General features: G+C 68.3%; 53 protein-coding genes (2 of these 53 running past the window's edge). 28 read left to right on the top strand and 25 right to left on the bottom strand.

Translation table 11 applies throughout. The annotated features are described in order from the left end of the window. The 5 genes from AC2YHA_RS05295 to AC2YHA_RS05275 all read left to right on the top strand — a co-directional run. Window positions 1-1,846: the 3' portion of a TonB-dependent receptor gene (locus tag AC2YHA_RS05295; protein WP_487400644.1), read on the top strand. 578 nt of this gene lie to the left of the window's left edge; the window shows 1,846 of its 2,424 coding nt (coding positions 579-2,424); its start codon lies beyond the left edge, outside the window; it ends in the stop codon at window positions 1,844-1,846. A 572-nt stretch (window positions 1,847-2,418) separates the two neighbouring features. Then, the gene (locus tag AC2YHA_RS05290) at window positions 2,419-3,669 is read left to right on the top strand and encodes a lipoprotein-releasing ABC transporter permease subunit (protein WP_487400643.1); all 1,251 of its coding nucleotides are present in this window, start codon (window positions 2,419-2,421) and stop codon (window positions 3,667-3,669) included. Next, the gene (locus tag AC2YHA_RS05285; protein ID WP_233782329.1) at window positions 3,662-4,336 is read left to right on the top strand and encodes an ABC transporter ATP-binding protein; all 675 of its coding nucleotides are present in this window, start codon (window positions 3,662-3,664) and stop codon (window positions 4,334-4,336) included. Before AC2YHA_RS05290 ends, AC2YHA_RS05285 begins: the two co-directional genes overlap by 8 nt. Further along, the gene (locus tag AC2YHA_RS05280) at window positions 4,333-4,938 is read left to right on the top strand and encodes a GNAT family N-acetyltransferase (RefSeq protein WP_233782330.1); all 606 of its coding nucleotides are present in this window, start codon (window positions 4,333-4,335) and stop codon (window positions 4,936-4,938) included. Before AC2YHA_RS05285 ends, AC2YHA_RS05280 begins: the two co-directional genes overlap by 4 nt. Continuing rightward, on the top strand, window positions 4,935-5,414 hold the full coding sequence (locus tag AC2YHA_RS05275) for a glutathione peroxidase (protein WP_487400642.1): 480 nt from the start codon (window positions 4,935-4,937) through the stop codon (window positions 5,412-5,414). Before AC2YHA_RS05280 ends, AC2YHA_RS05275 begins: the two co-directional genes overlap by 4 nt. On the opposite strand, the gene AC2YHA_RS05270 is transcribed toward AC2YHA_RS05275, so the two are convergent. Further along, complete coding sequence (locus tag AC2YHA_RS05270) at window positions 5,411-5,971, bottom strand: HdeD family acid-resistance protein (RefSeq protein ID WP_487400641.1); 561 nt, start codon at window positions 5,969-5,971, stop codon at window positions 5,411-5,413. The genes AC2YHA_RS05275 and AC2YHA_RS05270 overlap by 4 nt on opposite strands. A gap of 145 nt (window positions 5,972-6,116) precedes the next feature. On the opposite strand from AC2YHA_RS05270, the gene dnaE reads away from it, so the two are divergent. Both dnaE and AC2YHA_RS05260 read left to right on the top strand, forming a co-directional pair. Then, complete coding sequence (gene dnaE, locus AC2YHA_RS05265; RefSeq protein ID WP_487401704.1) at window positions 6,117-9,584, top strand: DNA polymerase III subunit alpha; 3,468 nt, start codon at window positions 6,117-6,119, stop codon at window positions 9,582-9,584. 106 nt (window positions 9,585-9,690) lie between these two features. Next, window positions 9,691-11,283 (top strand): long-chain fatty acid--CoA ligase, encoded by a 1,593-nt coding sequence (locus tag AC2YHA_RS05260; protein ID WP_487400640.1) that lies wholly within the window; start codon window positions 9,691-9,693, stop codon window positions 11,281-11,283. A 129-nt stretch (window positions 11,284-11,412) separates the two neighbouring features. On the opposite strand, the gene AC2YHA_RS05255 is transcribed toward AC2YHA_RS05260, so the two are convergent. Next, window positions 11,413-12,243 (bottom strand): endonuclease/exonuclease/phosphatase family protein, encoded by an 831-nt coding sequence (locus AC2YHA_RS05255; RefSeq protein WP_487400639.1) that lies wholly within the window; start codon window positions 12,241-12,243, stop codon window positions 11,413-11,415. A gap of 61 nt (window positions 12,244-12,304) precedes the next feature. Beyond that, on the bottom strand, window positions 12,305-13,378 hold the full coding sequence (locus AC2YHA_RS05250; RefSeq protein ID WP_487400638.1) for a PA0069 family radical SAM protein: 1,074 nt from the start codon (window positions 13,376-13,378) through the stop codon (window positions 12,305-12,307). 52 nt (window positions 13,379-13,430) lie between these two features. Here AC2YHA_RS05250 and AC2YHA_RS05245 point away from each other — a divergent pair, with 52 nt between their 5' ends. Further along, window positions 13,431-13,769, top strand: coding sequence for a VOC family protein (locus tag AC2YHA_RS05245; RefSeq protein ID WP_487400637.1), 339 nt, complete (start codon window positions 13,431-13,433; stop codon window positions 13,767-13,769). Between the two features lie 102 nt (window positions 13,770-13,871). Beyond that, the gene (locus AC2YHA_RS05240) at window positions 13,872-14,372 is read left to right on the top strand and encodes a YbjN domain-containing protein (RefSeq protein WP_233782337.1); all 501 of its coding nucleotides are present in this window, start codon (window positions 13,872-13,874) and stop codon (window positions 14,370-14,372) included. Between the two features lie 131 nt (window positions 14,373-14,503). Here AC2YHA_RS05240 and AC2YHA_RS05235 read toward each other — a convergent pair whose 3' ends face one another. The 4 genes from AC2YHA_RS05235 to AC2YHA_RS05220 all read right to left on the bottom strand — a co-directional run bounded on the left by AC2YHA_RS05235 (window position 14,504) and on the right by AC2YHA_RS05220 (window position 18,878). Next, entirely contained in the window at window positions 14,504-15,520 is a 1,017-nt protein-coding gene (locus AC2YHA_RS05235; RefSeq protein ID WP_487400636.1) for an LLM class flavin-dependent oxidoreductase, read from the bottom strand. A 244-nt stretch (window positions 15,521-15,764) separates the two neighbouring features. Then, complete coding sequence (moaB, locus tag AC2YHA_RS05230) at window positions 15,765-16,277, bottom strand: molybdenum cofactor biosynthesis protein B (protein ID WP_487400635.1); 513 nt, start codon at window positions 16,275-16,277, stop codon at window positions 15,765-15,767. 19 nt (window positions 16,278-16,296) lie between these two features. Continuing rightward, a complete protein-coding gene (locus AC2YHA_RS05225) occupies window positions 16,297-18,156 on the bottom strand; it encodes a lytic transglycosylase domain-containing protein (protein WP_487400634.1) in 1,860 nt (619 codons plus the stop codon). Next, window positions 18,156-18,878: a uracil-DNA glycosylase family protein gene (locus AC2YHA_RS05220; protein WP_487400633.1), complete on the bottom strand. Its 723-nt coding sequence runs from the start codon at window positions 18,876-18,878 to the stop codon at window positions 18,156-18,158. Before AC2YHA_RS05220 ends, AC2YHA_RS05225 begins: the two co-directional genes overlap by 1 nt. A 112-nt stretch (window positions 18,879-18,990) precedes the next feature. On the opposite strand from AC2YHA_RS05220, the gene AC2YHA_RS05215 reads away from it, so the two are divergent. From AC2YHA_RS05215 to AC2YHA_RS05175, 9 genes are all read left to right on the top strand, one after another. Further along, window positions 18,991-20,652 (top strand): electron transfer flavoprotein-ubiquinone oxidoreductase, encoded by a 1,662-nt coding sequence (locus AC2YHA_RS05215; RefSeq protein ID WP_487400632.1) that lies wholly within the window; start codon window positions 18,991-18,993, stop codon window positions 20,650-20,652. Window positions 20,653-20,689: 37 nt separating this feature from the next. Further along, complete coding sequence (locus AC2YHA_RS05210; protein WP_487400631.1) at window positions 20,690-22,237, top strand: tetratricopeptide repeat protein; 1,548 nt, start codon at window positions 20,690-20,692, stop codon at window positions 22,235-22,237. A gap of 5 nt (window positions 22,238-22,242) precedes the next feature. Further along, complete coding sequence (locus tag AC2YHA_RS05205) at window positions 22,243-23,067, top strand: 4-(cytidine 5'-diphospho)-2-C-methyl-D-erythritol kinase (RefSeq protein ID WP_487401703.1); 825 nt, start codon at window positions 22,243-22,245, stop codon at window positions 23,065-23,067. A 178-nt stretch (window positions 23,068-23,245) separates the two neighbouring features. After that, on the top strand, window positions 23,246-23,974 hold the full coding sequence (locus AC2YHA_RS05200; protein ID WP_487400630.1) for an enoyl-CoA hydratase/isomerase family protein: 729 nt from the start codon (window positions 23,246-23,248) through the stop codon (window positions 23,972-23,974). Further along, window positions 23,971-24,699: an N-formylglutamate amidohydrolase gene (locus tag AC2YHA_RS05195; protein WP_487400629.1), complete on the top strand. Its 729-nt coding sequence runs from the start codon at window positions 23,971-23,973 to the stop codon at window positions 24,697-24,699. Before AC2YHA_RS05200 ends, AC2YHA_RS05195 begins: the two co-directional genes overlap by 4 nt. A gap of 10 nt (window positions 24,700-24,709) precedes the next feature. Beyond that, on the top strand, window positions 24,710-26,431 hold the full coding sequence (gene ilvD / locus AC2YHA_RS05190) for a dihydroxy-acid dehydratase (RefSeq protein WP_233782344.1): 1,722 nt from the start codon (window positions 24,710-24,712) through the stop codon (window positions 26,429-26,431). Further along, a complete protein-coding gene (locus AC2YHA_RS05185) occupies window positions 26,412-26,786 on the top strand; it encodes a hypothetical protein (protein WP_487400628.1) in 375 nt (124 codons plus the stop codon). Before ilvD ends, AC2YHA_RS05185 begins: the two co-directional genes overlap by 20 nt. Continuing rightward, complete coding sequence (locus tag AC2YHA_RS05180; protein WP_487400627.1) at window positions 26,783-28,132, top strand: NAD(P)H-hydrate epimerase; 1,350 nt, start codon at window positions 26,783-26,785, stop codon at window positions 28,130-28,132. The genes AC2YHA_RS05185 and AC2YHA_RS05180 overlap by 4 nt, the downstream gene beginning before the upstream one ends. Continuing rightward, a complete protein-coding gene (locus tag AC2YHA_RS05175) occupies window positions 28,123-29,313 on the top strand; it encodes a class I SAM-dependent RNA methyltransferase (protein ID WP_487400626.1) in 1,191 nt (396 codons plus the stop codon). Before AC2YHA_RS05180 ends, AC2YHA_RS05175 begins: the two co-directional genes overlap by 10 nt. Window positions 29,314-29,420: 107 nt before the next feature. Here AC2YHA_RS05175 and truA read toward each other — a convergent pair whose 3' ends face one another. After that, the gene (truA, locus tag AC2YHA_RS05170; RefSeq protein WP_487400625.1) at window positions 29,421-30,167 is read right to left on the bottom strand and encodes a tRNA pseudouridine(38-40) synthase TruA; all 747 of its coding nucleotides are present in this window, start codon (window positions 30,165-30,167) and stop codon (window positions 29,421-29,423) included. Next, window positions 30,164-31,069, bottom strand: coding sequence for a methionyl-tRNA formyltransferase (gene fmt / locus AC2YHA_RS05165; protein WP_487400624.1), 906 nt, complete (start codon window positions 31,067-31,069; stop codon window positions 30,164-30,166). The genes truA and fmt overlap by 4 nt, the downstream gene beginning before the upstream one ends. Window positions 31,070-31,122: 53 nt before the next feature. Here fmt and recR point away from each other — a divergent pair, with 53 nt between their 5' ends. Continuing rightward, window positions 31,123-31,719 (top strand): recombination mediator RecR, encoded by a 597-nt coding sequence (gene recR / locus AC2YHA_RS05160; RefSeq protein ID WP_487400623.1) that lies wholly within the window; start codon window positions 31,123-31,125, stop codon window positions 31,717-31,719. 55 nt (window positions 31,720-31,774) lie between these two features. Further along, window positions 31,775-32,302 (top strand): peptide deformylase, encoded by a 528-nt coding sequence (gene def, locus AC2YHA_RS05155; RefSeq protein WP_487400622.1) that lies wholly within the window; start codon window positions 31,775-31,777, stop codon window positions 32,300-32,302. 105 nt (window positions 32,303-32,407) lie between these two features. Here def and AC2YHA_RS05150 read toward each other — a convergent pair whose 3' ends face one another. Next, the gene (locus AC2YHA_RS05150) at window positions 32,408-32,890 is read right to left on the bottom strand and encodes a hypothetical protein (protein ID WP_487400621.1); all 483 of its coding nucleotides are present in this window, start codon (window positions 32,888-32,890) and stop codon (window positions 32,408-32,410) included. Window positions 32,891-32,985: 95 nt separating this feature from the next. Between AC2YHA_RS05150 and AC2YHA_RS05145 the strand changes: the two genes are divergently transcribed. Further along, a complete protein-coding gene (locus tag AC2YHA_RS05145) occupies window positions 32,986-34,416 on the top strand; it encodes a DNA recombination protein RmuC (protein WP_487400620.1) in 1,431 nt (476 codons plus the stop codon). Here the strand turns inward: AC2YHA_RS05145 and AC2YHA_RS05140 are convergent. The 8 genes from AC2YHA_RS05140 to AC2YHA_RS05105 all read right to left on the bottom strand — a co-directional run bounded on the left by AC2YHA_RS05140 (window position 34,394) and on the right by AC2YHA_RS05105 (window position 40,474). Continuing rightward, window positions 34,394-35,077, bottom strand: coding sequence for an META domain-containing protein (locus AC2YHA_RS05140; RefSeq protein WP_487400619.1), 684 nt, complete (start codon window positions 35,075-35,077; stop codon window positions 34,394-34,396). The two genes, AC2YHA_RS05145 and AC2YHA_RS05140, sit on opposite strands and share 23 nt — an antisense overlap. Before the next feature lie 167 nt (window positions 35,078-35,244). After that, window positions 35,245-36,039: a TrmH family RNA methyltransferase gene (locus AC2YHA_RS05135; RefSeq protein WP_487400618.1), complete on the bottom strand. Its 795-nt coding sequence runs from the start codon at window positions 36,037-36,039 to the stop codon at window positions 35,245-35,247. A gap of 108 nt (window positions 36,040-36,147) precedes the next feature. After that, entirely contained in the window at window positions 36,148-36,417 is a 270-nt protein-coding gene (locus tag AC2YHA_RS05130) for an HPr family phosphocarrier protein (protein WP_233782356.1), read from the bottom strand. Further along, window positions 36,414-36,821, bottom strand: coding sequence for a PTS sugar transporter subunit IIA (locus tag AC2YHA_RS05125; RefSeq protein ID WP_233782357.1), 408 nt, complete (start codon window positions 36,819-36,821; stop codon window positions 36,414-36,416). Before AC2YHA_RS05125 ends, AC2YHA_RS05130 begins: the two co-directional genes overlap by 4 nt. A 23-nt stretch (window positions 36,822-36,844) precedes the next feature. Continuing rightward, window positions 36,845-37,759: an RNase adapter RapZ gene (gene rapZ, locus AC2YHA_RS05120; protein ID WP_233782358.1), complete on the bottom strand. Its 915-nt coding sequence runs from the start codon at window positions 37,757-37,759 to the stop codon at window positions 36,845-36,847. Then, window positions 37,756-38,193, bottom strand: coding sequence for an HPr kinase/phosphorylase (locus AC2YHA_RS05115; protein ID WP_233786567.1), 438 nt, complete (start codon window positions 38,191-38,193; stop codon window positions 37,756-37,758). The genes rapZ and AC2YHA_RS05115 overlap by 4 nt, the downstream gene beginning before the upstream one ends. Next, window positions 38,190-39,767, bottom strand: coding sequence for a sensor histidine kinase (locus AC2YHA_RS05110; RefSeq protein ID WP_487400617.1), 1,578 nt, complete (start codon window positions 39,765-39,767; stop codon window positions 38,190-38,192). Before AC2YHA_RS05110 ends, AC2YHA_RS05115 begins: the two co-directional genes overlap by 4 nt. Beyond that, on the bottom strand, window positions 39,767-40,474 hold the full coding sequence (locus AC2YHA_RS05105; protein ID WP_233782360.1) for a response regulator transcription factor: 708 nt from the start codon (window positions 40,472-40,474) through the stop codon (window positions 39,767-39,769). Before AC2YHA_RS05105 ends, AC2YHA_RS05110 begins: the two co-directional genes overlap by 1 nt. A gap of 140 nt (window positions 40,475-40,614) precedes the next feature. Between AC2YHA_RS05105 and AC2YHA_RS05100 the strand changes: the two genes are divergently transcribed. Beyond that, a complete protein-coding gene (locus tag AC2YHA_RS05100) occupies window positions 40,615-42,231 on the top strand; it encodes a phosphoenolpyruvate carboxykinase (RefSeq protein WP_487400616.1) in 1,617 nt (538 codons plus the stop codon). 48 nt (window positions 42,232-42,279) lie between these two features. Continuing rightward, window positions 42,280-42,723: a hypothetical protein gene (locus tag AC2YHA_RS05095; protein ID WP_487400615.1), complete on the top strand. Its 444-nt coding sequence runs from the start codon at window positions 42,280-42,282 to the stop codon at window positions 42,721-42,723. Here AC2YHA_RS05095 and AC2YHA_RS05090 read toward each other — a convergent pair. Beyond that, window positions 42,720-43,112, bottom strand: a complete 393-nt coding sequence (locus AC2YHA_RS05090; RefSeq protein WP_233782363.1) for a DUF3597 domain-containing protein — start codon at window positions 43,110-43,112, stop codon at window positions 42,720-42,722. The genes AC2YHA_RS05095 and AC2YHA_RS05090 overlap by 4 nt on opposite strands. 143 nt (window positions 43,113-43,255) lie before the next feature. Between AC2YHA_RS05090 and AC2YHA_RS05085 the strand changes: the two genes are divergently transcribed. Then, window positions 43,256-43,663: a hypothetical protein gene (locus AC2YHA_RS05085; RefSeq protein WP_233782364.1), complete on the top strand. Its 408-nt coding sequence runs from the start codon at window positions 43,256-43,258 to the stop codon at window positions 43,661-43,663. A 30-nt stretch (window positions 43,664-43,693) separates the two neighbouring features. Here the strand turns inward: AC2YHA_RS05085 and AC2YHA_RS05080 are convergent, their stop codons facing one another. Then, window positions 43,694-44,161, bottom strand: coding sequence for an NfeD family protein (locus AC2YHA_RS05080; protein WP_233782365.1), 468 nt, complete (start codon window positions 44,159-44,161; stop codon window positions 43,694-43,696). Window positions 44,162-44,163: 2 nt separating this feature from the next. Further along, window positions 44,164-45,135, bottom strand: a complete 972-nt coding sequence (locus AC2YHA_RS05075) for an SPFH domain-containing protein (RefSeq protein ID WP_233782366.1) — start codon at window positions 45,133-45,135, stop codon at window positions 44,164-44,166. A gap of 70 nt (window positions 45,136-45,205) precedes the next feature. Between AC2YHA_RS05075 and AC2YHA_RS05070 the strand changes: the two genes are divergently transcribed. From AC2YHA_RS05070 to AC2YHA_RS05055, 4 genes are all read left to right on the top strand, one after another. Then, window positions 45,206-46,015 (top strand): HpcH/HpaI aldolase/citrate lyase family protein, encoded by an 810-nt coding sequence (locus tag AC2YHA_RS05070; protein ID WP_487400614.1) that lies wholly within the window; start codon window positions 45,206-45,208, stop codon window positions 46,013-46,015. 74 nt (window positions 46,016-46,089) lie between these two features. After that, on the top strand, window positions 46,090-47,547 hold the full coding sequence (guaB, locus tag AC2YHA_RS05065) for an IMP dehydrogenase (protein ID WP_487400613.1): 1,458 nt from the start codon (window positions 46,090-46,092) through the stop codon (window positions 47,545-47,547). Window positions 47,548-47,667: 120 nt separating this feature from the next. Then, a complete protein-coding gene (locus tag AC2YHA_RS05060) occupies window positions 47,668-48,828 on the top strand; it encodes an RsmB/NOP family class I SAM-dependent RNA methyltransferase (RefSeq protein WP_487400612.1) in 1,161 nt (386 codons plus the stop codon). A 32-nt stretch (window positions 48,829-48,860) separates the two neighbouring features. Further along, the gene (locus AC2YHA_RS05055) at window positions 48,861-49,370 is read left to right on the top strand and encodes a tetratricopeptide repeat protein (protein ID WP_233782378.1); all 510 of its coding nucleotides are present in this window, start codon (window positions 48,861-48,863) and stop codon (window positions 49,368-49,370) included. A 45-nt stretch (window positions 49,371-49,415) separates the two neighbouring features. Here the strand turns inward: AC2YHA_RS05055 and rsmA are convergent, their stop codons facing one another. The 4 genes in view from rsmA to AC2YHA_RS05035 are tightly spaced (at most 50 nt apart) and all read right to left on the bottom strand, a layout consistent with a single transcriptional unit that may run on beyond the window. Further along, window positions 49,416-50,231: a 16S rRNA (adenine(1518)-N(6)/adenine(1519)-N(6))-dimethyltransferase RsmA gene (gene rsmA / locus AC2YHA_RS05050; protein WP_487400611.1), complete on the bottom strand. Its 816-nt coding sequence runs from the start codon at window positions 50,229-50,231 to the stop codon at window positions 49,416-49,418. Then, a complete protein-coding gene (pdxA, locus tag AC2YHA_RS05045) occupies window positions 50,228-51,232 on the bottom strand; it encodes a 4-hydroxythreonine-4-phosphate dehydrogenase PdxA (protein WP_487400610.1) in 1,005 nt (334 codons plus the stop codon). The genes rsmA and pdxA overlap by 4 nt, the downstream gene beginning before the upstream one ends. Window positions 51,233-51,255: 23 nt before the next feature. Continuing rightward, window positions 51,256-52,626, bottom strand: a complete 1,371-nt coding sequence (locus AC2YHA_RS05040) for a peptidylprolyl isomerase (protein WP_487400609.1) — start codon at window positions 52,624-52,626, stop codon at window positions 51,256-51,258. A gap of 50 nt (window positions 52,627-52,676) precedes the next feature. Then, window positions 52,677-54,741, bottom strand: the 3' portion of a protein-coding gene (locus AC2YHA_RS05035; RefSeq protein WP_487400608.1) for an LPS-assembly protein LptD. Its footprint extends 176 nt past the window's final position; only the last 2,065 of its 2,241 coding nucleotides appear in the window; its start codon lies beyond the right edge, outside the window; its stop codon occupies window positions 52,677-52,679.

The following is a 54,741-nucleotide window of genomic DNA, read 5'->3' as shown; positions in this document are numbered from 1 at the left end:
CCAGCTCAAGGCCTCGGCCTCCGCGCCGATCGCCGATGACAAGCTGGCAGTGCGCGTGTCGACCTCGATCACCAGCCGGCGCGGCACGATCTACAATGTACGCACAGACGAGTATCTGCATCGGCTCGACAATTACGGGTTCCGCGGCCAGCTCTTATGGAAGGCGACGCCGGACCTCGACATCACGCTGATGGGCGACTTCAGCCTGCAGAACCCGATGTGCTGCGTGCAATATTACGCCCGCGTCGGCGCGACCCAGCGGCCGGTCAACCGCCAATATGCCGCGCTCGCCGCCGCCTTCGGCTATGCGCCGCCGAGCACCGATCCGTTCGACCGCGTGACCGACCTCGATGCCGAGCTCAACTCGCGGCAGGAAGTGGGCGGTGCCTCGCTGGTCGCCAACTGGGACGTGGGGCCGGCGACGATCACCTCCGTGACCGCCTGGCGCTATTGGGACTGGCAGCCGGCGAACGACCGCGACTTCATCGGCCTACCGATCACCACCGTGTCGCAGAACCCGTCGCACCAGAAGCAGTTCTCGCAGGAACTGCGCATCGCCTCCAACGGCGACAATCGTCTGCAATATACGCTGGGCGCCTTCTTCTTCCGCCAGACGATCGACACCCATGGGTCGCAGGTGCAGGGTCCGGCGGCGAGCCGCTGGCTGCTCAACCCGAGCAGCGCCAATGCGAACAATCCCGCCGTGCTCGACGGGCTGACCTCCACCAACGAGATCGGCTTCAAGAACACCAGCTTCGCCGTGTTCGGCAAGCTCAACTGGGAGGTACTGCCGGGGCTGCACATCCAGCCGGGCCTGCGGCTCAACTATGATCGGAAGAGCGGTTCCTATGTCTCGGTGGTGACGACCGGGAGCGGCAGCACCAACCTCAACTCCGACCAGCGCGGCGTGCTCGCGCCGCAGAGCTACGATCCGCGGTTCAGCGATTGGAACCTGTCGGGCGACGTCACCCTGTCCTATGATTTCGCGCCGGACGTGCATGGCTATGCGACCTATGCGCGCAGCTTCAAGTCGGGCGGCATCAACCTGTCGGGCCTGCCGCTCGATGCCTCGAACAATCCGATCCTGAGCGTCGCCACGGTGAAGCCCGAGAGGGTCAACCACTATGAGGTGGGCCTGAAGACCCAGTTCGCCAATCGGCGCGTGACCCTGAACCTCGCCGGTTTCTGGACCGAGATCGACGACTATCAGGCGACCGTGACCAATGGTCAGCTGGGCGTGATCCGCGGCTATCTCGCCAATGCTGAGAAGGTGCGGGTGCGCGGCGTCGAGTTCGACGCCAGCTTCCGCCCCAGCGAGCGCCTCACCGCTTATGCCAGCGGCGCTTACACCGACGCCAAATATGAACGCTTCCCCGATGCTCCGTGCCCGCCCGAGCTCTCGGGCGGCTCTGCGGCGACCGCGGCCAACCCTGCGGCGCCTCCAGGAACGCCGGGCGGGCCGAGCCCCGCCTTCTGCGACATCTCGGGCCAGCGGCTGCCGGGCGTGTCGAAATGGTCGCTGTCCTATGGCGCCGAATACAACGTGCCGGTGCCGTCGCTCGGCGATGGGGCGCAGATCTATTTCGGCTACGACGGCAGCTATCGTTCCAACTTCTCATCCAATCCGTCGCCTTCGGCCTACACCTGGATCGGCGGCTATTCGCTGTCGAACTTCCGGCTGGGCATACGCGCGGATGGCGGGTTCAATGCCTTCGCCTGGGTGCGCAATGCGTTCGACCAGGATTATTTCGAGATGCTGTCGGTCCAGTCGGGCAGCACCGGGCTGATCGTCGGGCAGCCGGGCGATCCGCGGACCTATGGCGTGACGCTCAGCAAGTCGTTCTGAGGGTAAAAAGGGGGCGGAGCGGCACCGGTGGTTCGGAAGCTCTTCGGTGCCGCTCCGGTTTACGGGATTGGTGAAGGGGTGGTTTAGGGCAGCGCCGGCGACAAAGCCGCCGTCGGTCAGGTTCGGCTTTGCCGCCCTCCGCAGCCTTTCCAGCGATGCTGCGCATCGCCGGAACCTTTGGCTGCTTCGCCCGCCGTCCGGTCGAGGCGATGCGCTGCGCGCACCGGCGCCGTGTGACGGCGCCTTCGCCTCAACGCAAACGCCCGGGCTGTTTCCAGCCCGGGCGTCCGCGTGACGAAAGCTCGTCAGCCCCCTTGACTTTTTGCCTCGGCCCGCGCGCTCATCCTCCCTGATGAGCGGGACCAAAGCCTCCCCGAACCACGGCCGTTGTTGCCTGCGCTTCAGTGAGACTTGGCCTAAGCCGGATGACGGGCGTTGTCATTGTCCTTCGCGCCGCAGCATCACGATTGCGCGCGGGATGTGGGAATCATGCAACAGCGCGATTGCGCGCAAGGCCCACTCTCCCTAGGACCGGCGCCGAGCCCGCACGTTTCCGCGGGGGAGGACACTGAATGTTGCTCTCGCGCTACGAGCGGATGATCGCGCGCCGCTACCTGCTGCCCGGACGGGGTGAGGCCTTCATCGCGCTGGTCGCCGGAATCAGCCTGGTCGCGGTGATGCTTGGCGTCGCCGCGCTCGTCGTCGTGATGAGCGTGATGAACGGCTTTCGTGCTGAGCTGTTCGATAAGATCGTCGGGCTGAACGGCCATGCGGTGATCCAGGGCTATGGCGGCCAGCTACGTGATTGGCGGCAGGTCGTCGCCGAAGCACGGGCGACGCCGGGTGTCGTCAGCGCGACGCCACTGATCGAGCAGCCTCTAGGCGTCAGTATCAATGGCCGGTTCGAATCCGTTCTGGTGCGCGGCATGAATGTGCCGGACATCCTTAACAACCCGACGCTCAATGGGAAGGTGGTCGTCGGCTCGCTCAAGAGCTTGACCCCGGGCACCGGACGCGTGGCTATTGGTAGCCGTCTTGCCGATGCGCTTGGCGTAACGGAGGGCAGCGAGATTCAGCTGGTCAGCCCGCAAGGACCGGCGTCGCCGTTCGGCACGGTGCCGAGAATGGTGAACTACACTGTGAGCGCGATCTTCGAGGTCGGCGTCTACGACTATGACAAGGCCTTTGTGATTATGCCGATGGAGGACGCGCAGACGCTGCTGCTGATGGGCGACAGCGTCGGCATGGTCGAGCTCGACACCAATGATCCCGACCATGTCGAGCGCATCCTGGCGCCGCTCGCCGACAAGGTCGGGCGGTCGGGCCAGATCACCGACTGGCGGCAGATGAACTCGCAGCTGTTCGAGGCGCTGGCGGTCGACCGGCTGGTGACCTTCACCGTGCTGTCGATCCTGATCCTGGTCGCGGTGTTCAACATCCTGTCCTCCCTCATCATGCTGGTCCGCGCCAAGACCCGCGACATCGCGATCCTGCGCACCATGGGCGCGACGCGGATGGGGCTGACGCGCATCTTCATGACCGTGGGCACGGCGATCGGCGCAGTCGGGATCGGCGCCGGCCTGATACTCGGCTTCATCGCGCTGATCTTCCGGCAGGACATCGTGACCTTCCTTGGGTTCGTCACCGGGCGGCAGATCTGGGACCCCTCGATGCGCTACCTGACCGATCTGCCGTCCAAGACCGACCCGTTCGAGGTGCTCGGCATCGCCGCGATGGCGCTGCTGTTCAGCTTCCTCGCCACGCTCTACCCAGCCTACAAGGCGGCGAGCACCGATCCCGTGCAGGTGCTGCGCTATGAGTGATGCCGTCCTCCAGACCACCGGGCTCAAGCGCAGCTTCGAGCAGGGCGGGCAGGTGATCGAGGTGTTGCGCGGCGTCGACCTGACCGTCGGCGCGGGCGAGATCGTCGCGCTGCTGGGGCCGTCGGGCTCGGGCAAGTCGACGCTGCTGCAGGCGGTAGGACTGCTCGAGGGCGGTTTCGAGGGATCGATCCGCATCGTCGGTGCCGAGGCGGCGAAGCTCTCCAGTCCGGAACGCACCGCCACCCGGCGCGACCGGCTCGGCTTCGTCTACCAGTTCCATCACCTGCTGCCCGATTTCAGCGCAGTCGAGAACGTCATCCTGCCCCAGCTCATCCACGGCGCCACGCGCCCGGAGGCGGAGGCGCGCGCGACCGAGCTGCTCACCGCGCTCGGATTGGCGGGGCGGCTCACCCACCGGCCGAGCCAGCTCTCGGGCGGCGAGCAGCAGCGCGTCGCGGTGGCGCGCGCGCTGGCCAACCGGCCGGCGCTGGTGCTGGCGGACGAGCCCACCGGCAACCTCGACGAGGCGACAGCCAACGTGGTGCTGGAGGAATTCCTCCGGCTCGTGCGGGGGCAGGGCTCCGCCGCACTGGTCGCCACCCACAACGAGCGGCTGGCGGCGCGGATGGACCGGGTGGTGCGGCTGCATGAGGGCGTGCTCGAATGAGCAACCCGTGGCGGGAAGTTCCGACGCTGACCGGACGCCATGTCACGCTGCGACCGCTGGTGCGTGAAGACCGATCCGACCTGCTGGCGGCGTTCGCCGACGGCGATCTGATCGAGATCTTCCATACGACCGTGCCGACCGAGGCGACGATCGACGGCTGGTTCGACAAGATTCTGGGCGAGCAGGCGGCAGGGCGCAATCTGGTCTTCACCGTGCTCGATGCTGGCGGACGGGTCGTCGGAACCACGCGATTGATGCGGATGAGCGAGGCACATCGCCGGGTCGAGATCGGCGGCACGCTCTACGCCGCCAGCGTCCAGCGTACCGGCCTCAATACCGAGGCGAAGCGGATGCTGCTCGAATATGCCTTCGAGACGCTCGGGTGCCTGGTGGTCCAGATCAGGACCGATTGGCTCAATCGCGCCTCCCGCACGGCGATCGAGCGGCTCGGCGCGAAGCTCGACGGTGTCCTGCGCAATCACCTGATCCTGCCGAGCGGACACCGTCGCGACAGCGCGGTCTATTCGATCATCGCCAGTGAATGGGACGGCGTGCGCCGCAATCTCGATCTGCTGATGGCGCGCCACCGGGAGCGGCGATGAGCGACCTGACCAGCATTCCCATTACGATCGCGGACGGCGGTGCGGCGACGCTCGAGCCTTTTGCGGGCCAGGTGCTGCTGATCGTCAACGTCGCCTCGAAATGCGGGTTCACGCCGCAATATGAGGGATTGGAGGCGCTTTACCGTCGCTATCGGGACCGCGGCTTCGCGGTGCTGGGGTTTCCTTGCAACCAGTTCGGCGGGCAGGAGCCGGGAACGGCCGAGGAGATCGCGAACTTCTGTTCGCTCACCTACGACGTGACCTTTCCGCTGTTCGGCAAGATCGACGTCAACGGTGACGATGCCGCGCCGCTGTGGCGCCACCTCAAGAAGGCGGCGCCGGGCATCCTTGGGTCCGAGGCGATCAAATGGAACTTCACCAAGTTCCTCGTCGACCGTGAGGGCAGAGTGGTTGAGCGCTATGCGCCGACGACCAAACCGGCGGACATCGCGGCCGATATCGAAAAGCTGCTCTAGCCGGGAGCCGCGAAGGCATCGGCACCCTTGCGGTGCGACAGCGCCTGCATGATCGCGACCACGCCGGAGAAGGCGAAGCTGAGCCCGAGGATGAAGCCCGGCACGGCCAGTGCCGCCAGCGGCAGCATGAAGACAACGTAGAGCCCGAGCAGCACGTCGATCACGCCGAGCGCGATCATCAGCCCGCGATGGCGGCGGTAGCGGGCGCCGAAGCCGAGCTCCATCACGCCGCGCGCGACCAGCCAAGCCGCAACGAGCAAAGTCAGCGAAAAGGCGCCGGCGAGCGGACGGAACGCCATCATCACGCCCACCACCAGCGACAGGACGCCGAACAGGATGGAATAGAGCCGCCCTTCATGGCCGCGACCGAAGGCGCCGGCGGCGATGGCCGTTATGCCGGCGGCGATCAGGAAGCAGGCGACGACGAAGGTCGCGGCCAGCGTCGCACCGAAGGGCCAGAGGAACGCCAGCACGCCCAGGATCAGCGACACGATCCCGTAGATGAGGATCCAGCCCCAGCCCTTGCCGCTTCCGATATCGCTTGTGCTGTCCGCCATCGCATCTTCTCCTGTTGCGATACCGGAACAAACGCGGCTGAGCGGATTCGGCTCCCGACCGACCGAGCGGCGAAAGCTGTGGATACATTCCTCCGCCGGTCGACCGGCGGTTCCCTTGGCGGCACTCGACTGGCATAGTGCCGCCATGCCGCATTCGGGTTTCGTTCCGCTCCGCGTCCTTTCGTCGTACACGATGCTGGAAGGGGCGATCGAGCCCAAGGCGATCGCCAAGCGTGCGAAGGAGCTGGGCTTTCCCGCGGTCGCGCTGACCGACCGCAACGGCCTCTATGCGGCGATGGCCTTTTCCGACGCGTGCCGCGATGCGGGCGTGCAGCCGATCATCGGTACGCTGCTGGCGGTGGCACGGCCGGTGCCGGACGGCATCGAGGCGCCGATCGACTGGCTGGCGCTCTATGCGCAGGACAAGACCGGCTACGACAATCTCTGCAAGCTGGTGTCGATGGCGCACCTCGACCGGCCGATCGAGATCGACGCGCATGTGTCGCTCGATGCGCTGGAAGGGCTGACCGACGGCCTGATCGCGCTGACCGCCGGCGGGGAAGGGGCGCTGGTCCGGCTGCTTGCCGACGGGCAGCTGGATGCCGCCAATGCCTATGCCGCGCGACTGGAGGCGCTGTTCCCAGGCCGGCTCTACGTCGAGGTCGTCCGGCGGCTCGATGCCCAGGAAGCCCGCGCCGAGCCGGGCCTTCTCGACCTCGCCTATGCGCGCGACCTGCCGCTGGTCGCGACCAACCCCTGCTGCTTCGCCGAGGCCGAGTTCCACGAAGCGCATGACGCGATGCTGTGCATCGCCAATTCGAGCTACGTCACCAGCGAGGACCGCCCGAAAAGCTCGCCCGACGCCTGGATGAAACCGGCGAGCGAGATGAAGCTGATGTTCGCCGATCTGCCCGAGGCGCTGGCAAACACGCTGGTGGTGGCGCAGCGCTGCGCGGTGGCGGCGCCCAAGCGCAAGCCGATCCTGCCGAGCCTGGCCGGCGACCGCGAGGGCGAGGCGGCGATGCTGCGCGAGCGTTCGTTGGCGGGCCTCGAGGCGCGGCTCCGGCAATGGTCGATCACCGACGAGGAGACGGTGAAGACCTATCGCGACCGGCTCGAGTTCGAGCTCGACGTCATCATCCAGATGGGGTTCGCCGGCTATTTTCTGATCGTCGCCGACTTCATCCAATGGGCGAAGTCGCACGACATCCCGGTGGGACCGGGGCGCGGTTCGGGTGCCGGCTCGGCGGTCGCCTGGGCGCTCACCATCACCGATCTCGATCCGATCAAGCTGGGGCTGCTGTTCGAGCGCTTCCTCAACCCCGAGCGCGTGTCGATGCCGGACTTCGACATCGACTTCTGCGAAACCCGGCGCGGCGAGGTGATCCGCTACGTCCAGCAGAAATACGGCCGCGATCAGGTCGCGCAGATCATCACCTTCGGTAAGCTCAAGGCACGCGCGGTGCTGAAGGACACCGGCCGCGTGCTGCAGATGAGCTACGGCCAGGTCGACCGGCTCGCCAAGCTGGTGCCCAACCATCCGACCGATCCCTGGACGTTGGATCGCGCGCTGAACGGCGTGAGCGAGCTTGCGGCCGAATACAAGAACCACAGCGACGTCCGCCACCTGCTCGACCTGGCGATGAAGCTGGAGGGTCTGCCGCGCCACTCGTCGACCCATGCCGCGGGCGTGGTGATCGGCGACCGCCCGCTCGCCGAGCTGGTGCCGCTCTACCGCGATCCGCGCTCGGACATGCCGGTCACGCAGTTCGACATGAAGTACGTCGAAGGCGCGGGGCTGGTGAAGTTCGATTTCCTCGGCCTCAAGACGCTGTCGGTGCTCAAGAAGGCGGTCGAACTTCTGAAAGCGCGCGGGATCGTCGTCGATCTCGACGGCCTCGGCTGGGACGATCCGGGCGTCTACGAGCTGCTCCAGCGCGGCGACACGGTCGGCGTGTTCCAGCTGGAATCGGAAGGGATGCGGCGCACGCTGGCGGCGGTGCGGCCGTCGAACTTCGGCGACATCATCGCGCTCGTGTCGCTCTATCGGCCGGGGCCGATGGACAACATCCCGACCTTCGGCGCGCGCAAGAACGGGCGCGAGCCGATCGTCTATCCGCACCCGTTGCTCGAGGGCATCCTGGCCGAAACCTACGGCATCTTCGTCTATCAGGAGCAAGTGATGCAGGCGGCGCAGGTGCTGGCCGGCTATACGCTCGGCGGCGCCGACATGCTGCGCCGCGCGATGGGCAAGAAGATCAAGGCGGAGATGGACGCGCAGCGGGCGATCTTCGTCGAGGGCTGCGCCAAGGTGAACGCCATCCCCGAGGCCAAGGCGAACGAGCTGTTCGATTTGATCGACAAGTTCGCCGGCTATGGTTTCAACAAGAGCCACGCCGCGGCCTATGCGCTGCTCGCCTATCAGACCGCGTGGCTCAAGGCGCATTATCCGCACGAATTCTTCGCCGCCTCGATGTGTTTCGACATGGCGCAGACCGACAAGCTCGCGATCTTCGTCGACGACATGAAGCGGCTGGGGATCGATCGCCGGCCGCCGGACGTGAATGCGAGCGAGGCCGAGTTCAGCGTCGAGGAAGTAGGGGAGGGGCTTGCCGTCCGCTACGGCCTCGCTGCGCTCAAGGGCGTGGGCGAGCGGGCAATGGAGCTGCTGGTCGAAGAGCGGATGCGGCGGGGCGATTTCACCTCGCTCGACGATTTCGCCCGGCGCGTCGATCCGCGGCTGCTCAACAAGCGGCAGGTCGAGACGCTGGCGGCGGCGGGGGCGTTCGATGCGATCGATGAGAACCGGGCCGGCATCTTCGCGGTGGCCGAGACCATCCTCGCCGTTGCTGCGCATACGCACGAGAGCCGGACCAGCGGGCAAGGCGGACTGTTCGGCGAAGCGGACCATGGATCGGCGTCGATCCAGCTGCCCTTGAGTGCGCGCTGGACGCTGGCCGAGCGGATCAATGCCGAGAAGGACGCGTTCGGCTTCTTCTTTTCCGCGCATCCGCTCGATCGTTATCAGCATCTCGCCGCCGCGCAGGGCGCGCGGACGATCGTCGGACTCGGCGAGATCGAGATCGCAGAGGGCGCGCGGACCAGCGCTACGGTCGGCGCGCTGGTCGAGGATGCGCGCTGGCGCACCTCCGCGCGGGGGCGGCGCTATCTGATGGCGACGATCTCGGACGCCACGGGCCAGGTGCCGGTGACCTGCTTCGACGACGATGTCAGCAAGGCGCTGGAGGACACCGCGCGTGATGGCGGGTGCGGGTTGATCGGGGTGGAGCTCGACCGCCGGCCGGGTGAGGACAGCGCGCGGGTCACCGTGCGGTCGATCCGGCCGTTCGACGCTGTTGCGGGACAGGCGCGGATGCTCCTGCGGGTGCGCGTGGACACCGCCGAGGCGCTGGCCCCGCTCGCCGATCTGCTCAGCGTGCGTGCCGGCCGCTGCGAGGTGATGCTGACGTGCGATGCGCCCGGCGGGGAGGCGCAGCTGCGGCTCGGTCGCGACTTCCTCGTCGATCAGGAGCTGGTGACGCGCATCCAGTCGATCCCCGGCGTTGCGCAGGCTGCGCTAGAAAGTGCGGAACTCCGTCTCGTCGCCGGCTGATCGCGTGTTTCGTGTGTCTGGTATGTTTCCAGAAGGCTAGTCCCTCTGGACGTGCGGCCGCGTGCGGATACAATCGTCCGACCAGAACAGACGAAATGGGCGAGGAATGCTGGGACAGATGCAGGACTACGAGCTGCGCGTGATGCGCCTGCTCGACCATGCCGCGCGCGAACATGGGAGCCGCGAGATCGTCACGCGCTGGGCCGACGGCAGCGAGACGCGCACCGACTGGTCCGGCGTGGCGCACGACGCGCGGCGGTTGGCGCAGGCGCTCGAGCGGCTGGGGATGAAGCCCGGCGACCGCATCGCGACGATGGCGATGAACCACGCGCATCACCTGATCGCCTGGTACGGCGTGATCGGCATGGGTGGGGTGATCCACACGATCAACCCGCGGTTGTTCGACGACCAGCTCGCCTATATCGCCAATCATGCCGGTGATCGGGTGCTGCTTTACGATCGCGCGTTCCAGCCGATCGTCGACCGCATGAAGCCGCAGTGGACGACGATCGAGCATTATGTGGTGATGGACGGCGACGGGCCGGACAGTTTCCGTGCGCTGCTCGATGCCGAGGACGGCGATTACGCGTGGCACGAGGGTGACGAGCACGAGGCGTGCCTGATGTGCTACACCAGCGGCACGACGGGCCACCCCAAGGGCGTCATCTACTCACACCGCTCGACGGTGATCCATGCAATCACGGAGCTGCAGCCGGCCGAGTTCGACCTGTCGACCCGGGCGGTGGCGCTGCCGGTGGTGCCGATGTTCCACGCGGTCGGCTGGGGCCTGCCGTTCGCGCTGGCGGCGGTGGGCGGCAAGTTCGTGTTCTCCGCGGTCAACGAGGCCAGGGTGCTCTGCGAGCTGATGAACCGCGAGAAGGTGACGCATTCCGCCGGCGTGCCGACGGTGTGGTTCGCGATGTTCCAGCACATCGACGAGACCGGGGAGGTGCCCAGATACCTCAAGATCGTCACCATCGGCGGATCGGCGGCGCCGCGGGCGATGGTCGAGCGGATCATGCGGATGGGCATCCGCGTCAATCACGCCTGGGGCATGACCGAGACCTCGCCGATCGGGACGATGGGGGCGCCGTCGTGGGATTGGGACGACCTCAGCTTCGACCAGCAGGTCGATCAGGTCAGCAAGCAGGGCAAGGTACCGTTCGGCGTCGAGATGCGCGTGGTCGACGATGACGGCAACATCCTGCCGCGCGACGGGGTGAGCTCCGGCCGGCTGCAGGTGCGGGGGCCGTGGATCATCCAGCGCTATTATGGCGCGGACGAGGACGCGCTGACCGCGGACGGCTGGTTCGACACCGGCGACGTCGCGGTGATCCATCCCGACAACGTCATGCAGATCACCGATCGCGCCAAGGACGTGATCAAGTCGGGCGGCGAGTGGATCAGTTCGGTCGAGCTCGAGAATGCCGCGGTCGGCTGCGCCGGCGTGGCCGAGGCGGCGGCGATCGGCGTGTTCCACCCCAAGTGGGACGAGCGCCCGATCCTGCTGGTGGTGCGCAAGCCCGGCAGCGCGGTGACGGCGGAGGAGATCCAGGCGCACCTCGCCGAATGCGTCGCGAAATGGTGGCTTCCCGACGAGATCCATTTCGTCGAAACATTGCCTCACACCGCGACGGGCAAGCTGCTCAAGACCGCGATTCGGGCGCAGTACAAGGACTTCAAGCTGGCGGCGGCGTAACTTCGCCTTCGTCCTCGTCACCCCGGCGATGGCCGGGGTCCACCGGGAGGCAAGCATAGAATAAGAAGCTCAAGGGACGACACTTGAGGCGCAGTGGACCCCGGCCTTCGCCGGGGTGACGGTGGGTTGTCAGGGTTCGAAGCTTATATCCGCCACGACCGGGAAATGGTCGGACGGATAGCGTCCATCCCGATTGGTGGTCAGCGTCGCCACGTGCTTGACGGTGAAACCGCGCGACAGGATCCAGTCGATGCGGTCCGCGCCGGGCACGCCCTTGAAGCCATGGAAGGTGCCGACCGGCCCCGTGTGCGCCGTCGTCTGCCAGGCGTCGGCCACGGCCTTGGTCAGGATCGCATGCGCCTTGCTGCTGATGTCGGTGTTGAAGTCGCCGGTCACGATCACCGGCCCGGCGTGGTCCGGCTGCCGCAGATAATCGGCGATCAGCGTCGCCGCCTTCTCGCGGGCGAGATCGTCCTCGACACGATAAGGGAAATGGGTGTTGAGCAGGCGGAAGCGCTTGCCGTTCCGGGTCTCGAACACGCCCCAGGTCACCATGCGCGGCAGCGGGTGGCCCCAGCTGATGCTGCCCGGCACCGACGGCGTGTCCGACAGCCAGAAATTCCCCTGCTCGACGAGCTTGAGCCGATCGCGGCGGTAGAAGACGCCCATATGCTCGTCGCCATGGCCGCCGCGGCGGTCGATGCCGAACCAGGTGTAGTCCGGCAACTGTGCGACGATATAGTCGGCTTGATCCTTGAGCAGTTCCTGCGTGCCGATCACGTCGGGATGCTCGTTCCGGATCGTCTCGACGAGGATGTCGCGCCGATGGGCCCAGTCGTCCGGACCGTCGTCGGCGGTGCCGTAGCGGACGTTGAAGCTCATCACACGGAGCGTGTCCGGCGCGGGCCTCGCCATAGCCGTCTGCGACGCCAGCAGGGCCGCGAACATCACGAATTTCATGAAGATCGTGCTTATGCGCATAAGAAGATCCCTCCTCGGGTGCGCTCTAGCCGTGGGCCGGTCATCCGAACAGCTCCCCCTGCGGGCCTTGCGGCGGGCGGAAGAGATCGGTGCGCAGCGGCTTGCGCTCGCGGTTGAGGCCGTGTTTGCGGCAGGCGATCTGGAAGCGGGTGCGCAGCAGCTCGGCCCAGGGGCCGCTGCCGCGCATGCGGGTGAAGAAATCGGGGTCGTTGCGCCGTCCATCGCGGATCGAGCCGATCGTCGCCATCACCTTGGCCTTGCGATCGGGGAAATGCGCGTCGAGCCATGCCTCGAACAGCGGCGCGACCTCGAAGGGCAGGCGGACGGGGATGAAGCCCGCGCCATAGGCGCCGGCCCTGGCGGCGCGCTCGATCAGATGCTCCATCTCGTGGTCGGTGATCGCCGGGATCACCGGGGCGATCGAGACGACGGTCGGCACGCCCGCCGCCGCAAGCTTCGCCACCGCCGCGAGCCGCCGCTCAGGATGCGGCGCGCGCGGCTCGACGGTGCGGGCGACCTTGGGATCGAGCGAGGTGACCGACACCATCACCGCCGCCAGCCCCTTGGCCGCCATCGGCGCGAGCAGGTCGATGTCGCGCGTCACGCGATCGGACTTGGTGGTGATGGTGATCGGATGGTTGCACTCGGCGAGCAGCTCGATGCAGCTCCGCGTGATGCGCCAGTCCCCCTCGATCGGCTGATAGGGATCGGTGTTGGTGCCGAACGCGATCGGGCGGCAGACATAGCCGCGCTTCGCCAGCTCGGCACGGAGCAGGGCCGCGGCCTCGGGCTTGGCGAACAGCTTCGATTCGAAGTCGAGCCCCGGCGACAGGTCGTGATAGGCATGGGTCGGCCGCGCGAAACAGTAGATGCAGCCGTGCTCGCAGCCGCGATAGGGATTGATCGAGCGGTCGAACGGCACGTCGGGCGACTGGTTGCGGGTGATGATCGTCTTCGGCCGCTCGACGGTTACGGTGGTGCGCAGCGGTGGCGGCGCGCCGTCGATCCCCTCGCGGTCGTCGAGCCAGTCGCCGTCGGCCTGCCGTTCGGGCAGGCTGAAGCGGGTGCTCTCGCGGTTGACGGTGGCACCGCGGACGGGTCGCGTCTTGGCCATTGCGCGAGACTAGGCGGCGCTCTAGAACAAATCAAGAACAATGGAGGCGGATATGGCGAGGTTGAACTATGTCGAGCTGCCGGTGCGGGATATCGCCGGCGTGAGAGGCTTTTACGAAACGGCGTTCGGATGGCGCTTCGCCGAGTTCGGGCCGAGCTATGCCGCGACCGTGAGCGGTGACGTCGACATGGGGCTGCAGGGCGACTCGGGCGAATGGACCGCGCAGCTGCTGCCGGTGATCCAGGTCGAGAATCTGGAGGATGCGCTGGCGAAGGTGAGGGCGGCGGGTGGCGTGGTGACGCGGCCGATCTTCGCCTTCCCGGGCGGACGGCGCTTTCACTTTCGCGATCCGCAGGGGCACGAGCTGGCGGCGATGGCGCCGGACGAATAGTGGAGCATGATGCCGAACCTTCGGCATTCGCCGTCATCCCGGCTTTCGCCGGGATGACGCTGAGGATATGTGGCCAGCCTTAGCAAAAGGGGAAAGCGACGAATGAAATCTTGGATGTTGGCGGCGGCGATGCTCACCGCTGCACCGGCTATGGCCGAGGACAAGGCCGACAAGATGCTCGACCTCTCCAACCCGGAGGTGGTCGCCGCGGCAGTGCGTGACGCCGGCTACAAGGCCGAGCTCAAGACCAACAGCAAGGGCGAGCCTTATATCTCCAGCTCGACCAACGGCTCCGATTTCACCGTCGAGTTCTACGGCTGCGAAGGCGTGAAGAACTGCGGCTCCTTCCAGTTCTACAGCTGGTACAAGAAGGACCCGTTCTACACGCTCGAGCTGGTCAATGAGTGGAACGCGAAGAAGCGCTTCATGAAGATCGCGATCGACGGTGACGGCGACCTCGCGCAGTACATGGATTTCACCGCGGTGGGGCAGAGCAGCCAGAAGGCGTTCGCCGACATGCTCGACTGGTATACGGTGATGGATGCCGATCTCAGCAAGTTCCTGAGCGAGAAGCGCGCGGCGGCGGCGAAGCCGGCGTCATAGAGCCTCCGGCACCGGTTGAATCGTGCTCCTGCGAAAGCAGGAGCCCGGGCCGCAAGCGAGACAGCGTCAATCCAGTGCTCCTGCTTTCGCAGGAGCACGATTCACATTCCATTCCCCCTCGACGGGATGGATCACCGCCATCCGAGAGCGGGCGCCACGTGCTTCAATATGGCCTCGATGACGTGGGCGTTATACTCGACGCCGAGCTGGTTGGGGACGGTGAGCAGCAGCGTGTCCGCCTCGGCGATCGCCTCGTCCGCCTTCAGCTGCTCCACCAGCCGGTCAGGCTCGGCGGCGTAGGATCGCCCGAACACGGCGCGCATGTTGTCGATGATGCCGATCTGGTCGCTGCTGTCGTCGCGCCCGAAATAGGCACGGTCGCGATCGTCGACGAGCGCGAAGATCGACCGTGAGACGGAGACGCGCGGCTCGCGGGCATGGCCGGCGTCCTTCCAGGCCTCGCGATAGGCGCGGATCTGCTTCGCCTGCTGGACGTGGAACGGCTCGCCGGTCTCATCGGCCTTCAGCGTCGAGCTCTGCAGGTTCATGCCCATCTGCGCGGCCCAGATCGCGGTCGCGTTGGATGCGGAACCCCACCAGATGCGCTCGCGCAGCCCTTCCGAATGGGGTTCGAGGCGCAGCAGGCCGGGCGGATTGGGGAACATCGGGCGCGGATTGGGCTGCGCGAAGCCTTCGCCCTTCAGCAGATCGAGGAAGACCTCGGCATGGCGGCGGCCCATGTCGGCGTCGCTCTGTCCATCCGCCGGCGCATAGCCGAAGTGGCGCCAGCCATCGATCACCTGCTCGGGCGAGCCGCGGCTGATGCCGAGCTGGAGCCGCCCGCCGCCGATCAGGTCCGCCGCGCCGGCATCCTCCGCCATGTAGAAGGGGTTCTCGTAGCGCATGTCGATCACGCCGGTGCCGATCTCGATGCGCCTGGTGCGCGCGCCGATCGCCGCCAGCAGGGGGAAGGGCGAGGCGAGCTGCCGCGCGAAATGGTGGACCCGGAAGTAAGCGCCGTTCGCGCCCAATTCCTCCGCCGCCACCGCGAGCTCGATCGACTGCAGCAGCACGTCGGCAGCGGTCCGCGTCGCCGACTGGGGAGACGGGGACCAGTGTCCGAACGAAAGGAAGCCGATCTTCTTCATACGATCCATCCGAGCTTGAACTTCGTGGAAGGGAGCTGGCGTCGCCCGGCTCCCGCCGCAAGCCATTCCTCGGAATGTCACCGTTTATGATTTGATGCTTGAGATTGGCGGATTCGATGCGTTCGGAACCGGGTTCGACGTACAGGCTTCAGCAATCATCGTCATGCCGGGCTCGACCCGGTATGACGACGGTTATGGACGCGGCCAGGGCTCCTGCTTTCGCAGGAGCACGATCCAGCCGCTTCTATCGCTCCTTCAGCCGCGGCATCAGCTCGACGAAATTGCAGGGCTTGTGGCGGATGTCGAGCTGGCTGGCGAGGATGCCGTCCCAGCCGTCGCGGACGGCGCCGGTCGAACCGGGGAGGGCGAAGATGTAGGTGCCGCGCGCGACGCAGGCGCAGGCGCGCGACTGCACCGTCGAGGTGCCGATCTTCTGATAGCTCAGCAGGCGGAACAGCTCGCCGAAGCCGGGGATCGGCTTGTCCTGCACCCGCTCCAGCGCTTCGGGCGTGACGTCGCGGCCGGTGACGCCGGTGCCACCGGTGGTGATCACGCAGTCGACCTCGGGGTCGTCGACCCACGCGGCGAGCCTGGCGGTGATGGCGGCGACGTCGTCGGGCACGATCAGGCGATCGGCTAGCTCATGGCCGGCGGCGGTCAGCCGCTCGACCAGCGCGTCGCCGGAGCGGTCGGTGTCAGGCGTACGGGTATCCGATACGGTGAGCACCGCGATCCGGACCGGCCGGAACGCGATCATCTTGTCAATCGGCGTCTCGTCAATCGGCACGGGTGAGCGCGGAGATGGCCTCGGAATAGGTGACCGGCGCGGCGGGCTTCGCCGGCAGGACGCCACCTGGACGCGCGGCCACGCGCACCGCGCTCGCGCCGCTCATGCCGGGGAACTTGGGCCACAGCCCCTGCGCCAGCGCCGCCCGGCTGGCGGAGTGCTTGCCGGCCTGCGCCTCGTACATCCAGTAGTTGCGCAGCACCGTCAGCACGTAGCCGCGCGTTTCCCAATAGGGGATCGATTCGATGTAGAGCAGCGGATCGCCGCCGTCGCGCATCTGCGTGTTCCACATCGCGACCGGCAGCGGGCCGGCGTTGTAGGCGGCGATCACCTTAGGGAGCAGGCCCTGGGTGCAGGGCTGGTCGCGGAGCTGCTCGAGATAGCTCTGCCCCACTTCCATGTTGGTCGAGGGCCGGGTGAGCGACGCGCGGTCGAGCCCGGCGAGACCCTTGGCGCGGGCAATGTCGGTCGCGGCCGCCGGCATGATCTGCATCAGGCCATAGGCGCCGGCAGGGCTCACCACGCCGATGCGGAAGCGCGATTCCTGGAGAGTGTGGGCGTAGACCAGCGCCTTGTCGACGCGCCAGCCGCCATCCGGCGTCCAGTTCGGCATCGGATAGCGGGCGGCGATCGCCGGATGCGCGCCGACGGGACCGTTGTGCGACATCCAGAGCTGGGTCGCGGGCAGGTTGAGGCGGCCGGCGAGGCGGGTCAGCGCGGCATATTCGGCCGGGTTGCCGATACGGGCCTGCTGGCGGATCACGTCGTCGGCGAGGTCCGTCTCGCCGATCTCGGCCAGTGCCGCGGCGACGCGGACGTTGGGGCGGCGCTCGAGCAGCTGCCAGTCCTCGGCGGTGGTCTTCTCGCCTGGCGCGGCGGTGCGGGCGTCGATGCCGAGCGATTCGCGGGCGAGCTGGCCGTAGAAGGTCTCGACATATTGCGCGGCGTTCTGGAGCCGGCCCTGGACGAGGTCCGGGCGGCCCGAGGCCATGTCGGCGCGCGAGGCCCAGTAGAGGCCGGCGGCGCGCAGGTCGGTGTCGGCGGCACGCTGGGCGACGCTGGCGAAGGCGGCCGCGGCGGCGGCATAGTCGCGGCTGCGCCAGGCGGCGAGACCGGCGACCCAGTCGGCCGGCGCAGCCCAGTCGCCGGTCCCCGACCGCGCGAGCGCTGCGACCCGGCGAGCAGACGCGTCGTCGTTCGAGACGTAGTAGATCCAGGCAACCTTCTGACGCCACTCGGTCAGCGCCTCGGGCGTGAGCTCGTTCGCCTTGGCCTCGACCAACGCTTCGGCCTCGGCGCCGCGATCGGCCTTGATCAGCGGCTGCATCGTGCGGGCGAGCTCGGCGGCGGCGGCATCGCTGCGGGCGGTGGATTTCACGCGCCGGCGATTGGGTGCGCCGTCGTACCAGATGAGCTGCTGCGCGGTCGGAAGCGCGGGCAGGTCGACCGCGCCGCGGGCCTGGGCAAGTCGTGCGATCTGCGGTGCCTGCGGCAGCTCCGGCGCGTCGGCGAGGAGCTGGGTGAGTTGCGAGACATCGACCTTGGGCGAGCCCTTGGCGGTGTAGAGCTGGGCACGGGCGAAGGCGTGGAGCGGGCCCGGCTTCATCGCGTCGAGCTGGATCTGGGCGTCGGTCCAGCGGCTTTCGCGGATCGCGGCGAACACCGCGCGATAGGCGGAGCGCTGGCCGGCATCGAGCTGGTCGGGAATGCCGTCGCCCTGCGGCGCGGCGGAAGTGGTGGCGTAGCGCTGCTCTGGCGCCGCATCGGAAGCGGTCGCCGGCGCTGCGCCGGCATGGGCGACCGCCGGCAGGGTCATCGCGGCAATGGCAATCAGGAACGCGGAGCGCATCAGCGCAATCCCCCCATAAGCAACTGCAAGTCCCTCCAGGCTTCCGCCTTGGCTGCTGGCCGCTCCAGGAGGAAACGCGGGTGCCAGCTCACGACCGCGTCCACCGTGCCGACTTCAAGGTTAACCGATCTTAAACTTCCACGGGCCCGTGCACTGTCCGTCCCGATCAAGGCACGGCTCGCCGCTGAACCGACCACGAGCAGCCGTTTCGGGGCGGCGAGGGCGATGTGGTGGCGCAGGAGCGTCGTGAGCTCGGGCAGCATCTCGGGGGGCAGGCGGCCGCCGACCGGACGGGCGAGGGCGAGCGCGGCGAGATGGATGCCCGCGCGGTCGCGGCCGATCGCGGCGAGCATCCGGTCGAACAGGCGACCGGGAGCGCCGTCGAGCAGCGCTTCGCCCTCCGGGCAGTCGACGACGATCATCAGATCGGCGGCCGGATCGCCTTCGGGGGCGAGCAGGGGCATTCCCCAGCCGGTCTCGGGCGCATCGGGGCCGGTGCGCCAGGCGACGAAGCTTTCGAGCGTGGCGGGAAGCGGCGCGGCCGTCGCTTCCGCTTCCGCCGGCAGAGGCGCGGCGGCCGTAGCGGCAATCAGCGCTGCCTGGACGCGCCAGTCGCGCGGCTGGTCGGCGACGAGCGTGTCGACGCCCGCCTCCCGCCACCAATCGAGCGCGCTTTGCGCGAGCTCCTGCCAATCGTGATGCTGGTCCGCCCCCATCGCCATCCATTAGAATCCTAGCTTGACGCAGCCGTCAATCTGCCCAAACCGGAGCGAGGACAAGACGTTGCCGCGACGCGACGACAGGGGTCGTCCCAAGTCCCGGCGGGAGACGATGATGGCTGAACGCGAGTCGATGCCTTACGACGTGGTGATCGTCGGCGCCGGGCCGGCGGGGCTGTCGGCGGCGATCCGGCTCAAGCAGCTCGCCAACGAGGCCGGCGCCGAGCTCAGCGTGTGCGTGCTGGAGAAGGGATCGGAGGTCGGTGCGCACATCCTGTCGGGCGCGGTGGTCGATCCGCGCGGGCTCGACGAGCTGATCCCCGACTGGCGCGACAAGGGCTGCCCGCTCGCCGAGGTACCGGTGACGGACAACCAGCACTGGATCCTTGGCAGGAAGGGCAAGTTCGCGCTGCCGCACCTGCTGACGCCGCCGTTCATGCACAACAAGGGGACCTATACCGGCAGCCTCGGCAACCTCTGCCGCTGGCTGGCGGAACAGGCGGGGGAGCTCGGCGTCGAGATATTTCCTGGCTTCGCGGCCGCGGAGGTGCTGTTCAACGACGACGGATCGGTAAAGGGTGTCGCCACCGGCGACATGGGCGTCGCGCGCGACGGCACGCACAAGCCGGATTACCAGCCAGGGCTGGAGCTTCATGCCAAATACACGTTCCTCGGCGAGGGGTGCCGCGGGCATCTGACCAAGGAGCTGATCCGTACCTTCGACCTTGCGAAGGACAGCGACCCGCAGATCTACGGCCTCGGCGTCAAGGAGCTGTGGGACATCGATCCGGCCAAGCACGTGCCGGGGCGGGTGATCCACACTCAGGGCTGGCCGCTCAGCGAGGTCAAGGGCTCGAACGGCGGCGGGTTCCTCTACCATCAGGCGAATGGGCAGGTCGCGCTCGGGTTCGTCACCTGGCTCAACTACACCAATCCCTATCTCTCGCCGTTCCAGGAGATGCAGCGCTGGAAGACGCATCCGGCGATCGCGGAGATATTGGCGGGCGGCAAGCGTGTCTCCTACGGCGCGCGGGCGATCAGCGACGGGGGGCTGCAGTCGATCCCGAAGCTGGTGTTCCCGGGCGGCGCGCTGATCGGCGACAGCGCGGGCTTCCTCAACGTGCCGCGGATCAAGGGCAGCCATACCGCGATCAAGTCGGCGATGATGGCGGCGGAGGCGGCCTTTGCGGCGATCCAGGCGGGGCGGGCGCACGACGAGCTGATGGCCTATCCGGAGGCGTTCGAGACCAGCTGGGTCAAGAAGGAGCTGTCGGTCGTCCGCAACGTGGCGCCTCTGGTCAAGAAGTTCGGGGACTTCATCGGCTCCGGCCTGTCGGGCATCACCATGTGGCTGGAGCATTGGGGCATCAAGGTGCCGTTCACGATGCACCACCATCCCGACAACGAGACGCTGTGGCGCAAGGACCTGGTCAAGCCGATCGTCTATCCCAAGCCCGACGGCGTGCTGACGTTCGACCGGCTCTCCTCGGTGTTCCTGTCGAACACCAACCATGAGGAAGACCAGCCGGTCCATCTGACGCTGCGCGATCCGGATATTCCGATCGCCTATGATCTGCCGCTGTTCGACGAGCCGGCGCAGCGCTATTGCCCGGCAGGCGTTTACGAGGTGGTGGGCGAGGACGTGGGCGAGCCGCGGTTCGTGATCAACGCGCAGAACTGCGTCCACTGCAAGACGTGTGACATCAAGGACCCGACCCAGAACATCAACTGGGTGGTCCCCGAAGGCGGCGGAGGGCCGAATTATCCGAACATGTAGCGTCCTTGTTGCCGGTATCGCCGCGGCGTTCATCGCGGTGCCGGCCCATGCCGACGTGCCGCAGTCGCTCGCGGCCTACGTCAAGGCGCGCGCCGCCGACGCCGACGGCGCGGTGGAGGCCGCCTCGGCCGCCTATGGCGCGGCGTTGGCGGGATCGCCCAGCAATCCGGTGGTGGCGATCCGCGCCTATCGCGAGGCGCTGGCGGCGGGCGACCTGGCGCTGGCGCGGCAGGCGGTCGCGGTGCTGCAGTCGGCGGGCGTGGCGCCGGCCGACACCGCCGTGCTCGCTGCCGCCGACGCGGTCGCCGCGCGCGACTGGGAAGCGGCCAATGCCGCCGCCGACCGGATGGCCAACGGACCGCTCGAGTTCCTGGGACCGGTGATCAAGGCCTGGGTCGCGTTCGACCGCGGCGATGCCGGGGCCGCCAAGCTGCTGGACAAGGGCGACAGCGGCCTTGCCCGGCGCTTCAATGCCGAGAATCGCATCTTGCTGTTGATCGCGGGCGGCAAGATCGATGATGGTGTGACCGAGCTGCGTATCCTGCTCGGCGCCAGCGCTGGCAACCTCGATCTTCGCGTCAATGCCGCCGAGCTCCTCGCCCATGGCGGCCGTGATGATCTGGCCCGGGCGGTGATCGCCGGCGACGATCGCGTGCTGACGGCGCTGCGGGAGCGGCTGGGCGACGGCGTGGAGCCGAGCGCGGCGTTCGGGGTGTCGCGGCTCTTCACACGTCTCGCAGCCGATCTGGTCCGGGGCGAGGCGCGGCCGCTGGCGATCGTGCTGGGCCGCGCGGCGATGCTGCTCGATCCGCAGGATGATCGCGCCCGGCTGATCCTCGCCGACGCCCTCTCCGCCGACGGTGCGGAGCGGCGGGCGATCACCCTGCTCGACGAGGTGGGACCCGAATCGATCTATGCCGCCCCGGCGCTGACGGCCAAGGTGACGGTGCTCGATCGCGCGGGCGAGGATCGTCGCGCGCTGGAGACTGCCGGAGCGGTCGCGCATGCCAAGGGCGCCGACGCCGAGGACATGCAGCGTTACGGCGACATGCTGGTGGCAGCCGGGCGTTACGGCGAGGCCGCCGATGCCTATGCCCAGGCGATGACGCGGGTGGAAGGCAGTCCCGGCTGGATTCTCTATCTCCAGCGCGGCGGCGCGCTGGAGCAGGCGGGCCGTTGGGCCGAGGCCAGGCCGTTGCTCGAGAAGGCGGTGGCACTGGCGCCCGACCAGGCGGTGGCGCTCAATTATCTGGGTTATGCGCAGCTCGTTCGGGGCGAGAATGTCGCCGGCGCCCGCGCCATGCTGGAGCGCGCGGTCAAGCTCGAGCCCAACGACGCCGCGATCGCCGATTCGCTCGGCTGGGCCTATGTCCAGACCGGCGATCTCACCAGGGCGATGCCGCTGCTTGAACGTGCGGCGCGGGCCGAGCCGGCGGACGTCACCATCCAGGAGCATCTCGGCGATGCCTATTGGCGGCTCGGCCGCCGCTACGAGGCGCGCTACGCGTGGCGGGCAGCGTCGGTCCACGCCGGGAGCGAGGATGCGGCGCGGCTGTCGGGCAAGCTCTCTGCCGGACTCAAGTGACGGCGATGATCGTCGAGCCTGCGCGGGCCAAGCTCAACCTCGCCCTCCACGTCCGCGCCCGGCGCGAGGACGGTTATCATGAACTGGAGACGCTGTTCGCCTTCACCGAATTTGGCGACGAGCTGCGCCTGAGCGATGCCGAGGCGCCGTCGTTCACCGTCACGGGGCCGTTTGCCGAGGCGTTGGCGCGGGAGGACGACAACCTCGTCACGCGGGCCGCCGAGGCCTTCTCCGCTGCGTTCGGGCCGTTGCCGCCGCTTCGCACCGAGTTGGTCAAGCGCCTGCCAGTCGCCTCGGGACTCGGCGGCGGCTCGGCCGATGCCGCCGCGATGCTGCGGGCGCTGGCGCAGCGGACGGGCATCGATCCGGCGATGCTCGCGGATATTGCGGCCGAGCTGGGGTCGGATGTCCCTGCCTGCCTGTTGGGCCGCACCGCGATCGGACGGGGCAGGGGCGAACGGCTGGAGCCGGTTGGCGGACTGCAGGGCGCGCCGGTGCTGCTGGTCAACCCCGGTGTGGCAGTCGCGACGCGCGAGGTGTTCGCGCGCTGGGACGGTGTAGACCGGGGGGCGCTGCCGGTCGGCGATGCGTCTGTGATCGCGAGCGAGGGGCGCAACGACCTGGAGTCGCCAGCCCGCGCGGTGGCGCCCGCGATCGGCGAGGTGCTGGAGCTGCTCGCCGCGCAGCCGGGGAGGCTCCTCGTCCGCATGTCGGGTTCGGGCGCGACCTGTTTTGCGCTGTGCGCCGATGCCGCCGCGCGCAACCGCGCCGCGACTGCCATCCGGGCCGCGCGGCCGGGCTGGTGGTGTCTCGAAACGATCCTGTCGTGACACTTCTCTGTCTCTCTTCGGTACGTATCGGCGTGCTCATCGACCTCCCGCAGAGGGCGGAGGTGATTGGCATGGCGCTTGCTGTAATCATCGACAGCGGATCAGACGCCGGGAGCGAGCCGTCCGCCGATGGCCTACGGTCCGTCCGCGCGCCATCTCCCGCCCTCCGGGGCGCCGCATGATCACCTGGTCGCGCGACGGCGCCATTGCCCGGATCACGCTCGATCGGCCGGCGCAGCGCAACGCGATTCCGACCGCCGGCTGGCTGATGCTGCGCGATGTCGTCGCCGAGATCGGCCGATCAGACGCTCGTGCCGTGATCTTCTCCTCGGCAGTGCCGGGGAGCTTTTCCGCCGGCGCCGATCTTGCCGATCTGGGCGCGCTCGCCTCCGATCCGCCGGCCAGGACCACCTTCCGCGAAGCGATGCGCGCCGGGATCGAGGCGGTGGCTGCGCTGCCGATGCCGGTGATCGCGGCGGTGGATGGCGGTTGCTATGGCGCCGCGGTCGCATTGGCGCTTGCCGCGGACTTCAGGATCGCCGGTGACGGCGCGGTGTTCGCGACCACGCCGGCCAAGCTGGGCATCGGCTATCCAGGCGAGGACGTCGCGCGGCTGATCGACAGGGTCGGGCGCGGGCAGGCGGCGCGGATGCTGCTCGTCGCCGATCCGACCGACGCCGATGAAGCATATCGTATCGGCCTGGCCGAGCTGCGCGCGCCCGACGCTTTGATCGCCGCGGACTCCTTCGCCGAGCGCATCGCGACGCTCGCGCCCGATGCGGTGCGGATGCTGAAGCGGACGCTCGCCGATCCGCATTCTCCTGCAGTTGCCCGCGATTTCGACGCTGCGTTCGGTGGCACCGAGTTCGCCGAGCGGCTGACCGCCTTTCGCGAGCGCAAGCGATGAACCCCGAGATCCTGCCCGGCAGCGGCGACGTGCTGCTGCTCTGCGACCATGCCTCCAACGCCATTCCGCCCGGCATCGACCTCGGCGTCGCGTCCGACCTGCTCGACCGCCACATCGCGATCGACATCGGCGCGGGGCCGCTCACACGCGCGCTTGCGGCCGCCATCGGCGCCCCGGCGGTACTCGCCACCGTCTCGCGCCTGGTGATCGACCTCAATCGTGAAGCCGATCATCCGACGCTCATCCCGGCGACCAGCGACGGCCACGCAATCCTGGGCAACGGCACTGTCGATCGTTTCAAGCGCATCGCCCGCTTCCATGCACCCTATCACCGCGTCGTCGCCGCCGAAGTGCGGGCAAGGCGGCCGCGGCTGATCCTCGGCATCCACAGCTTCACGCCGCGGCTCGAGAGCGGCAATGCGCCCGAACGGCGCTGGGAGATCGGCATCCTCTCCAACCGCGACCGCCGCGCTGCGGAGCCGGCGATCGCTTTCCTCGAGGGAGAAGGGCTGATCGTCGGGGACAACGAGCCCTATTCGGGCCGCGTCCTCAACGCGACGCTCAACCGCCATGCGGAGGGGCAGGGCACCCCTTCGGTCGGCATCGAAGTGCGCAACGACCTGATCCGCGACGAGGCCGGCGTGGCGCGCTGGACGGAAATTTTGACGCGAATGATCGCTGCGGTGCGCAATGACCTTGCGTCGAAGGCCCTTCCCGCGACATAGGCGCCGCGTCATGGCTCATCAATTCGACAAATCCCGCCTGCCCAGCCGTCACGTCTCGGTCGGGCCCGAACGCGCTCCGCACCGCAGCTATTATTATGCGATGGGGCTCACCGAGGAGCAGATCGCGCGCCCGTTCGTCGCGATCGCCAGCGCCGGCAACGACAGCGCGCCGTGCAATACGGCGCTCGATCCGCAGGCGGACGCCTGCCGCGGCGGGGTGGAGGCTGGCGGGGGCCTGCCGCGCCGGTTCAACACCATCACCGTCACCGACGGCATCGCGATGGGCCATCAGGGGATGAAGGCGTCGCTCGTCAGCCGCGAGGTGATCGCCGATTCGATCGAACTCAGCGTGCGCGGCCATTGCTACGACGCGCTGGTCGGCTTCGCGGGGTGCGACAAGTCGCTGCCCGGCATGATGATGGCGATGCTGCGGCTCAATGTGCCGTCGATCTTCGTCTATGGCGGCTCGATCCTGCCCGGCCGGTTCGAGGGACGTGACGTCACAGTCAAGGACGTATTCGAGGTGGTAGGGCGCTACGCCGCCGGCACTTGCCCGATCGAGGACGTCCATGCGCTCGAGAAGGTCGCCTGCCCGGGGCATGGCGCGTGCGGCGGACAATATACCGCCAATACGATGGCCTGCGTCGGTGAGGCGATCGGATTATCTTTGCCGAACAGTAATATGTTGCCGGCACCTTATAGCTCGCGTGAGCAGGTTGCCCATGCCGCGGGCGTTCAAGTGATGGAACTGCTTGCCGCCAACATCCGTCCGCGTGACATCTGCACGCGCGAGGCGTTCGAGAATGCCGCGCGTATCGTCGCGGCGACCGGCGGCTCGACAAACGGGGCACTGCACCTTCCGGCGATGGCGAACGAGGCGGGGATCGATTTCGACCTGTTCGACGTGGCGGAGATATTCAAGTCAACGCCTTACTGCGCAGACCTGCAACCGGGCGGGCAGTATGTCGCGAAGGACATGTACGAGGCTGGCGGGGTCTACATGCTGATGAAGACGCTGCTTGCCGAGGGGCTGCTTCACGGCGACTGCATCACCGTCACCGGCCGGACGCTGGGTGAGAATATCGAGCAGGTGACGTGGAATCCCGACCAGAAGGTGATCTACGACGCCCGCACCCCGATCACGCCCACCGGGGGTGTGGTCGGCCTGCGCGGCTCGCTGGCGCCCGATGGCGCGATCGTGAAGGTCGCGGGGCTGCATCACCTTCAGTTCGAAGGGCCGGCGCGGGTGTTCGATTGCGAGGAGGATGCCTTTGCCGCGGTCGAGGCGCGCGACATCGCAGAGGGCTGCGTGATCGTGATCCGCTACGAAGGGCCGAAGGGCGGCCCGGGGATGCGCGAGATGCTGGCGACCACCGCTGCGCTCTACGGGCTCGGCATGGGCGAGAGCGTCGCGCTGATCACTGACGGCCGCTTCTCGGGCGCGACGCGGGGCTTCTGCATCGGCCATGTCGGACCGGAGGCGGCGGAGGGCGGTCCGATCGCGCTGGTCGAGGACGGCGATCCGATCCGCATCGACGCGGAGGCGGGCACGATCGACCTGCTGGTCGACGAGGCCGTGCTCGCCGAGCGCAAGGCGCGCTGGCGGCCGCGGGTCAACGATTATCAGTCGGGCGCATTGTGGCGCTATTCGGAGACGGTCGGTCCGGCGTACAAGGGCGCGGTCACGCACCCGGGAGCCGCTGCCGAACGCCATGTCTACGCGGATATCTAGCCTCGCCGTCCTGCTCCTGCTCCTGCTCGCCGCGTGCGGGCAGGCGTCCGATACCGGCAATGCCGAGCAGGCGGCGGGCGATCGCATCGACTGCGCTCCGCCGGGAGCGCAGGGGTTTTCGCGCGTGTGCACGGTCGATCGCATGCGGTCGGATGAAGGGCTGGTCCTGACGGTGCATCAGCCCGGCGGCGGCTTCCATCGGCTGCGCACCACCCGGGACGGGCGCGGGGTCGTCGCGGCCGACGGGGCGGAACAAGCGGCGGTGAGCGTGGTCGATCCGCGGACGATCGAGGTCGCGATCGGGGGAGCGCGCTATCGGCTGCCGGCGACGGTGGGGCCGATCCCGAAACGATGAGGCGGATTCCGGAAGGCGCGCCGATCGTCACCGCCGCGGCGATGCGCGCTGCGGAGGAAGGGGCTTTCGCGCGCGGCGTTTCGCAGGACGAATTGATGGAGCGGGCCGGCGCGTCGGTCGCGCTTGAGGTGGCGCGGCTGGCGGGCGGGCGGCGGATTCTGGTGCTGGCCGGGCCCGGCAACAACGGCGGCGATGCCTGGGTGGCGGCGCGCTGGCTGGCGAGGCGGGGCCATGACGTCAACGTGGCGGAGCTTCCCGGAAAGGGCGAAGGCTCGGCGGGACGGATGCGGGCGCGGTGGACGGGTGCGGTGACGCCGCTCGGCGAAGCGGCGGCGCGGCCGGTGCTGGTCGACGGGCTGTTCGGCACCGGGATCACCCGCCCCCTCGTGCCCGAGGTGGCAGCGTCGCTGGCGCGGCTGACGCGAGCGGCGGAGCTCGTCGTCGCGATCGACATTCCCTCCGGCGTCACCACGGAAGGGGATGGGCTCGATGTCGATGTCACCGTCGCGCTAGGCGCGCTGAAGCCGGAGCATGTGCTGGGGCGGGGGATCGCCCGCAGCGGGCATGTGCTGCTCGCCGACATCGACGTGCCGGTAGCGACGGATTGGCGGACGATCGCCCGCCCCAGGCTCGCCGCGCCGGAGCCGGGGGCGCACAAATACAGCCGCGGCATGGTCGGCGTGATCGCCGGCGCGATGCCGGGCGCCGCGCGTCTGGCGGCGCGGGCGGCAATGCGCTGCGCGGGTTACGTGGTGCTCGCCGGCGCCGAGGGCGGGCCGGATGCGCTCGTCCATCGCGAGGTCGAAGATCTGTTCGACGACGAGCGGATCGGCGCGCTGGTCATCGGGCCGGGACTGGGCGGCGGCGGCTCGGGCCTGCTCGACAAGGCCATCGCGAGCGACCGGGCGCTGGTGCTGGATGGCGATGCGCTGTCGATCCTCGGGAATGACGCGGTCGACCGGTTGCGGGCGCGGCAGGCGCCGACCGTGCTGACCCCGCATTCGGGCGAGTTCACGCGCATGTTCGGCGAAGGCGAGGGCGGCAAGATCGAGCGTACGCTCGCGGCGGCCGGGGCAAGCGGCTGCACCATCGTCCACAAGGGCGCGGACACGGTGATCGCCTCGCCCGGGGGGAGCGTCGTCGTCGAGGCGGCCGCGCCGTCATGGCTGGCGAGCGCCGGGACGGGTGACGTCCTCGCCGGGCTGGTCGCCGGGCGAATCGCTGCCGGCGGATCGGCGGAGGAGGCGGTGTGGCTGCACGCGCGGGCAGCCGAGATCGTGGGCCCGGCGCTGATCGCGGACGAGCTGATCGACGCGCTTCCCCGGGCGATCGCGGAATGCCTGTGACGGACACGATCGTGCGCGTCGCCGCGCGCGGCGACGGGGTGACCGCGGACGGGCGCCACGTCGCGCTTGCGGCGCCCGGCGATGTGATCCGTCCGGACGGCAGCGTCGACCCGGGTATCCATCATCAAGCGCCGCCGTGCCGGCATTTCCCAGTGTGTGGCGGATGCCAGCTTCAACATCTTGATGAAGAAAGTTATTCCTCCTTCGTTTTTGACCGGATCGCTGGCGCGCTGAGGGCTCAGGGCCTGAGCGCCGCGATCCGTCCGCCGGCGCTGTCGCCGCCGCGCACGCGTCGCCGGGCGACGCTTCACGCCGAACGGCGGGGGCGGCAGGTGCTGCTCGGCTTCACCGAGGGCGCCAGCCATCGCATCGTCGACATGGCCGAATGCTGGGTGCTCACGCCGGAGTTGTTCGCCCTGCTGGCACCGCTCAGGAAGCTGCTCGCGGCGCTGATGCCGGAGCGTGGGCGGGCGAACGTGCATCTCGCGTCGACCGATCGCGGACCGGACGTGCTGATCGAAGCGCGGATTACCGAGAGCCTCACGGTCGCGGAGGAGGTCATCGCCTTTGCCGGCCGAAACGGGCTGGCGCGGTTCGCGGTGGACGAGGGGATGGGGCCGGAGGTCCGCTGGGAGCCCGAGCCGGTGACGATCGCCCTCGGCGGCGTGCCGGTGCCGTTCCCGCCGGCGAGCTTCCTCCAGGCGACCGTGCATGGCGAGGCGGCGCTGGTCGCGGCGGTGCGCGAAGCAGTGGATGGCGCGATGGCCACGGCCGACCTGTTCGCTGGGCTCGGTACCTTCACCTTTGCCCTTCCTGGAAAACTCTATGCCGCCGAGGCCGCGCGTGACGCGGTGCTGGCGCTCAAGGCCGCGGCGGGACGGGCCGGACGGCCGGTGTTCGCCGAGCATCGCGATCTGTTCCGGCGGCCGCTGGTGCCGGCCGAGCTCGATCGCTTCGACGCGATCGTGCTCGATCCGCCACGGGCCGGCGCGCGCGAGCAGGCGGTGCAGCTCGCCGCCTCGCGAGCCGCACGGATTGCCTATGTTTCATGTAATCCCAGTAGCTTCGCGCGTGATGCGAAGATCATATGCGAAGGCGGCTATCGCCTCGACTGGGTCCAGCCGGTCGGCCAGTTCACCTGGTCGATCCATGTCGAGCTGGCGGCGGCGTTCAGCCGCTAGGTACACCATTTCCTGTCATCCCGGCGAAGCCGGGATCCAGAGCCAAGTAGGATGTCGCTTGCGACCCTGGATCCCGGCTTTCGCCGGGATGACGTCGGAAGGGGCCGTCACTCCCCCGGATAATCGGCGCGGATGAAGTAGAGCCCGTCGGGCGGCGCGTTGAGGCCGAGCGCAGCGCGGTCGCGCGCCTCGAGCGCGCGGCGCATGTCGTCGGGCCGCCACTTGCCCTGGCCGACCAGCGCGAGGCAGCCGACCATCGAGCGCACCTGGTGATGCAGGAACGAACGCGCCGAGGCGTAAACGGTGATGCGGTCGCCCTCCGCTTCCACCTCGAGCCGGTCGAGCGTGCGCACCGGATTGTCGGCCTGGCAGTGCGCCGAGCGGAAGGTGGTGAAGTCATGGCGTCCGACGAGATGCGCGGCGCCCTCGGCCATCGCCGCGGCGTCGAGCGGGGCGTGGATGCGCCAGGCCAGCCCCTTCTCGAAGGTGAGCGGCGCGCGGCGCACGGCGATGCGGTACTCGTAGTGGCGCGCGATGCAGGAGAAGCGGGCGTGCCAGTCATCGGGCACTACTTCGCAGCCGAGGATCGCGACCGGGGCAGGGCGCAGGCGGGCGTTGAGCGCCTCCATCAGGCGGAAGGGCGTAAGCGGCTTGGCGATGTCGCAATGGGCGCGCATCCCCGTCGCGTGGACGCCCGTGTCGGTGCGGCCGGCGGCCTGGACCAGCACCTCCTCGCCGGTGACCTCATAGGCCGCCCGCTCGATCGCTTCCTGCACGCTGGGGCCATGATCCTGCACCTGCCAGCCCATGAAGGGGCGGCCGTCATATTCGATGGTGAGCGCGAAACGGGTCATGCGAGCTCGACCCCCTGCGGCACCGGGAAGCCCCGCAGCAATTCGTCCGACGCCATGACGCCGCGGCCGGCCCGCTGGACCGATGTCGGCCGGATCGCGCCCGATCCGCAGGCGATCGTCAGCCTGTCGTCGAGCACGGTCGCGGCCGGCCCGCTCGCCTCCACCAGGTCCGCCGCGAGCACCCGGACCCGCTCTCCCCTGACCTCGAAGAAGGCGCCCGGCGGATTGAACGCGCGTACCTGCCGCTCGACCGCCTCGGCCGGTTGGGTGAAGTCGAGCCGCCACTCCGCCTTGTCGATCTTGGCGGCGTAGGTGACGCCGTCCTCCGGCTGCGGCACTGGCGGATACCGGTCGAGGCTGGCCAGCACCTCGACCATCAGCTCCGCGCCCCTCGCTGCGAGCTCGGCGGTGAGCTCGCCGGCGGTCTTGGCGTCGATCGGCGTGCGGGCCTCGGCGCGGACCGGACCGGTGTCGAGGCCGGTTTCCATCTGCATGATCCCCACGCCGGTTTCGGCATCGCCCGCCAGGATCGCGCGCTGGATCGGCGCGGCCCCCCGCCAGCGCGGCAGCAACGAGGCATGGACGTTGAGGCAGCCGTGCCGCGGCGCGTCGAGCACCGGGCGCGGCAGGATCAGGCCGTAGGCGGCGACGACCGCAATGTCCGCCTCCAGCGCCGCGAAATCGGCCTGCGTCGCGGCATCGCGCAGGCTCGCGGGCGTCCGTACCCCGATGCCCAGCACTTCGGCGCGCGCGTGCACCGGCGAGGGCACCAGCGCTTGACCGCGGCGCCCGCCCGGGCGCGGAGGCTGGCTGTAGACGGCGATGACGTCGTGCCCGGCCGCCACCAGCGCATCGAGCGTCGGCACGGCGAAGTCGGGCGTTCCCATGAAGATGATCCGCATCGCGCCTCAGGACACCGTGGCGTCCGCGCGCGCAACCCCCTATCTGTTCCCACATGGCTTCTCCCGAAATCGAGGCGCTGACCAATGCGCTGGCCAAGCTGCCCGGGCTCGGCCCCCGTTCGGCGCGGCGCGCGGTGCTCCATCTCATCAAGCGGCGCGAGGCGGCGCTGGGGCCTTTGCTGTCGGCCTTGAGCGCGGTGAACGAGCGGCTGTCGACCTGTTCGACCTGCGGCAACGTCGACACCACCGATCCCTGCACCGTCTGCGCCGATCCGCGCCGGGACGCGCGGTCGCTCTGCGTGGTCGAGGAGGTCGCCGACCTCTGGGCGCTGGAGCGCTCGCGGCTGTTTCCGGGGCGGTTCCATGTGCTCGGCGGGCGGCTGTCGGCGCTGGAGGGCGTGCGGCCGGAGGACCTTGCGATCGACGGCCTGATCCGGCGCATCGCCGCGGGCGGGATCGACGAGGTGGTGCTGGCGATGAACGCGACGCTGGAGGGGCAGACCACCGCCCACTACATCGCCGAGCGGATCGAGACCTATCCGGTGCGCGTGACCCAGCTCGCGCACGGACTGCCGGTCGGCGGTGAGCTCGACTATCTCGACGAGGGCACGCTGGCGCAGGCATTGCGCGCGCGCCGGCCGGTGGCATAGCCACGTCCTTCGGCGCTCGCTTGACGCTCATGGGCGGGAGGCTTAGCTCGGCCGCATGACGGTAATGACGATCCTCGAGATTCCCCATCCGGGCCTGCGCGAGGTTGCCGCGCCGGTCGCGGCGATCACCGACGAGACGCGCGCGCTGATCGACGACATGTTCGAGACGATGTACGATGCGCGCGGCATCGGCCTCGCCGCGACGCAGGTCGGCGTGCTCCAGCGCGTGGTGGTGATCGACCTGCAGGAGCCGGAGGAGCCCGAGGGCGAGCCGGTGCGCGATCCCAAGGTGTTCGTGAACCCGGAGCTCACCTGGACCAGCGAGGAAACCGCGACCTACAACGAAGGCTGTCTTTCAATTCCCGAGCAATATGCCGAGGTCGAGCGTCCCGCACGTTGCAAGGTGAAGTGGCTCGATCGCGACGGGGCCTCCCATGAGGAGGAGTTCGACGGGTTGATGGCGACCTGCATCCAGCACGAGATCGACCATCTGAACGGCGTGCTGTTCATCGATCACATCTCGCGGCTCAAGCGCGACATGATCGTCAAGAAGTTGGCGAAGGCGCGCAAGGCGGCGGCGTAGAGCCGGTCCCCGCCTGAGCTCCTGCGGAGGCAGGAGCTTTGGATCATGGCTACATCGTTTGGGGCCGGCGCTCTTGCCTTCGCAGGAGCAGGTCCTTTCGACGGGTCAGGTGCCGCAGTAGATCAGGCCGATCGGCTGGAAGCTTTTCGCTTCGACCATCATCGCCTTGGCGGATTCGGCGAAGCGGAGCGTGATCCGGTCCTTGGCGGCCGGTGCCTCGGCATAGCAGGTCGCCGCGATGTCGTAGCCGCCGGGAACGGTTTCGACGTCGTCGAAGTCGCAGGAGACCTCGCCTGCGGTGGCGAGATGACGCTGGGCGAATGTCCATGCACCCGAGCGGCAAAGCTCGGGCTTCGCCGCCCAGGTTCCGACATAGCGGAACTCCGTGCTCGCCGGCGGGAGGCTGGTACCGGGTTTCGCCGGAGAAATAGCGGGTGTCGCGTTGGATTGTGGCGGCGGGCTTGCTGGCGAGAGAGGGGGCACCGTCGCGACTACCGCATTGGTGGCTGCGTCGGCCGCATTGTCGCTTGCGGAAGGCGAACACGCGATGGCCAGGCAGGATAGCGGCAGGGCGACGACCGATCTCATGCCGTCGCAAACTCCGCCGGCGACATGACGTTCCGCTTGTCGATCCGGCGGTGGGCGGATAGGTTCGCCCTCTGTTCCGATTTGCGCGAGATATGATGAGCACCACCGCCGTCCTGTTGATCCTGGTTGCCCTGGCCGTTGGCGTGGCGCTCGGCTGGTTCCTCGGTAATCGCGGCACTGCCCAGGCCCGCGCGGAGCGCGACATGCGCGAGGCCGACTTCAAGGCGGCGATCGCCGACCTCGCTGTCGCCTCCGAGCGGGTGCGCGAGATGCCCGAGCTGCGCGAGGCGCTGGAGATCACGACGCGCGAGCGCGACATCGCCCGGCTCGAGCTGATGGAGCTCAAGACCAAGGCGAGCGCCTTCGAGGACCGGCTCGCCGAGTTCAAGGCGGCGCGCGAGGCAATGGTCGGCCAGTTCCGCGAGACCGCGCAGACGATGTTGAGCGAGGCGCAGGCGAACTTTCTCAAGCGCGCGGACGAGCGGTTTGGCCAGGCTGGTGAAGCAAATGAAGCCAAGATCAAAGCTTTGCTGGCACCTGTTGAGACTACGTTGAAGCGTTACGAGGAGGGGCTCGCCAAGGTCGAACGCGATCGGATCGACAGCTATGCCGGCCTGCGCGAGGCGGTGGAGCAAGTGCGCGCGGGACAGGGCCAGGTGCGTGAGGAAACGGCGCGCCTCGTCAATGCATTGCGTACCAGCCCCAAGGCGCGGGGCCGCTGGGGCGAGCAGTCGCTGCGGAACGTACTGGAGCAGGCGGGCCTCTCGCCTTTCGCCGATTTCGAGCAGGAAGTGGTGGTCAACAGCGACGACGGCGTGCTCCGGCCCGACGTGATCGTGCGGATGCCGGGCGGGCGGCGGCTGGTGGTCGACGCCAAATGCTCGCTCAACGCCTTCCTCGACGCGAGCGACGCGATCGACGACGAGACGCGAAACGCGGCGCTTCGGGCCCATGCCGCCTCGGTGCGCAACCATGCCCAGCAACTTGGCTCCAAAAGCTATTGGGACAAGTTCGGCGATGCGGCCGACTATGTCGTGATGTACATCCCCGGCGAGCATTTCCTGTTCGCCGCGCTCGAGCAGGACCCGCAGCTGTGGGAATGGGCGATCGAGCGCAAGGTGCTGCTGGCGACGCCGACCAACCTTGTCGCGATCGCGCGGACCGTCGCCAACATCTGGCGGCAGGAGAAGCTGGTCGAGGAGGCGCGGGCGATCGACGCGCTCGGCAAGGAGCTGCACGAACGGCTGGCGGTGGCGGCGACGCACCTCAGGCGCGTCGGCGGCGGGCTCAATTCGGCGGTCGACAACTACAACAAGTTCGTCGCGAGCTTCGAGGGGCGCGTGCTCGTCTCGGCGCGGCGCTTCCGTGATCTCAGCGTCGGCACCGGCGCGCGCGAGATCGAGAATGTCGAGACGGTCGACGCGCTCGCCAAGCCCACCGTCGGCGACGTCGCGCTGCTGCCGGTCGCCGGGGAGGACGCCGAAGAGAATGGGGGCGAGGAGCCTAGCGTGCGCGCCGCAGAGTGACGCTGCCGGTCTTGTTGGCGAGCGTCAGCGTGTCGCGGCCCCAGCGGAGCCGCACGGGCGAGGCCAGCACGGCGAGGACGTGGGATTCGACCTTCATCGCAGCGCCGGGGCAGGCCATCTGCGTCGCCATGATCGGGCCGGGTCGCAATAGTCCGTCGCGCGTGAAGCGGTAGGTGCCGCCGAGGCTGTTGCAGCCGGCGCGGCCTTCGATGCGGTCGGCGGTGAAGCGGATCCGGTTGGCGCGAGGCTCCAGCCGGACCGGCCGCCCATCGATCGCGGCGATCGACCAGCGCGTGCCGGCGAGGTTGCTGTTTTCGCTCACGATCTCGCCGCCGCAGCCGTTCAGCGTGCGGCGGCCGATCGTCACGCGGACCGTGTCGGCATAGCGCCGATCGCTCATGCCGTCGCTGCATTGGACATGGGTGATGTCGACCGTCAGCGTGCGCGTGCGGTAGAGTTCGCCGTTGATGCCGACGATCGGTCGTGGCTTGCGGACGGTGACGGGACGGCCCTCGATCGGGCGGTAGGTGATCGTGGTCCGGTCGATGGTCAGCGACCAGAACGGCTCGGTGCCGGCCGCACGATAGGCGGCGGCGCGCTCTTCGGCGAGCGCGGGGGTGACGAACAGCGTGGTTCCGGCAAGCAGCAGCAGGGTCTTCATGGCGTCGCTCCTTCACCCGTCTCGCTGGCGTAACGATCGTGAACCTGCGCTGGCTCCATTGTTCATCTCGGACAGCCACGAAACTGTCCATCGCGTGCTCCTACGCCCTGGCCACAGTGTATCGCGCTGGCGGCCTACGCTCCTGCTTTCGCAGGAGCACAGAATTTCTAGCCGCGCACCTGCGCCAGCACCTCATAGGCCATCACCGCCGTCGCCACGGCGGCGTTGAGGCTGTCGGCCTTGCCGAGCATCGGGATCTTGACCAGCAGGTCGCACTCGGCCGCCATGTGGTCGGGCATGCCCTGCGCCTCGTTGCCGGTGAGAAGGAAGGTCGGCGCCTGGTAGCGCGCTCCGCGATAATCGTTGCTGGTGTCGAGGCTCAGGCCGACGAGCTGGCCGGGGCCCGAGCGGAGCCAGGTACGGAACTCGTCCCACGAGGCGCGGGCGACGGGCACCGTGAAGAGCGCGCCCATGCTGGCGCGCACCGCCTCGACCGAGAAGGGATCGACGCATTCGTCGAGCAGGATCAGCCCGCCCGCCGCGACCGCGTCGCCGGTGCGTAGGATCGTACCGAGATTGCCGGGATCGCGCAGCCGCTCGGCGACCAGCCAGATCGGGGCGGCGGTGCGGTCGAGCGCATCGAGCGATGTCGCGAATTCGGGATAGACGCCGATCACCGCGCCGGGATTGTCCTTGCCCGAAAGCTTGGAGAGGATGTCGGGCGTGGTCGCGATCGCCTCGCCGCCGGCAGCTTCGGTGGCGGCGATCAGCGCCCGGACGAGCGGATGGCCGTCGTCGGCGAAGAAGAGATGTTCGGGAAGCCGCCCCGCCTCACGCGCCTCGGTGAGGATACGCAGCCCCTCGGCGAGGAAACGGCCTTCTTCGCGCCGATGCCGCTTGTCGCGCAGGTTGCGGACGCGCTTGACGAGGGGATTGGAGAAAGCGGTGATCTCGCGGGGCATGGCCGAGCGTTAGCCGACCCGTCACCCCGGCGGAAGCCGGGGTCTCGTGCGGTAAGCGAACAGCATGTGGCGGGAGATTCCGGCTTTCGCCGGGATGACGGTATCGTCTCAATCCTCCCCGAACCGCTGCTCCACCAGCTCGGCGAGCGCGGTGACGGCGGCTTCGGCGTTGTCGCCGGTGGCGCTGATGGTGATCTCGTCGCCCATCGCCGCGCCCAGCATCATCAGCCCCATGATCGAGGTGCCGGTGACGCTCGATCCGTCCTTCTGGACCAGGATCTCGATCGGTTGCGAGGACGCGAGGGTGACGAACTTGGCGCTGGCGCGCGCGTGGAGGCCGCGGCGATTGACGATGCGGACGGTCCGGCTGACCTTCAAGCTGCGGCCTCTCCCAACACTTCCGATGCGACGGAAATATATTTGCGCCCGGCATCCCGCGCGGCGGCGACGGCCTCGGCCACCTTCATCGCCTTGCGCGCGCCGCCCAGCCGGATGAGCATCGGCAGGTTGATGCCCGCGATCACTTCCACCCGGCCCGGCACCATCAGCGAGATGGCCAGGTTGGAGGGCGTGCCGCCGAACAGGTCGGTCAGCACGATCACGCCGCTGCCGTCGTCGACCTTGGCGATCGCCTTGGCGATGTCGGCGCGGCGCGCTTCCATGTCGTCCTCGGGCCCGATGCAGATCGAGGCGACAGCCGCCTGCTTGCCGATGACATGCTCCATCGCCGTCACGAACTCCACGGCGAGTCGCCCGTGAGTCACCAGAACGAGGCCGATCATGCGGTCATTGTCTCCGTTCGGTGTCATCTAGGTACGGGTCGATCTTCAAGCGAGTCCTGCGGCGCGGTTCCGAGATCGCGGTGGGTCACCGTGGGCGAAAAACCCGCCTCGCGCAACCTTGCCGCGATCCGCTCGGCGACATGGACCGAGCGATGTCTCCCCCCGGTACAGCCGATCCCGATGGTGACATAGGATTTCCCCTCGGCCCGATAGCGCGGGAGGAGGAGCAGCAGCAAGTCCTCGATCGCCGGAACGGCGTCCGCATAGGCCGGATCGCCGGCGATATAATCCGCGACCGCCTGATCGAGCCCGGTGCCCGGGCGCAGCTCCTCCACCCAGTGTGGATTGCGCAGGAAGCGCATGTCGAAGACGAGGTCGGCGTTGCGCGGCAGCCCGCGGGCATAGCCGAACGACATTACCGACAGCACCGGCTCGCCGAGACCGCGGCCGCCGAAGTCGCGGCGGATCATCTGCTGGAGCTCGTTGGTGCCGACGTTGGTGGTGTCGATCACGCGGTTGGCCCAGCGGCGGAGTGGCGTGAGCAGCTCGCGCTCGCGGGCGATGCCGTCGCTTGCCGGGCGATCGGTCGCGAGCGGATGGCGGCGCCGCGTTTCCGAGTAGCGACGTTCGAGCTCGGCCCCTGCGCAATCGAGGAACAGCGTGCCGATCTCGTAGTCGCCGGTATCCTGCAGCCGTTTGATGTTCTGGACGATGCGCTCGCCGTCGAATCCCCGCGTCTGCGCGCCGAAGCCGACCGCGAGCGGGCGGTTGTCGTGCTCGCCGGCAGGCAGGGCGGTGGCCAATAGCCTGTCGAGCAGACGCAGCGGCAGGTTGTCGACCGTTTCCCAGCCGAGATCCTCGAGCGTGCGCAGCACGGTCGACTTACCGGCGCCGGACATGCCGGTGACGAGCAGGATGGCCTTGGGCGTATGGTTCATCGCGGATCGAGCCGTTGCTTCAGCGCCAGCTCGACCTTGATTGCCGAGGACGGTTCGAGCGAGGGCAGGGCAATCTCGCGCAGCTCGACGCCGGCGAAGCGGCGCTTGCGTTCGTCCGGCGGCATCCGCGGCGGCTCCTCCTCGATCGCGACGATCAGGCTGACCGGCACGTCCTCGACATGATCCATCTCGACGATGCCGATCCCCCGTACCTCCATCTTGCCGGCAAGATTGGCGGGAGGATGGGCGAAAAGCGTGCCCCTCCGCCGCACGAGGATCGTATAGTCATCACTCACCAGCCGCGCACCGCGGTCGATCAGGCGAAGCGCGAGGTCGGACTTGCCGGCGCCCGACTTGCCTTCGATCAGCACGGCGACGTCGCCGATCGCGACGCAGCTCGCGTGGATGGTTTCCGACGAAAGCTCGGTCATCAGACCTCGCCCGCCAGCGGCAGGCGGACGACGAAACGGGCGCCGCTCAATCGATCCTCGCGCGATTCGACCATGATCTGGCCTCCATGCCCTTCGACGATGGTCCGCGCAATCGCGAGGCCCAGTCCGGAATGCTTGCCGAACGCCTCGTCATGCGGCCGGACTGAATGGAAGCGACGGAAGATCGATTCGCGCTCGTTCTCGGGAACGCCCGGCCCTTCGTCTTCGACGCGAACCTCGAGCTCGCCGCCGTCCTTGCGCGCGGCGATGGTGATCAGGCCGCCGTCGGGGGAGAAGGACAGGGCGTTGTCGATCAGATTCTCGAACACCCGCTCCAGCCGCGAGCCCTCGCCGAGCACAAGGAGTGGCTCGGCCGAGGGCCGGTCGAAGCGGATGCGCACGCGCCGCTCGACCCCGCGCTCGCGGCGCTGGACCAGCAGGGCGTCGATCATCGTGCCGGCGTCGACCGGCTCGAACTTGGCGCGGCTGAGCTGGGCATCGAGGCGCGAGGCCTCGGAAATGTCTGTGATCAGGCGATCGAGACGGTGGACGTCGTCGCGGATCACCGCGATCAGCTGGCCCTGGAGCTCGGGATCGCGGACGTTGGCGATGCTGTCGACCGCCGAACGCAGCGACGCGAGCGGGTTCTTGAGCTCGTGGGTCACGTCGGCGGCGAAGGCTTCGGTGGCGTCGATGCGATGGCGTAGCGCCCCACTCATGTCCGACAGCGCGCGGGCGAGCAGGCCGATCTCGTCGCGGCGGGAGGGGAGGCGGGGCACCACCACCTCGCGGGCGCGCCCCAGCCGCACGCGGACCGCCGCGCGGGCAAGCCGGCGCAACGGGCGCACGATGGTGCGGGCGAGGAACAGGGAGAGCAGGATCGAGACCGCGGAGACGATCGCCAGCACGACGCTGAGGCGGAATCGCTCGACGCGGACCGTCTGCGTCACGTCGCGGGCGTTGTTGACGGTGAAGACGGTGCCGTCGCCATAGCTGGCCGCGGCGGTGATCACCGGCGTGCGATCGGGCGCACGCCAGACGCTGGCGTGGGTGATCGCAGGATCGCGTGCCGCCTGGACGTCGGGCCATTCGAGGCCGCGGTCGCCCCGCCGCTCGCGGAACAAGGGCGCGCGCTGGGCGCCGACGACGGTGTCGATCACTGCATCGAGGAATCGGGCGGCGTCCTGCTGCCATCCTTCCTTGTCGGGATCGACGAGGATGGCATTGCGCGATCCCATCTCGCGGGTGTCGGCGATGACCTTGCCCCGCGAATCATAGAGGCGGACCCGCGTGCCGGTGTCGCGCGCGAAGGTGAGCACCAGCTTGTCGCGATGCTGCGGTGGAGCGGCGGCGAGCGCGTCAGCCATCAGCCGCGCCTCGCGGCTCGCCTGGGCCAGGCGGCTGTCGAGAATGCGGCTGCGGTAGGAATCGAGGTAGAAGAACCCGCCTGCCAGCAGCGCCAGCGCGAAGATGTTGACCGCCAGGATGCGCGGCGTGAGCGAGACCCGCGCCGACCACGACAGCGCCAGGTCGCGCTCAGCTGGATTGGCAGCGGAATGGGCCTTGTCGGCCGCCATCACTCCTCGGCGAAACGATAGCCCGCGCCGTAGAGCGTCTCGATCGAGTCGAAATCGGGATCGACCTCACGGAACTTGCGGCGGACGCGTTTGATGTGGCTGTCGATGGTGCGGTCGTCGACGTAGATGTCGTCGTGATAGGCGGCATCCATCAGCTGGTTACGGGTCTTCACGATGCCGGGGCGCTGCGCCAGAGTCTCCAGGATCATGAACTCGGTGACGGTGAGGGTGACGGGCTTGCCGTCCCAAAGGACGCGGTGGCGCGCCGGGTCCATCGTCAGCCGCCCGCGTTCGATCGCCGGCGGCAGCTCTGCCTCTCCCTCGCTCCCGCCACCGCCGGCTGCCTCGGTCCGACGCAGGATCGCGCGGATGCGGGCGATGAGCAGCCGCTGGCTGAACGGCTTGGCGATATAGTCGTCCGCGCCCATCGCCAGGCCGAGCGCTTCGTCGAGCTCGTCGTCCTTGCTGGTGAGGAAGATCACCGGCACCGCGCTCTTCTCGCGTAGGCGCCGCAGCAGCTCGAGTCCGTCCATCCGCGGCATCTTGATGTCGAGCACCGCGAGATCCGGGGGATTGTCCACCAGCGCTTTCAACGCCGTTTCGCCGTCCGAATAGACGCGGGTGAGAAACCCCTCGGCCTGAAGCGCAATCGAGACCGAGGTGAGGATGTTGCGATCGTCGTCGACCAGCGCGATGGTTGCCGTCATGGCCGTCAGGGCTAGTCCAAAGTCGTGCACGTCTCAACCGGCAGCGGTTTGACCCGACGCGGCGTGCCCGATATGCGCCGAGACATAAAAGAACACAGGAAGGCGCTTTCCGCGAGAAAGCGCCGTTGAGGAGACTGAAATTGACCGAGCGCACGCCGCGTATCGGGCTCGATCGGCTTGGAATCGAGACCGGCGCCACCATCCATTGGAATCTCGTCACCGCTCCGCTCGTCGAGCACGCGCTCTGCCGTGGCGAAGGCCGGCTCGCCAAGGACGGCCCGCTGGTGGTCGCCACCGGCCGCCACACCGGGCGCTCGGCGCGGGACAAGTTCACCGTCCGCGACGCCATGACCCAGGACACGATCTGGTGGGGCAAGACCAACCAGCCGATGGACCCGGCGGCATTCGCCAATCTGAAGGCGGATTTCTTCGCGGTGCTGAAGGGCAAGGACACGTTGTTCGTCCAGGATCTCTACGGCGGTTCGCAGCCCGGGTATCGCGTCCACGTCCGCGTGATCAACGAGCTCGCCTGGCACAATCTGTTCATCCGCACGATGCTGGTGCGGCCGGAGGCGAAGGAACTCGCCAGCTTCGAGCCCGAATACACGATCATCGATCTGCCGAGCTTCCGCGCCGATCCCGCGCGGCATGGCTGCCGAAGCGAAACGGTGATTGCAGTGAGCTTCACCGAGAAGCTGATCCTGATCGGCGGCACCGCCTATGCCGGCGAGATGAAGAAGTCGGTATTCGGGCTGCTCAACTATCTGCTGCCGACCCAGGGCGTCATGCCGATGCACTGTTCGGCCAATATCGGGCCGGATGGCGATACCGCGGTGTTCTTCGGCCTGTCGGGCACCGGCAAGACCACGCTGTCGGCTGACGCCTCGCGCACGCTGATCGGCGATGACGAGCACGGCTGGTCGGACGAGGCGGTCTTCAATTTCGAAGGCGGTTGCTACGCCAAGATGATCCGCCTCTCGCCCGAGGCGGAGCCCGAAATCTACGCGACCACCAAGCGCTTCGGCACGGTGCTCGAGAATGTGGTGATGGACGCGGAGACGCGTGCGCTCGACCTCGACGACAACACGCTCGCCGAGAATAGCCGTGCCGCTTATCCGATCGACTTCATCCCCAATGCCAGCGCGAAGAACCTGGGACCGGTGCCGCGCAACATCGTGTTCCTGACCGCGGATGCCTATGGCGTGCTGCCGCCGATCGCCAAGCTGACGCCCGACCAGGCGATGTATCACTTCCTGTCGGGCTACACCGCACGCGTCGCCGGCACCGAGATCGGGGTGACCGAGCCGGAGGCAACCTTCTCGACCTGTTTCGGTGCGCCGTTCATGCCCCGGCATCCGTCAGTCTACGGCAATCTCCTCAAGGAGCGGATCGCCAAGGGCGGGGTCGATTGCTGGCTGGTCAACACCGGCTGGACCGGCGGCAAGTATGGCACTGGCCGGCGGATGCCGATCAAGGTAACGCGCGCGCTGCTGGGCGCCGCGCTGGATGGGTCGCTCAAGGACGCAGCATTCCGCCAGGACCAGAACTTCGGCTTTGCGGTGCCGGTGGCGGTGCCGGGCGTCGATCCGACGATCCTCGACCCGCGCGAGACCTGGGCGGACAAGGCCGACTACGACGCCACCGCCGCGCGGCTGGTCGAGCAGTTCGTCGAGAACTTCGCCCAGTTCGCGGACCATGTCGACGAGGGGGTGCTGCAAGCGGCGCCCCAAATCAGCCGGGCGGCCGTCGCCGCCTGACCGGCCCGGTCATCCGATCGGGCCTCCCTGCCAAGAGAGACCGAGACGATGACCGAGCTTCCCTTCCGCCCCTTCGCCGACGATGCTGCCGTCCGCCACGTTGGCGAGGGGCTGCTGGCATGTAAGTTGCCGCGTGAGGAGTGGACGCACGAGGCGCATCTTGGCGCCTGCCTGTGGCTGCTGACCGAACGTCCCGACATCGACGTCGACGCCGAGATCGCGGGGGTCATCCGCCGCTACAACGAAAGCGTCGGCGGAGTGAACGACGACAGCCAGGGCTATCACGACAGCATCACCCGCGCGTTCGTCGCGGGCGTGCGGCTGTTCTTGCGCGAGACGGGCGAGCGGGCGCTCGCCGCCAGGGTCAATGCGCTGCTGGCGAGCCCGATGGGGCGGCGCGACTGGCCGCTCCGCTTCTATTCGCGCGAGCTGCTGTTCTCGGTGCCGGCGCGACGCGGATTCGTCGCGCCGGACTTGGCGCCGCTGCCCTAGTCGAGCAGCGCGGCAGGGACTTTGCCGCCATTCGCGGCCAGTTCCTTGAGCACGCGCTTGTGCAGCCAGATGTTCATTTCGGCGCTGCCGTCGAGCGCGCCGGTGTAGCCGAGCTCCTGTGCGAGCTCCTTGCGCTCGGCAAGGCTCGAATCCATGCCGACCAGCTTCATCAGGTCGACGATCGAGCTCTGCCAGTTGAAATGGGTGCCTTTCTCGGCCTGCATCTGCGTCAGCACGGCCTCAATATCGACTGCGACTGGCTGGGGCGCGGGCTGGGGCTGCGGAGCTGCTGCGGTGGCAGCCGGTGCAGCCTGAGGCTGCGGTGCCGGCGCGGGAGCCGCTGCCTTGTGTCCCCAGATCGCATTCTTGATTGTCGAGAAAATGCCCATGAGCTTCCTCCGTTTTCCCCGCCCACGGAAAATGATGGCTGCATTTCATTTCGATTGCACGACGAATCGATGACATCCGGTGCTCGTCCGCAAAGCGTCATGATGCTATTGTAATGATCCCGGGGGTTCATGGAGTGACTGCAATGGCAATGCTTGACGGACTGCTTTCCCAAATCAGCCAGCATGTCGATGTCGCCGATCTGGCGCAGAAGGTCGGCATTCCGCAGGACGCCGCGGCCGCCGCGATTGGCGCGCTCGCGCAGGCGCATACCGATCCGGGCGATACCGTCGAGGTCGCGCAGGGCACCACCGGACTGTCGCCGGACATCCTCAACCAGATCATCGGTCATATCGGCGGCGAGGGATCACTCGCCAATTATGCCACCATCCTGACGCAGAGCGGCGTGCTCGGCTCGCTGGCCGGCGGGCTCGGCGGACTCCTGGGCCAGCAGGGCGAGGGGGAGCAGGGTGCGGCGGCGCAAGCGCAGGAGCAGGGCGGGATCGGCAACATCCTGGGCCAGCTCGGCGGACTGCTCGGCAACAAGCAGTAGGACGGAAAAGGGGCGGGACGGCGACTGCCGCTATCCCGCCTTTCCTTCGATCGCGGGAACCGGCTCGACGCGCAATGACGTGCCGTCGGCGCCGGTGATGCGCACGCGCGTGCCGGTCGGCGCATCAGGGCCCCGCGCGGGCCATTCGCCATCGGCGACTCTCACCCGTCCGCGGCCATGCTCGATCGCCTCGGTCACGATCACCGTCTCGCCGATCAACCGCGCCATGCGGTCGTTGAGCAGCGGATCGGCCGTCTCGACCGGGTATTCGCGATAGAAGCGCCGCCCGAGCAGCACCGCCACCGATGCCCAGGCGGCGAAGCCGACGAGCTGCACTGCGACCGGCATGTCAGGAAAGATGATCGCGAGCACGCCCATGATCGCCGCGGCGGCGGCGAAGAAGATCAGGAACACGCCCGGCGCGACGATCTCCGCGATGCCGAGCACCACCGCCAGGATCAGCCACCAGGCGCCGAGATGGTCGAACCAGTCCGCCATGATCAGCCCTGCCGCTCCTCGAACGGGCCCTTGCGCGAGGAGGGCGGGGTGGGGGGCCTGGCGGGAAGTTGGCCCAGCGCGTCCTTGGCGAGTTCGCCGATGCCGCCGAGCGTGCCGATCAGCTGGGTCGCCTCGACCGGGAACAAGATGGTCTTGGCATTGGGCGACGTTGCGAACTGGCTGACCGCCTCGACATATTTCTGCGCGATGAAATAGTTGAGCGACTGGCTGCTTCCCGCCTCGATCGCCTCGGACACGAGCTGGGTAGCCTTGGCCTCGGCCTCGGCAGCGCGCTCGCGGGCTTCGGCGTCGCGGAACGCGGCCTCGCGGCGGCCCTCCGCCTCGAGTATCTGCGACTGCTTCTGGCCCTCGGCGCGCAGGATTTCGGCAGCGCGTGCGCCCTCGGCGTCGAGGATGTTGGCGCGCTTCTCGCGCTCGGCCTTCATCTGCCGGCCCATCGCGTTGACGATATCGGCGGGTGGGCGGATGTCCTTGATTTCAACGCGGGTGATCTTGACGCCCCACGGCGTCGTCGCGTGATCGACCACCGAGAGCAGCCGAGCGTTGATCTCGTCGCGCTTCGACAGCGTCTCGTCGAGGTCCATCGACCCCATCACCGTGCGCAGGTTGGTGGTGGTGAGCTGGAGCAGCGCGACATAGAGGTCCGACACCTCATAAGCGGCCTTGGCGGCGTCGAGCACCTGGAAAAACACGACGCCGTCGGTCGAGATCATCGCATTGTCCTTGGTGATGATCTCCTGCCCCGGGATGTCGATCACCTGCTCCATCATGTTCACGCGGCGGCCGACGCGGTAGAAGAAGGCGGGGAAGAAGTTGAACCCCGGCGGCGCGACGCTGGTGAAGCGGCCGAAATGCTCGATCGTGTATTGATAGCCTTGCCGGACGATCTTGATGCTCGCTGCGAGGTAGAAGACGACCAGCGCCAGGATGAAGGCGGCGGCGGTGAGTTCCATGCGATCGCTCCCCCATGCCGCCGGCGACTCCCGCTGGCGGCGTCGCTCCAGCGGTAGCATAAGCGCCGGCATGAGCACATCCCGACGCCTCGCGCCGCGCACTGCGCTGTTCCTGCCCGCCTCCAATCCGCGCGCGATCGCGAAGGCGCGCGGGCTCGCCGCCGACATGGTGATCCTCGACCTCGAGGACGCGGTGAAGGCGGAGGACAAGGCGGCCGCACGCATGGCCGCCGTTACCGCGGTGGCCGAGGGTTTCGGCCCCCGTCTCACGGCTATTCGGGTGAACGGAGGCGAGACGGCCGAGCATGAGGACGATCTCGCGGCGGTGGCAGGATCGCTCGCCGATTTCGTGGTGGCGCCCAAACTGGAGACGGCGGAGGACGCCGCCCGGATCGCCGCCGCCGCAGCCAAGCCGCTGCTGGCGATGACCGAGACGCCGCTCGGCGTGCTCGCCGCCGCCGAGATCGCGGCGGTGCCTGGCGTGGCGGGGCTGATCGCCGGGGTCAACGACCTGCGCGCCGCGCTCGGCATTCCGAGCGGGCGGGCGGGGCTTGCACTGGCGCTCCAGACCATCGTCCTCGCCGCGCGGGCGAGCGCCGGCTGGGCGATCGACGGCGTGTTCAACGCGCTCGACGACCCTGAGGGGCTCGCCGCCGAATGCCGAGAGGGGAGGGCAATGGGCTTCGACGGCAAGAGCCTGATCCACCCTAACCAGATCGCGACCGCGGCCGAGGCGTTCGGTCCCACAGCCGAGGAGCTGGCCGACGCTCGTGCACTGATCGAAGCGGCCACCGGCGGAGCCGAACGCTTCCGCGACCGGATGATTGAGGCGATGCATGTCGAACAGGCGCGGGCGCTGATCGAGCGGGCGGAGCGCTGACCCACCCCTAGCGCTTCCGGGTGGCTGCGTTTACATGGGCCGCCAACCTTCGATTCGACAGGATTTGGCGCCCTATGGACATCCCCCTCGGTCTCACCTTCGACGATGTCCTGCTGCTGCCCGCCGAATCCGAGGTGCTGCCGAGCCAGGCGGACCCGCGCACCCGCGTCAGCCGCAACCTGAGCCTCAACATTCCGGTCCTGTCCTCGGCGATGGACACGGTGACCGAAGGCGCGATGGCGATCGTGATGGCGCAGCTGGGCGGTATCGGCGTGCTCCACCGCAACCTCTCGATCGATGACCAGGTCGCCGCCGTGACCGCGGTCAAGCGGTTCGAGAGCGGCATGGTGGTCAATCCGATCACGATCCGTCCCGACGCGCCGCTCAGCGAAGCGCAGGCGATCATGGAGCGCCACAGGATCAGCGGCATCCCGGTGACCGAACCCGGCGGGAAGCTGGTCGGCATCCTCACCAACCGCGACGTGCGCTTCGCCGGCGACGGGAACCAGCCGGTGCGCGAGCTGATGACGCGCGACAACCTTGCGACGGTGCGCGAGGGCGTCAGTCAGGACGAGGCGCGCCGCCTGCTCCACCAGCGCCGCATCGAAAAGCTGCTGGTGGTCGACGACGACTATCGCTGTATCGGCCTGATCACCGTCAAGGACATCGAGAAGGCGGTGCTCTATCCCGAGGCGACCAAGGACGATGCCGGCCGCCTGTGCGTCGCTGCGGCGACGACGGTCGGAGACAAGGGTTTCGAGCGCACGGAGGCGCTGATCGACGCCGAGGTCGACCTGATCGTGATCGACACAGCGCACGGCCACAACCGCGACGTCGCGCGCGCGGTCGAGCGGGTGAAGGCGCGCTCGAACCGGGTACAGGTGGTGGCAGGCAACGTCGCCACCGCCGAGGCGACGCGCGCGCTGATCGATGCCGGCGCGGACGGAGTGAAGGTCGGCATCGGCCCGGGCTCGATCTGCACGACGCGCGTGGTTGCGGGCGTGGGTGTGCCGCAGCTCACGGCGGTGATGAGCGCCGCCGAGGAAGCGGCCAAGTCGGACGTGCCGGTGATCGCCGACGGCGGCATCCGCACCTCGGGCGACATCGCCAAGGCACTGGCGGCGGGCGCGTCCAGCGTGATGATCGGATCGCTGCTCGCCGGCACCGAGGAGGCGCCGGGTGAGACCTTCCTCTATCAGGGTCGCGCCTATAAATCGTACCGCGGCATGGGTTCGGTCGGTGCGATGGCGCGCGGATCGGCCGACCGTTATTTCCAGCAGGACATCAAGGACCAGCTCAAGCTCGTGCCCGAGGGTATCGAGGGCCAGGTCCCATTCAAGGGCCCGGCGCGCGACGTCATCCATCAGCTCGTCGGCGGCGTGAAGGCGGCGATGGGCTATACCGGCTCGCACACCATTGCCGAGCTGCAACAGCGGGCGAAGTTCGTCCGCATCACCAACGCCGGCCTGCGCGAAAGCCACGTCCACGACGTCACCATCACGCGCGAGGCGCCCAATTATCCGACGCGCTGAGGCATCCGTAAGCCCCTCCCCTTCAGGGGAGGGGTTGGGGGTGGGGCAGTGCGGCAAGCCGGGTCGCCTGCGGATAAGCCCCACCCCAACCCCTCCCCTGAAGGGGAGGGGCTTTTCGGCATGACTCCCGCCGCGCGCACCCAGGCGGCGATCGAGCTGCTCGACCTCATCATCGCCGCCGCGCGCGACGCGGGGGCGGCGGCGGACGTGCTGATTGCACGCTATTTTGCCGAGCGGCGCTATGCCGGCTCGAAGGATCGGCGTGCGGTGCGGACACTCGTCTACGATGCGATCCGCCTCTGCGGCGAACGGCCGGAGAGCGGGCGGGCGGCGATGCTGCTGCTGGCTGACCGCGATCCGGAGGTGGCGGCGACGTTCGACGGCTCCAGGCACGGCTCGACGGTGATCGCGCCCGGAGAGCGGCTGGCCGAAGCCGGGATCGCGCCGGCCTGGCTGCGGACCGCGCTCGAGGCATCTGGCATCACTGAAGGGGAGCAAGCCGCGCTGGTCGGGCGGGCGCCGCTCGACGTGCGGATCAATCGCCTGCGGCCCGCTGGCGACCTTCCCGACGGTGAAGCCATTGCCGGGCTGCCCGATGGGCTCCGGCTGCCTGCGGGTACGAACATGGACGATTTCGCCGGCAGGATCGAGGTCCAGGATGCCGGTAGTCAGTTCGTCACGCTGGCCGTGAACGCCCAGCCCGGCATGACGGTGGTGGACCTTTGCGCAGGCGGCGGGGGCAAGACGCTGGCGCTCGCTTCGGCGATGGGAAACGAGGGGCGGATCGTCGCCTGCGACGTCGATCGCGCGCGCCTCTCCAAGCTGCCGCCGCGGGCGGAGCGGGCCGATGTGACCATCGCGGAAACCCGTCTGCTCGATCCCGGTCGGGAGGTCGCGATGCTAGCCGATCTCGCCGATGGCGCCGACGTGGTGCTGGTCGATGCGCCCTGCTCGGGCACTGGCACGTGGCGGCGCAATCCGGAGGCGCGCTGGCGGCTGACTCCGGCGCGGCTCGGCCGGCTCGCCGCGACGCAGACGCACGTGCTCGATATCGGTGCGGCGCTGGTGCGGCCGGGCGGCGCGCTCACGTACGTCGTCTGTTCGCTGCTCGACGCGGAAGGGGCGGGTCAGGTCGAGGCCTTCCTCGCCCGCCATCCCGGCTGGACCGCCGAGCCACCCTCGCTTCCGGCCGGCCGGCAGCACGGCGCCGGTCTCCGACTCACCCCGCACCACGATGGAACCGACGGCTTTTTTGTCGCGCGGCTGATTCGCCCGTGCTAGCCTTTCGGCAAATGCCCCTCTGGGAGTCCGTCATGCGTTACACCTCGGTTGCGGCCGCGCTCGGCCTCACCCTGCTCACTGTCTCGACTGCGCTGCATGGCCAGCGGCCCGACGATCAGATCGATCCGCGCTCGGTGGCGCTGCTCGAAAAGGGCAAGGCGGCGCGTGCGGCGGGCAACCTGCAGGGCGCGACCGACCTGATCGAGACCGCGCTCGCGGTCGATCCGCGCAACCGCCAGGGCTTCATCGTTCTCGCCGAGATCGCGCGGGCGCAGAAGCTCGACGGCAAGGCGATCCGCCTCTACCGCGAGGCGTTGCTGCTCGAGCCCAACGATGTCGCGGCGCTGCGTGGCCAGGGGGAGGCGCTGGTCGCCAGGGGCGCGGTCGAGCGAGCGAAGGAGAATCTTGCCAAGATCCGCAAGCTTTGCGCCAAGAGCGCTTGCCCGGATGCGACGACGCTGGCCGCCTCGATCGCCAAGGGCCCGCCCGTGACGGCAGCGCAGGCGACGCCGGTCAAGCCGGACGCGGTCGCGAAGAACTGACGCCCCATTCCGTCATCCCGGCTTCCGCCGGGATGACGAACGGAGTCAGCTCAGCGCACGGGCCAGTGAAACGAACTCGTCGACGCTGACCGTCTCGGCTCGCCGCGTCGGATCGATGCCGAGCCTTTCCAGCGCTTCCAACGCCCCCGGCACGCCGCGCAGGCTCTGGCGGAGCATCTTGCGCCGCTGGCCGAAGGCGGCGCCGGTGAGCGCTTCCAGCTTGCCGAGCGCAACTGCCTCCGGTGCCTCGCGTGGCACGATATGGACGACCGCCGACATCACCTTAGGTGGCGGCGTGAAGGCGGAGCGATGGACCGGCATCGCGATCCGCGCGGCCGAGCGCCACTGGGCAAGCACAGCGAGCCGGCCGTAGGCGTCGTCGCCGGCCTTGGCGACGATGCGGTCGGCGACCTCCTTCTGGAACATCAGCGTCAGGCTCTGCCACCACGGCAACCAGTCGGTGGACAGCCAATCGACCAGCAGTGCGGTGCCGACATTGTAGGGCAGGTTGGCGACGATGTGGGGCTTGCCCGCGAACAGCGCCGGCGCGTCGATCTCCAGCGCGTCGCCTTCGATCACCTCAAGCTTGCCGGGATAGGCCCCCGCCAGCTCGGCGAGTGCCGGGATGCAGCGGCGGTCGCGCTCGATCGCGGTCACGCGCGCGCCCGCGGCGAGCAGCGCGCGGGTAAGGCCGCCAGGACCGGGGCCGATCTCTAGCACCTCCTTGCTGGCAAGGTCGCCCGGCACCGCGGCGATGCGCGCGAGGAGCTGACCGTCGAACAGGAAATTCTGTCCGAGCGCCTTGCTGGCGCTGAGGCCGTAGCGCGCCACGACCTCGCGAAGGGGAGGGAGGTCGCTCAAGCCGGCTGGTGCTGGGTGGCGCGGCGGGCGGCGGCCTCGGCGGCGAGGGCGATCGCGGCGATCATCGCGCCCGGCTCGGCGACGTCCTGGCCGGCGATGCCGAACGCGGTGCCATGATCGGGCGAGGTGCGCACGATCGGCAGGCCCAGCGTCATGTTGACGCCCTCGTCGAAATGCAGCGCCTTCAGCGGGATCAGCGCCTGGTCGTGATAGCAGCAGATCGCCGCGTCATAGCCGGCGCGCGCGCGGGCATGGAACATGCTGTCGGCGGCGAACGGGCCGACCGCGTCGATCCCTTCCTCGACCAGCCGTGCGATCGCGGGCTCGATCAGCTCGATCTCCTCGCGGCCGATCGCGCCGCTTTCGCCCGCGTGCGGGTTGAAGCCGGCGAAGGCGAGGCGGGGGCGTTCGATCCCGAAATTGCGGGTGAGGCCGCGCGCGGTCGCCTGCGCCTTGGCGACGATCAGCTCGATCGAGAGATGGTTCGCCACCTCAGCGAGCGGGATGTGGGTGGTGATCGGCACAACGCGCAGCGTCGGTCCGGCGAGCATCATCACCGCATTCTGCTTGGCGATGCCGCAGCGTTCGGCGACGAATTCGGTCTGGCCGGGATGGGTGAAGCCGATGCGATAGAGCTGCGCCTTGGAGACCGGCCCCGTCACCAGTCCGCTCGCCGCGCCGGAACGGGTGAGGCCGACCGCCAGCTCCAGCGATTCGAGCGCGCATCGGGCGTCCTCGACATCTGGCTGCCCCGGCGTGATCTCGCCGGCGTCGGCGACCGAGATCACGGGAAGGGCTTCGGCGAACACCCGGGCGGCGTCGGCAGGCGAATCGATCCGCTGCAGCGGTCCCGACCACACCGCCTCGATCGCGCGCGCGTCACCGACGGCAAAGAAGGGGGGCAGCCGATGCAGCTCGCGCGCAGCCCAGGCTTTGGCGATGATCTCCGGCCCGACGCCGGCTGGATCGCCCATTGAGACGGCGAGCGGAGCGACGTGCATCGGGGGCTCCGCGTTCATCGCCGTCACCGATACTCGACGACGGCGTCGCGCCTCAGGTCGCGCAGCATGCGCTGGGCGCGCAGGTTGACGCGTTGCTCCTCGAGCTGCGCCTGGACCTGCTCGGGGTCGGGCATGGCCGCGGTTTGGGGATCGTCGCGGCCGCACAGCACCAGCGTACGCACGCCTTCCTGCGGCGAGCCGAACGGCGGCGTCGCCTGGCCGACCTGAAGCTTCAGCATGATGTCCTGGAGCTGGGGCGGAAGCTGGCGGATGGTGACCGAATCATTGTCGACCACCTCGGCACCGATGTCGGTCGCCACCTTGGAAACGTCGCCGCAGCCCCGAATCCCCTGGATGGCCGCGGCGAAGGCCGAGGTCCGCTGGGTCGCCTGCGCTTCGGTCGTGCCCGCCGGGAACTTGATCGAGAGCTGGCGGAGGTTGAGCCGTGCGTCGCGAGGATCGGGCATACCGATCTTTCGCTTGTCGACGAGATAGAGGATCGAGAATCCCCCCGGCACCTCGACCGGCCCGGCGATCTGGCCGATCTCGAGCTGAGTAGCGGCCGCTTGCAGCGAATCCGGCAGCGTCCCGAGCCGGATCCAGCCGAGATCGCCCTGCTTGGCGCGCGTCGAGGCCTCCGAGAAATTGGCCGCGAAATACTCGAACGGCGCACCCTGGCGCATCTGCTGGATCATCTTCTGCCCGTTGGCGAAGACCTCCTGCTGCCGCTCGGGCGTGGTGGAGAGGTAGATTTCCTTGAGATGATATTCCTCGACGCCCTGCGAGGCCTTGAGGCGGTCGATGATCGACTTCACCTCCTCGTCGCCGACGTTGATGAACGGCGCGACGCGGCTGCGCAGCAGGCGGTTCCAGGCAAGCTCGCCCTCGATCTGGCGTCGGAGCGATCGATCCGACGATCCGACCGACTTGAGGAAGGCCGAGAATTCGGTCGGGCTCTTCTGGAAATTGCGCGCGACGCGGGAAAAGCTCTGATCGATCTCGGCCGGCGTGACGGTGATCTCGCGCGTCTTGGCCTCCTGGATCTGGAGCGTCTCGTCGATGAGGCCGCGCAGCACCTGGAGCTTCAGCCGGTCGAGTTCCTCGGGGTTCGGCTTGTACTGGTTGAGCGCCAGGATCATCGCCACGCGCTGATCGACGTCGGTGCCGGTGATCACCGTATCATTGACGATCGCGGTCGGCTTGCGGACGTTGGGGTCCACCTTGCCGAAGATCTGGAGGTTCGACGGCAGGTCGAGCCCGGTGCTCGGCGTCTCCTGAGTGTCGTCCGGCACCGTCTGCGCCGCAAGCGCCCCCGCCACGGCGAGGGTCGCGGCGATCGCCGCCGTCTTCAGAACAATGCTCTTCACCAACTGCTGCTTTCCCGTAAGTCCCATAGGCGCACGTCGCGATGCTGCCTAAAATCAGATTGAGGCTGAACCGAGGCTTAGCGGCCCAGGTTCTTGAACGATAGGGTCAACAGATAGCTGTTGCCGCGCCGCGCGTCGCCGGTGTTCTGATAATCGCGCTTCCAGGTCAGGCCAAGTTTGAGACAATCGTCCTCATAGGCGAAGCCGAGCCGGTGGCGAACCGGCTGGAAACCGTCGGAGAGGGACGTCGGGTCCTCGGCCTTGTCGGTCAGGTCGATCGTCGCCGAGCCGAACACCGACCAGAATTTCTGGAACTGCACGCGGCCGCCGACCCGCGCTTCCTCGCGGTCCTGCAGGTCCTCGAGCGTGTCGATGTTGCGGTTGAGACGCAGGTAGCCGAGCAGCACATAGGTCTTGCGGCTGCCGATCGTCGCGTCGATCTCGTTACGGCGCACCGCGAAACTGTCCTTGTCGAGACGGTAGCGGTGGGTGAAGCTGATGAAATCGCGATAGCGGATCGTCGTGCGGCCGACGATGTCGGAGAAACGGTCGGACAGGCCGGTGCCGTCGGGCAGGATCGAGGGCCGCTGGCTCAGGCGGTAGCTCTGGCCGACATTGGCCTCCAGCGCGAAGCCGGGGAGGTCGAGGGCGTAGTCGAGCCCATAGGTGAAGCGCGTCGAATCCTCGAACCGGTCGTAGCCGGGGAAACGGTTGAGCGCGAACAGGTTCGAATCCTCGAGGTCGACCGCACGGGCATCCTCATTGGGGATCGAGAGGTTGGCGAGCTTGGGCGCGACGACCATCTGGATGCGCGGCGTGATCCGCTGGGTGCCCCCGAACGCGCTGCCGATGAACGGCCATTGCACGTCGATTGCCAGCGCGCCGATCGCGCGGGTCGAGAAACCCTCGTCGCCGCGGTAGCTCGCCACCGCGGTCGAAAGCACGTCGCGCGTGTTGTAGACATCGCCGCGGGCATAGGCGGTGAAGGTCACCTGTTGACCCCAGTCGGTCACGCGCCTCAAGTCCCAGCGCATCGAGGCGAAGGCGCGCTGGGTGTCCTGCCCCTCGCTGCGAGTGAGCGCCAGGCTGTTGAGCTGGAGCTCGAAGCGGCCGCCGATCAGGCCGTCGTCGAAGCGGCGGCGATAGTCGATCTCCGGCAGCGCGACCGGCTGCATTCCCTGGTCGCCGGTCAGCCGCAGCGTCTGCACCGACCAGCCGGTGATCGCGAAATAGCTGTCCGCATCGATCCGCTCGAGCCGCACGGTGCTGCGCAGCCGATCCTCGCGTGAGATGTCGTAGCGGCGGAGGAAAGTGCGGTCGGTGGCGCGCCGGATCGATTCGCTGATGCTCCACTCAGGCGAGAGCTGATAACGGCCAGCGCTGTCGATATAGCCGCGGAAGGCATTCTCGCTGCTGAGCGTCGTGTTGCCCGTGGTGAGATCATCGCTGCGCCGGCTGTAGGTGGCATAGCCGCCGATGCGGAAGGCGCCGAGCGAATCGAGCTGGCGATATTCGGCCTGCATCAGCGGCAGCGCATCGCTGAAGATGTGCGGCGTGATCGTGAGATCGCGGCTGTCGCTGAAGTTGAAATAATAGGGGACGGCGATCTCGAGCCCGTTCACCCGGTCGAGCCGGATGTCGGGCGTCAGGAAGCCGTCGTCGCTCTTGCCGCCGATCGGATGCGAGAAGGTCGGCAGCGGTATCACCGGCAGGCCGAACATCGAGAGCTTGGCACCCTTGTACTTGATGCGGCCGAGCGCGGGGTCATAGACGACGCGCACCGCGCTGATCTTCCACGTCGGCTCCTTGGGGCAGCCGTTGGAGGCGGTGACGTCGCAGGGGCTGTAGGCGGCCTGATCGACGGTGATGACGCCGTTATCGCTGCGCACGCCGTGGCGGGCGGCGATGCGGCCGCCCTGGTCGAGCACGACGAGCATGTTCTCGATCACGCCGTCCTTCAGCGTGTCGGTCAGCTCGATATGGTCACCGTAGGCGATGTCGCCTTCGGGATTGGCCGCGGCGATGTTGCCGGTGGCGACGACCTGGCCGGACTTGCGGTTCCACACCACCTTGTCCGCGCGCAGCCGGTTGCCCTCGCGGTAGAGGCGGACGTCGCCGGTGGCCGTCACCGTGTCGGTATTG

It is taken from the genome of Sphingomonas sp. SRI_018, assembly GCF_057586275.1.
Note: the sequence above shows the minus strand (reverse complement) of the source record. Positions and strands in the feature narration are given on the sequence as shown.

Excerpts from the sequence above, each read along its gene's own strand:
- recR (WP_487400623.1), top strand. The coding sequence starts at position 31,123 with ATGGCTTCTCCCGAAATCGAGGCGCTGACCAATGCGCTGGCCAAGCTG.
- AC2YHA_RS05175 (WP_487400626.1), top strand. The coding sequence starts at position 28,123 with ATGCCTGTGACGGACACGATCGTGCGCGTCGCCGCGCGCGGCGACGGG.
- AC2YHA_RS05140 (WP_487400619.1), bottom strand. The coding sequence starts at position 35,077 with ATGAAGACCCTGCTGCTGCTTGCCGGAACCACGCTGTTCGTCACCCCC.
- dnaE (WP_487401704.1), top strand. The coding sequence starts at position 6,117 with ATGCCGCATTCGGGTTTCGTTCCGCTCCGCGTCCTTTCGTCGTACACG.
- AC2YHA_RS05105 (WP_233782360.1), bottom strand. The coding sequence starts at position 40,474 with ATGACGGCAACCATCGCGCTGGTCGACGACGATCGCAACATCCTCACC.
- AC2YHA_RS05145 (WP_487400620.1), top strand. The coding sequence starts at position 32,986 with ATGAGCACCACCGCCGTCCTGTTGATCCTGGTTGCCCTGGCCGTTGGC.
- AC2YHA_RS05255 (WP_487400639.1), bottom strand. The coding sequence starts at position 12,243 with ATGAAATTCGTGATGTTCGCGGCCCTGCTGGCGTCGCAGACGGCTATG.
- AC2YHA_RS05250 (WP_487400638.1), bottom strand. The coding sequence starts at position 13,378 with ATGGCCAAGACGCGACCCGTCCGCGGTGCCACCGTCAACCGCGAGAGC.
- AC2YHA_RS05195 (WP_487400629.1), top strand. The coding sequence starts at position 23,971 with ATGAACCCCGAGATCCTGCCCGGCAGCGGCGACGTGCTGCTGCTCTGC.
- AC2YHA_RS05290 (WP_487400643.1), top strand. The coding sequence starts at position 2,419 with ATGTTGCTCTCGCGCTACGAGCGGATGATCGCGCGCCGCTACCTGCTG.
- AC2YHA_RS05215 (WP_487400632.1), top strand. The coding sequence starts at position 18,991 with ATGGCTGAACGCGAGTCGATGCCTTACGACGTGGTGATCGTCGGCGCC.
- pdxA (WP_487400610.1), bottom strand. The coding sequence starts at position 51,232 with ATGCACGTCGCTCCGCTCGCCGTCTCAATGGGCGATCCAGCCGGCGTC.
- ilvD (WP_233782344.1), top strand. The coding sequence starts at position 24,710 with ATGGCTCATCAATTCGACAAATCCCGCCTGCCCAGCCGTCACGTCTCG.
- AC2YHA_RS05275 (WP_487400642.1), top strand. The coding sequence starts at position 4,935 with ATGAGCGACCTGACCAGCATTCCCATTACGATCGCGGACGGCGGTGCG.
- AC2YHA_RS05280 (WP_233782330.1), top strand. The coding sequence starts at position 4,333 with ATGAGCAACCCGTGGCGGGAAGTTCCGACGCTGACCGGACGCCATGTC.
- AC2YHA_RS05085 (WP_233782364.1), top strand. The coding sequence starts at position 43,256 with ATGGCAATGCTTGACGGACTGCTTTCCCAAATCAGCCAGCATGTCGAT.
- AC2YHA_RS05180 (WP_487400627.1), top strand. The coding sequence starts at position 26,783 with ATGAGGCGGATTCCGGAAGGCGCGCCGATCGTCACCGCCGCGGCGATG.
- AC2YHA_RS05240 (WP_233782337.1), top strand. The coding sequence starts at position 13,872 with ATGAAATCTTGGATGTTGGCGGCGGCGATGCTCACCGCTGCACCGGCT.
- AC2YHA_RS05070 (WP_487400614.1), top strand. The coding sequence starts at position 45,206 with ATGAGCACATCCCGACGCCTCGCGCCGCGCACTGCGCTGTTCCTGCCC.
- AC2YHA_RS05185 (WP_487400628.1), top strand. The coding sequence starts at position 26,412 with ATGTCTACGCGGATATCTAGCCTCGCCGTCCTGCTCCTGCTCCTGCTC.
- AC2YHA_RS05090 (WP_233782363.1), bottom strand. The coding sequence starts at position 43,112 with ATGGGCATTTTCTCGACAATCAAGAATGCGATCTGGGGACACAAGGCA.
- AC2YHA_RS05125 (WP_233782357.1), bottom strand. The coding sequence starts at position 36,821 with ATGATCGGCCTCGTTCTGGTGACTCACGGGCGACTCGCCGTGGAGTTC.
- AC2YHA_RS05270 (WP_487400641.1), bottom strand. The coding sequence starts at position 5,971 with ATGGCGGACAGCACAAGCGATATCGGAAGCGGCAAGGGCTGGGGCTGG.
- AC2YHA_RS05075 (WP_233782366.1), bottom strand. The coding sequence starts at position 45,135 with ATGGAACTCACCGCCGCCGCCTTCATCCTGGCGCTGGTCGTCTTCTAC.
- rapZ (WP_233782358.1), bottom strand. The coding sequence starts at position 37,759 with ATGAACCATACGCCCAAGGCCATCCTGCTCGTCACCGGCATGTCCGGC.
- def (WP_487400622.1), top strand. The coding sequence starts at position 31,775 with ATGACGGTAATGACGATCCTCGAGATTCCCCATCCGGGCCTGCGCGAG.
- moaB (WP_487400635.1), bottom strand. The coding sequence starts at position 16,277 with ATGATCGCGTTCCGGCCGGTCCGGATCGCGGTGCTCACCGTATCGGAT.
- AC2YHA_RS05110 (WP_487400617.1), bottom strand. The coding sequence starts at position 39,767 with ATGGCGGCCGACAAGGCCCATTCCGCTGCCAATCCAGCTGAGCGCGAC.
- AC2YHA_RS05055 (WP_233782378.1), top strand. The coding sequence starts at position 48,861 with ATGCGTTACACCTCGGTTGCGGCCGCGCTCGGCCTCACCCTGCTCACT.
- AC2YHA_RS05245 (WP_487400637.1), top strand. The coding sequence starts at position 13,431 with ATGGCGAGGTTGAACTATGTCGAGCTGCCGGTGCGGGATATCGCCGGC.
- AC2YHA_RS05135 (WP_487400618.1), bottom strand. The coding sequence starts at position 36,039 with ATGCCCCGCGAGATCACCGCTTTCTCCAATCCCCTCGTCAAGCGCGTC.
- AC2YHA_RS05040 (WP_487400609.1), bottom strand. The coding sequence starts at position 52,626 with ATGGGACTTACGGGAAAGCAGCAGTTGGTGAAGAGCATTGTTCTGAAG.
- truA (WP_487400625.1), bottom strand. The coding sequence starts at position 30,167 with ATGACCCGTTTCGCGCTCACCATCGAATATGACGGCCGCCCCTTCATG.
- guaB (WP_487400613.1), top strand. The coding sequence starts at position 46,090 with ATGGACATCCCCCTCGGTCTCACCTTCGACGATGTCCTGCTGCTGCCC.
- AC2YHA_RS05285 (WP_233782329.1), top strand. The coding sequence starts at position 3,662 with ATGAGTGATGCCGTCCTCCAGACCACCGGGCTCAAGCGCAGCTTCGAG.
- AC2YHA_RS05225 (WP_487400634.1), bottom strand. The coding sequence starts at position 18,156 with ATGCGCTCCGCGTTCCTGATTGCCATTGCCGCGATGACCCTGCCGGCG.
- AC2YHA_RS05205 (WP_487401703.1), top strand. The coding sequence starts at position 22,243 with ATGATCGTCGAGCCTGCGCGGGCCAAGCTCAACCTCGCCCTCCACGTC.
- AC2YHA_RS05200 (WP_487400630.1), top strand. The coding sequence starts at position 23,246 with ATGATCACCTGGTCGCGCGACGGCGCCATTGCCCGGATCACGCTCGAT.
- AC2YHA_RS05220 (WP_487400633.1), bottom strand. The coding sequence starts at position 18,878 with ATGGCGATGGGGGCGGACCAGCATCACGATTGGCAGGAGCTCGCGCAA.
- AC2YHA_RS05080 (WP_233782365.1), bottom strand. The coding sequence starts at position 44,161 with ATGGCGGACTGGTTCGACCATCTCGGCGCCTGGTGGCTGATCCTGGCG.
- AC2YHA_RS05060 (WP_487400612.1), top strand. The coding sequence starts at position 47,668 with ATGACTCCCGCCGCGCGCACCCAGGCGGCGATCGAGCTGCTCGACCTC.
- AC2YHA_RS05235 (WP_487400636.1), bottom strand. The coding sequence starts at position 15,520 with ATGAAGAAGATCGGCTTCCTTTCGTTCGGACACTGGTCCCCGTCTCCC.
- fmt (WP_487400624.1), bottom strand. The coding sequence starts at position 31,069 with ATGCGGATCATCTTCATGGGAACGCCCGACTTCGCCGTGCCGACGCTC.
- AC2YHA_RS05150 (WP_487400621.1), bottom strand. The coding sequence starts at position 32,890 with ATGAGATCGGTCGTCGCCCTGCCGCTATCCTGCCTGGCCATCGCGTGT.
- AC2YHA_RS05260 (WP_487400640.1), top strand. The coding sequence starts at position 9,691 with ATGCTGGGACAGATGCAGGACTACGAGCTGCGCGTGATGCGCCTGCTC.
- AC2YHA_RS05095 (WP_487400615.1), top strand. The coding sequence starts at position 42,280 with ATGACCGAGCTTCCCTTCCGCCCCTTCGCCGACGATGCTGCCGTCCGC.